The 53839-nt window shown below is 42.4% G+C and carries 47 protein-coding genes and 1 tRNA gene; 23 read left to right on the forward strand and 25 right to left on the reverse strand.

Annotated elements, in window-relative coordinates; translation table 11 throughout:
* Positions 1 to 884: 884 nt before the first annotated feature.
* Positions 885 to 958, reverse strand: a tRNA-Asp gene (locus HMPREF0106_RS01655).
* A 152-nt stretch (positions 959 to 1110) separates the two neighbouring features.
* Between HMPREF0106_RS01655 and HMPREF0106_RS01650 the strand changes: the two genes are divergently transcribed.
* Complete coding sequence (locus HMPREF0106_RS01650; RefSeq protein ID WP_008640584.1) at positions 1111 to 2427, forward strand: pyridoxal phosphate-dependent aminotransferase; 1317 nt, start codon at positions 1111 to 1113, stop codon at positions 2425 to 2427.
* A 94-nt stretch (positions 2428 to 2521) separates the two neighbouring features.
* Entirely contained in the window at positions 2522 to 3112 is a 591-nt protein-coding gene (locus HMPREF0106_RS01645) for a YqgE/AlgH family protein (RefSeq protein WP_009041138.1), read from the forward strand.
* Between the two features lie 3 nt (positions 3113 to 3115).
* On the opposite strand, the gene HMPREF0106_RS01640 is transcribed toward HMPREF0106_RS01645, so the two are convergent.
* Genes HMPREF0106_RS01640 through recR form a run of 3 tightly spaced genes read right to left on the reverse strand, consistent with a single transcriptional unit; the run spans position 3116 to position 4751 of the window.
* Positions 3116 to 3652, reverse strand: a complete 537-nt coding sequence (locus tag HMPREF0106_RS01640; RefSeq protein WP_009041139.1) for a GNAT family N-acetyltransferase — start codon at positions 3650 to 3652, stop codon at positions 3116 to 3118.
* Entirely contained in the window at positions 3649 to 4107 is a 459-nt protein-coding gene (locus HMPREF0106_RS01635) for a hypothetical protein (RefSeq protein ID WP_004306271.1), read from the reverse strand. Before HMPREF0106_RS01635 ends, HMPREF0106_RS01640 begins: the two co-directional genes overlap by 4 nt.
* Before the next feature lie 26 nt (positions 4108 to 4133).
* A complete protein-coding gene (recR, locus tag HMPREF0106_RS01630; protein WP_004306273.1) occupies positions 4134 to 4751 on the reverse strand; it encodes a recombination mediator RecR in 618 nt (205 codons plus the stop codon).
* Between the two features lie 91 nt (positions 4752 to 4842).
* Between recR and HMPREF0106_RS01625 the strand changes: the two genes are divergently transcribed.
* From HMPREF0106_RS01625 to HMPREF0106_RS01595, 7 genes are all read left to right on the forward strand, one after another.
* A complete protein-coding gene (locus HMPREF0106_RS01625; protein ID WP_009041140.1) occupies positions 4843 to 6300 on the forward strand; it encodes a sodium:solute symporter in 1458 nt (485 codons plus the stop codon).
* An 11-nt stretch (positions 6301 to 6311) separates the two neighbouring features.
* Positions 6312 to 6917 (forward strand): ribosome biogenesis GTP-binding protein YihA/YsxC, encoded by a 606-nt coding sequence (yihA, locus tag HMPREF0106_RS01620; RefSeq protein WP_009041141.1) that lies wholly within the window; start codon positions 6312 to 6314, stop codon positions 6915 to 6917.
* Entirely contained in the window at positions 6907 to 7530 is a 624-nt protein-coding gene (locus HMPREF0106_RS01615) for a DUF4923 family protein (protein WP_004315891.1), read from the forward strand. Before yihA ends, HMPREF0106_RS01615 begins: the two co-directional genes overlap by 11 nt.
* Positions 7531 to 7627: 97 nt before the next feature.
* Positions 7628 to 8023, forward strand: coding sequence for a DUF1573 domain-containing protein (locus HMPREF0106_RS01610; RefSeq protein WP_004300420.1), 396 nt, complete (start codon positions 7628 to 7630; stop codon positions 8021 to 8023).
* Between the two features lie 105 nt (positions 8024 to 8128).
* Complete coding sequence (locus HMPREF0106_RS01605; RefSeq protein ID WP_009041142.1) at positions 8129 to 10117, forward strand: OPT family oligopeptide transporter; 1989 nt, start codon at positions 8129 to 8131, stop codon at positions 10115 to 10117.
* A gap of 6 nt (positions 10118 to 10123) precedes the next feature.
* Complete coding sequence (locus tag HMPREF0106_RS01600) at positions 10124 to 11680, forward strand: N-acetylmuramoyl-L-alanine amidase-like domain-containing protein (protein WP_009041143.1); 1557 nt, start codon at positions 10124 to 10126, stop codon at positions 11678 to 11680.
* 2 nt (positions 11681 to 11682) lie between these two features.
* Positions 11683 to 12600 (forward strand): PorV/PorQ family protein, encoded by a 918-nt coding sequence (locus HMPREF0106_RS01595; protein WP_009041144.1) that lies wholly within the window; start codon positions 11683 to 11685, stop codon positions 12598 to 12600.
* Here HMPREF0106_RS01595 and lipB read toward each other — a convergent pair.
* A complete protein-coding gene (gene lipB / locus HMPREF0106_RS01590) occupies positions 12557 to 13240 on the reverse strand; it encodes a lipoyl(octanoyl) transferase LipB (RefSeq protein ID WP_009041145.1) in 684 nt (227 codons plus the stop codon). The genes HMPREF0106_RS01595 and lipB overlap by 44 nt on opposite strands.
* A 66-nt stretch (positions 13241 to 13306) precedes the next feature.
* Here lipB and HMPREF0106_RS01585 point away from each other — a divergent pair, with 66 nt between their 5' ends.
* Positions 13307 to 14146 carry a helix-turn-helix domain-containing protein gene (locus tag HMPREF0106_RS01585; protein WP_004311631.1) on the forward strand — a complete coding sequence of 280 codons (840 nt, stop codon included), beginning with the start codon at positions 13307 to 13309 and terminating at the stop codon, positions 14144 to 14146.
* A 181-nt stretch (positions 14147 to 14327) separates the two neighbouring features.
* Here HMPREF0106_RS01585 and HMPREF0106_RS01580 read toward each other — a convergent pair whose 3' ends face one another.
* From HMPREF0106_RS01580 to HMPREF0106_RS01565, 4 genes are all read right to left on the reverse strand, one after another.
* A complete protein-coding gene (locus tag HMPREF0106_RS01580) occupies positions 14328 to 16538 on the reverse strand; it encodes a heavy metal translocating P-type ATPase (protein WP_009041146.1) in 2211 nt (736 codons plus the stop codon).
* Positions 16539 to 16636: 98 nt separating this feature from the next.
* On the reverse strand, positions 16637 to 16960 hold the full coding sequence (locus HMPREF0106_RS01575; protein WP_009041147.1) for a heavy-metal-associated domain-containing protein: 324 nt from the start codon (positions 16958 to 16960) through the stop codon (positions 16637 to 16639).
* A 69-nt stretch (positions 16961 to 17029) separates the two neighbouring features.
* Positions 17030 to 19252 carry a TonB-dependent receptor gene (locus tag HMPREF0106_RS01570; RefSeq protein ID WP_009041148.1) on the reverse strand — a complete coding sequence of 741 codons (2223 nt, stop codon included), beginning with the start codon at positions 19250 to 19252 and terminating at the stop codon, positions 17030 to 17032.
* Positions 19253 to 19376: 124 nt separating this feature from the next.
* Complete coding sequence (locus tag HMPREF0106_RS01565; RefSeq protein WP_009041149.1) at positions 19377 to 19775, reverse strand: hypothetical protein; 399 nt, start codon at positions 19773 to 19775, stop codon at positions 19377 to 19379.
* A gap of 196 nt (positions 19776 to 19971) precedes the next feature.
* Here HMPREF0106_RS01565 and HMPREF0106_RS01560 point away from each other — a divergent pair, with 196 nt between their 5' ends.
* The 6 genes from HMPREF0106_RS01560 (at position 19972) to gcvP (ending at position 26786) form a co-directional block, all read left to right on the forward strand.
* Positions 19972 to 21057: a metallophosphoesterase gene (locus HMPREF0106_RS01560; protein ID WP_009041150.1), complete on the forward strand. Its 1086-nt coding sequence runs from the start codon at positions 19972 to 19974 to the stop codon at positions 21055 to 21057.
* 72 nt (positions 21058 to 21129) lie between these two features.
* Positions 21130 to 21363: a YecH family metal-binding protein gene (locus HMPREF0106_RS01555; RefSeq protein WP_009041151.1), complete on the forward strand. Its 234-nt coding sequence runs from the start codon at positions 21130 to 21132 to the stop codon at positions 21361 to 21363.
* Positions 21364 to 21507: 144 nt separating this feature from the next.
* Positions 21508 to 22359 carry an RsiV family protein gene (locus tag HMPREF0106_RS01550; protein WP_008022145.1) on the forward strand — a complete coding sequence of 284 codons (852 nt, stop codon included), beginning with the start codon at positions 21508 to 21510 and terminating at the stop codon, positions 22357 to 22359.
* Between the two features lie 113 nt (positions 22360 to 22472).
* Positions 22473 to 23093, forward strand: coding sequence for a 16S rRNA (guanine(527)-N(7))-methyltransferase RsmG (rsmG, locus tag HMPREF0106_RS01545; RefSeq protein WP_008022144.1), 621 nt, complete (start codon positions 22473 to 22475; stop codon positions 23091 to 23093).
* A gap of 43 nt (positions 23094 to 23136) precedes the next feature.
* On the forward strand, positions 23137 to 23775 hold the full coding sequence (locus tag HMPREF0106_RS01540) for an MBL fold metallo-hydrolase (RefSeq protein ID WP_004311627.1): 639 nt from the start codon (positions 23137 to 23139) through the stop codon (positions 23773 to 23775).
* 161 nt (positions 23776 to 23936) lie between these two features.
* Positions 23937 to 26786, forward strand: a complete 2850-nt coding sequence (gene gcvP / locus HMPREF0106_RS01535; protein WP_008022143.1) for an aminomethyl-transferring glycine dehydrogenase — start codon at positions 23937 to 23939, stop codon at positions 26784 to 26786.
* A 213-nt stretch (positions 26787 to 26999) separates the two neighbouring features.
* Here gcvP and HMPREF0106_RS01530 read toward each other — a convergent pair whose 3' ends face one another.
* The 16 genes from HMPREF0106_RS01530 to HMPREF0106_RS01455 all read right to left on the reverse strand — a co-directional run bounded on the left by HMPREF0106_RS01530 (position 27000) and on the right by HMPREF0106_RS01455 (position 43803).
* Positions 27000 to 27569, reverse strand: coding sequence for a nitroreductase family protein (locus tag HMPREF0106_RS01530; protein WP_009041153.1), 570 nt, complete (start codon positions 27567 to 27569; stop codon positions 27000 to 27002).
* A gap of 61 nt (positions 27570 to 27630) precedes the next feature.
* On the reverse strand, positions 27631 to 28716 hold the full coding sequence (locus tag HMPREF0106_RS01525; protein WP_009041154.1) for an HpaII family restriction endonuclease: 1086 nt from the start codon (positions 28714 to 28716) through the stop codon (positions 27631 to 27633).
* A gap of 81 nt (positions 28717 to 28797) precedes the next feature.
* Positions 28798 to 29601, reverse strand: a complete 804-nt coding sequence (locus tag HMPREF0106_RS01520) for a C39 family peptidase (protein ID WP_178286160.1) — start codon at positions 29599 to 29601, stop codon at positions 28798 to 28800.
* A 21-nt stretch (positions 29602 to 29622) separates the two neighbouring features.
* Positions 29623 to 30240, reverse strand: a complete 618-nt coding sequence (locus HMPREF0106_RS01515; protein WP_009041156.1) for an IMPACT family protein — start codon at positions 30238 to 30240, stop codon at positions 29623 to 29625.
* A gap of 283 nt (positions 30241 to 30523) precedes the next feature.
* On the reverse strand, positions 30524 to 31771 hold the full coding sequence (locus HMPREF0106_RS01510) for a DUF1015 domain-containing protein (protein WP_009041157.1): 1248 nt from the start codon (positions 31769 to 31771) through the stop codon (positions 30524 to 30526).
* An 88-nt stretch (positions 31772 to 31859) separates the two neighbouring features.
* A complete protein-coding gene (locus HMPREF0106_RS01505; protein ID WP_008022136.1) occupies positions 31860 to 32780 on the reverse strand; it encodes an NAD(P)-dependent oxidoreductase in 921 nt (306 codons plus the stop codon).
* A 107-nt stretch (positions 32781 to 32887) separates the two neighbouring features.
* Positions 32888 to 33955 (reverse strand): 3-phosphoserine/phosphohydroxythreonine transaminase, encoded by a 1068-nt coding sequence (gene serC, locus HMPREF0106_RS01500; RefSeq protein WP_009041158.1) that lies wholly within the window; start codon positions 33953 to 33955, stop codon positions 32888 to 32890.
* A gap of 432 nt (positions 33956 to 34387) precedes the next feature.
* Positions 34388 to 35722, reverse strand: a complete 1335-nt coding sequence (locus tag HMPREF0106_RS01495) for a DEAD/DEAH box helicase (RefSeq protein ID WP_008643837.1) — start codon at positions 35720 to 35722, stop codon at positions 34388 to 34390.
* A gap of 46 nt (positions 35723 to 35768) precedes the next feature.
* Positions 35769 to 35948: a hypothetical protein gene (locus HMPREF0106_RS01490; RefSeq protein ID WP_004306317.1), complete on the reverse strand. Its 180-nt coding sequence runs from the start codon at positions 35946 to 35948 to the stop codon at positions 35769 to 35771.
* Positions 35949 to 36199: 251 nt separating this feature from the next.
* Complete coding sequence (gene nqrF / locus HMPREF0106_RS01485) at positions 36200 to 37474, reverse strand: NADH:ubiquinone reductase (Na(+)-transporting) subunit F (protein WP_008022130.1); 1275 nt, start codon at positions 37472 to 37474, stop codon at positions 36200 to 36202.
* A gap of 18 nt (positions 37475 to 37492) precedes the next feature.
* Positions 37493 to 38119 (reverse strand): NADH:ubiquinone reductase (Na(+)-transporting) subunit E, encoded by a 627-nt coding sequence (nqrE, locus tag HMPREF0106_RS01480; RefSeq protein ID WP_004315904.1) that lies wholly within the window; start codon positions 38117 to 38119, stop codon positions 37493 to 37495.
* A 110-nt stretch (positions 38120 to 38229) separates the two neighbouring features.
* Positions 38230 to 38871: an NADH:ubiquinone reductase (Na(+)-transporting) subunit D gene (locus tag HMPREF0106_RS01475; RefSeq protein ID WP_004300389.1), complete on the reverse strand. Its 642-nt coding sequence runs from the start codon at positions 38869 to 38871 to the stop codon at positions 38230 to 38232.
* A gap of 21 nt (positions 38872 to 38892) precedes the next feature.
* The gene (locus HMPREF0106_RS01470) at positions 38893 to 39567 is read right to left on the reverse strand and encodes a Na(+)-translocating NADH-quinone reductase subunit C (RefSeq protein ID WP_004315905.1); all 675 of its coding nucleotides are present in this window, start codon (positions 39565 to 39567) and stop codon (positions 38893 to 38895) included.
* Between the two features lie 13 nt (positions 39568 to 39580).
* On the reverse strand, positions 39581 to 40753 hold the full coding sequence (locus HMPREF0106_RS01465) for an NADH:ubiquinone reductase (Na(+)-transporting) subunit B (protein ID WP_004311620.1): 1173 nt from the start codon (positions 40751 to 40753) through the stop codon (positions 39581 to 39583).
* A 133-nt stretch (positions 40754 to 40886) separates the two neighbouring features.
* Positions 40887 to 42236, reverse strand: a complete 1350-nt coding sequence (locus HMPREF0106_RS01460) for a Na(+)-translocating NADH-quinone reductase subunit A (protein ID WP_032811845.1) — start codon at positions 42234 to 42236, stop codon at positions 40887 to 40889.
* A 172-nt stretch (positions 42237 to 42408) separates the two neighbouring features.
* Positions 42409 to 43803 (reverse strand): C1 family peptidase, encoded by a 1395-nt coding sequence (locus HMPREF0106_RS01455; RefSeq protein WP_004315907.1) that lies wholly within the window; start codon positions 43801 to 43803, stop codon positions 42409 to 42411.
* Positions 43804 to 44021: 218 nt separating this feature from the next.
* Between HMPREF0106_RS01455 and HMPREF0106_RS01450 the strand changes: the two genes are divergently transcribed.
* The 7 genes from HMPREF0106_RS01450 to HMPREF0106_RS01420 all read left to right on the forward strand — a co-directional run bounded on the left by HMPREF0106_RS01450 (position 44022) and on the right by HMPREF0106_RS01420 (position 53119).
* Positions 44022 to 45293, forward strand: a complete 1272-nt coding sequence (locus HMPREF0106_RS01450; RefSeq protein ID WP_009041161.1) for a BamA/TamA family outer membrane protein — start codon at positions 44022 to 44024, stop codon at positions 45291 to 45293.
* A gap of 137 nt (positions 45294 to 45430) precedes the next feature.
* Positions 45431 to 46177 carry a TolC family protein gene (locus HMPREF0106_RS01445; protein WP_008775873.1) on the forward strand — a complete coding sequence of 249 codons (747 nt, stop codon included), beginning with the start codon at positions 45431 to 45433 and terminating at the stop codon, positions 46175 to 46177.
* An 11-nt stretch (positions 46178 to 46188) separates the two neighbouring features.
* A complete protein-coding gene (locus HMPREF0106_RS01440; protein ID WP_032849487.1) occupies positions 46189 to 48414 on the forward strand; it encodes a GumC family protein in 2226 nt (741 codons plus the stop codon).
* Positions 48404 to 49735 (forward strand): O-antigen ligase family protein, encoded by a 1332-nt coding sequence (locus HMPREF0106_RS01435; protein ID WP_008775875.1) that lies wholly within the window; start codon positions 48404 to 48406, stop codon positions 49733 to 49735. Before HMPREF0106_RS01440 ends, HMPREF0106_RS01435 begins: the two co-directional genes overlap by 11 nt.
* The gene (locus tag HMPREF0106_RS01430; RefSeq protein ID WP_008775876.1) at positions 49732 to 50706 is read left to right on the forward strand and encodes a glycosyltransferase family 2 protein; all 975 of its coding nucleotides are present in this window, start codon (positions 49732 to 49734) and stop codon (positions 50704 to 50706) included. Before HMPREF0106_RS01435 ends, HMPREF0106_RS01430 begins: the two co-directional genes overlap by 4 nt.
* A 12-nt stretch (positions 50707 to 50718) precedes the next feature.
* A complete protein-coding gene (locus tag HMPREF0106_RS01425) occupies positions 50719 to 51915 on the forward strand; it encodes a glycosyltransferase (RefSeq protein ID WP_008775877.1) in 1197 nt (398 codons plus the stop codon).
* Positions 51916 to 52003: 88 nt separating this feature from the next.
* On the forward strand, positions 52004 to 53119 hold the full coding sequence (locus HMPREF0106_RS01420) for a glycosyltransferase family 4 protein (protein ID WP_008775878.1): 1116 nt from the start codon (positions 52004 to 52006) through the stop codon (positions 53117 to 53119).
* Positions 53120 to 53839: the final 720 nt, after the last annotated feature.

A 53839-nucleotide genomic window follows, 5' to 3' on the forward strand; every position in this document is an offset into this window, starting at 1 on the left:
AACCGTCAATGAGCCAACAGCTTCAGAGATACCATCTTGTTGCAGATTATCGTAGCCAAGACTGAATCTGAAATCATGGAATAATCCCCTATTTGTAGGAGTATTTTCTTTTTTTGATGTATATTTGTACGTTGTAGATATGACTTGTTGCATTGTAACTCTTAATGATGTGGTGTCTTTAAAGTTACTAAAAAGCAAACATATCTACAACTTTTAATAGGATTAAGAAAGAAGAAGACAGTTGAAATAAAAAAGAGATTACCACCAAATTTGACGAAGAACCTGAAAAAGTGTATAAGTATCTGCAACTGCAACGAAATGGCTTTAATACACTAATAGATAATCAGTTACAGCGTGGCAGATACTGTGGCAGATGGTGGCAGATACCCTTTATCTGCCACACTGTATAAACAACAAATGTGTGGGGCTAGGACATTTTACTTAGTCCGATATATGAAAGTATAGTTTGCTTACGCTAGAACTCCAGTTCCCAGGCAGGAAACTGGAGTTTCTCATATAGGAAACTGGAATTTCCGCGTAGGGAAACTGGAGTTTCTACGTAGGGACACGCAATGCCTTGTTTCTCCAAAAGGATAGCTTGCACACACCTAACCCATGCGTTGCAGATACCCCTTATCTGCAACCATCTGCCGCAGGTATCTGCAACGCCGTAACCGACTATCTATTAACAAATTAAAGCCATTTCGTTGCAGTTGCAGATACTTATACGCTTTTCAACTTTATGGTAGAGAGAAAATTATGCCATTAATAGCCATATCAAAATCAAATCCTAAAACTACTATTTTTTGCCGAAACGGAGAAAAAGAAAAAGCCCTGAAATTCAATAATTTCAGAGCTTCGCTTCATTTTGCAATATAACCGAGCGGTGCGTACGGGACTCGAACCCGTGACCCCATGCGTGACAGGCATGTATTCTAACCAACTGAACTAACGCACCAAAATATTCACTAAAGCATCTCTCTCGATTGCGGATGCAAAGGTAGATATTTTTTTGAAACCTGCAATAGCTTCAGTATCTTTTTTCTGAAAAAGTGGATTTATTAAGAATTATCGTGTACATTTGCAGCTACTAATAAAATAGAAAATAGAATGAAAAATACACCAATTGAACGACATCTGATTGATGAAACTATAAATGAGTTTCAAATTGTCGATTTTTCAAAAGCTACCATTCGGGAAGTGAAAGCTATTGCTTCGAAAGCAGAAGCTGCATCGGGAGTTGAATTTATTAAAATGGAAATGGGCGTTCCGGGGCTCCCTCCTTCCGCAGTAGGTGTGAAAGCAGAGATTGAAGCGTTACAAAATGGCATTGCCAGCCTATACCCCGATATCAACGGATTGCCGGAACTGAAAAAAGAGGCGTCCAACTTTATCAAAGCATTTATCAACGTGGATTTAAATCCGGAGGGATGTGTACCTGTCACCGGCTCTATGCAAGGAACATTCGCTTCATTCCTCACTTGCAGCCAATGCGACGAAAAGAAAGATACGATTTTATTCATCGATCCCGGATTTCCGGTACAGAAGCAGCAGTTGGTAGTAATGGGACAAAAGTTCGAAACGTTTGATGTATATGACTACCGCGGAGACAAACTGAAAGAGAAACTGGAAAGCTATCTGAAAAAAGGAAATATATCAGCTATCATTTATTCGAATCCCAATAACCCCAGCTGGATTTGCCTGAAAGAGGAAGAATTGCAGATTATCGGTGAATTGGCAACGCAGTATGATGTGATTGTTTTGGAAGACTTGGCTTATTTCGCCATGGACTTCCGGCAGGATTTGAGCAAACCATACCAACCTCCTTTCCAGCCATCAGTAGCCCATTATACAGATAATTATGTATTGTTGATTTCCGGTTCGAAAGCATTCAGCTACGCCGGACAGCGTATTGGCGTAAGCTGTATCTCTGATAAATTATACCACCGAAGCTATCCGGGACTGACCAAACGATATGGCGGCGGTACCTTTGGAACAGTTTTCATCCATCGCGTACTTTATGCACTTTCATCAGGAACGAGTCATTCCGCACAATTCGCCATGGCTGCCATGCTGAAAGCTGCCAACGAAGGACAATATAACTTCCTCAACGAAGTGAAGATCTATGGTAAGAGAGCACAAAAATTGAAAGAAATCTTCCTCCGTCACGGTTTCCACCTGGTATATGACAACGACTTGGGCGACCCGATTGCGGACGGATTCTATTTCACCATCGGATATCCGGGAATGACCAGCGGCGAACTTGCCAAAGAACTGATGTACTACGGAGTAAGCGCGATCTCATTGGTTACAACAGGAAGCCATCAGGAAGGATTACGCGCGTGTACCTCTTTTATTAAAGACCATCAGTATGCGCAACTGGACGAAAGAATGAAACTATTTGCAGAAAATCATCCGATAGCCTGATTATCTGACATAAGATATTCATAAAAGCCATTCTTTAAATGAAAAAAAACGGAAATAACGATTGTTATTCCGTTTTTTTTCTTACATTAGTGGCATGAATATCGACTCTGACATATTTAAGATTCAATCGAATAATGTGTTACCATCAAGAGGAAGGATTTTAATATCTGAACCTTTTCTGCGTGACGCAACGTTTGGCAGGTCCGTAATTTTACTGGTCGATCATACGGACGAAGGAAGTATGGGATTGGTTATCAACAAACAACTGCCATTATTCCTGAACGATATCATCATGGAATTTAAATATCTGGACGAGATTCCTCTATACAAGGGTGGACCGATTGCCACTGATACTTTATTTTACCTCCATACACTATCAGACATCCCCGACTCTATCTCTATCAGCAAAGGACTTTATCTGAATGGAGATTTTGATGAAATAAAGAAATATATATTACAAGGGAATAAAATCAGCGAATGTATCCGTTTCTTCCTGGGGTATTCCGGATGGGACAGCGAACAGTTAAATAACGAAATCAGAGAAAACACATGGCTGGTGTCTGAAGAAGAAAAATCATATCTGATGAAAAACAATATCAAGGATATGTGGCGGACTGCTTTAGAGAAGCTAGGCAGCAAGTACGAAACGTGGTCACGCTTCCCACAAGTGCCTACTCTCAACTAATATTTATTTCTTAGGATTCAAACATTGGAGGAGCAATGCATCTTTGTAGCAGCCCTCCACTTGCAGCCAGTTTTTCAATAATCCGCATTGAACGAAGCCACAAGACGTGAACAGCTTTACACAAACGTCATTATCTGTCGTGACATGTGCATAAAGCTGACTTAAAGACAGAAAATCAAAAGCATATTCACAAAGCAGCTTCAATGCGTCGGTGGCATACCCTTGCTGCCGATAATCCTTATGCACGGCAATTCCTACTTCTCCCCGCGAATGAAGGGGAACGAAATCCGTAATATCAATCGTACCAAGGATACACTGGTCGGATTTGCGTACCATCATCAAACGTAATTGCTTATCCGCAAACACATCACACTGCGAACTTTCAATATATTGGCGCAACACGTAACGGGAGTATGGAACCGTAAAGTTACTGATATCCCACATCGAAGGATCATTTTCCATCTCATACATTATATCCATATCTTCCGGTTCTACCGCACGAAGATAGATACGATCGTTCATCAAGAAAGACTGTCTCATAGCTTTTCTTCTTTTGCAATGTGAAGTTCGTTACGCAATCTCTTCTCACTGGGCAGACAGAAAAGTGACGCCGTGAGGCCAATCAGCATACAGAGGTTACCCGTACTGCTCAACGTCAGGTAGTAACACAAAAGGTTCACCACAATAGCTACTTCAAGCACTCCCAAGCGAACAATGTTCCATTGCACATATCGCTTCAAGGCAAGCGTGATAGTCATGTGATCTATCTTTTTCTTAAGCACCAAGCTAAATAATTTGAGAGAAAGAGGCACACACAAAGCAGTAAGCAAAATGCCGACCGTCTCAAAATAGTAGATAGCCGGTGCGTTATCTACCAAACCTCCTACGGGAAAGAGTTCAAACTCTCCTGCCCCAAGCAAAAATGCCGGGAGCACCCAAAAGAAAACATAACTGATATTCAAATTTCTGACAGCTCGTTTTATCTGTTCTTCCATGTTCGTTCTTAAATGATTAATAATGATTATACAGTTCCGGTAAAAAGCGTCCGGTTCACAATACTGCGTCCTAAAGTTACTTCATCGGCATATTCAAGTTCATCACCAACCGATATGCCACGGGCTATCACACTTAGTTTAACCCCTAGTTTATCCAGCTTGCGATAGATATAGAAGTTGGTAGTATCCCCCTCCATCGTAGTGCTCAATGCCAAAATAACTTCTTTGATTCCACCTTCAGCCACCCGCTGCACCAGGCTTTCAATTTGAAGGTCACTCGGTCCGACTCCGTCCATTGGAGAAATAACCCCACCCAAAACATGATAAAGCCCGCGATACTGCTGGGTTGCCTCTACCGCCATTACATCACGGATATTTTCCACCACACAGACAGTGGAAGCATCCCGTTGCGGATTAGCGCAAATCTGGCAAGTTTCAGTATCGGATATATTATGACACACTTTGCAGTATTTCACCTCACGTTTCAACGTTATGATAGAATTTCCGAATGCTTCCACCGTAGCCGTATCCTGACGGAGCAGATGTAGAACAAGCCTCATAGCCGTCTTACGCCCGATACCCGGAAGTTTGGAAAATTCGCCGACTGCCTTTTCAAGCAGTATAGAAGGATATTGTTGGTTCATAGATAATATTTGCTGTTCTATCGATAAAACCTTGCAAAGATACAGATTATTGTTTTTAATACCTACAAAAATTGCTACCTTTGCATCTGTTATGATGATACTAGTCACTATTCTTTGCTACTTCGCGGTATTATTACTAATAGCCCGTATCACCGGACGTAAGGGCGGATCGAATGCAGCGTTCTTCAAGGGAGAGAACCAATCACCTTGGTACATAGTCTCTTTTGGAATGATTGGCGCCTCTATCTCCGGAGTCACTTTCGTCTCTGTACCGGGAATGGTGCGCGGAATGGATATGACGTATATGCAAACGGTACTCGGATTTTTCTTCGGATACATGGCCGTAGCCCATATCTTACTTCCTTTATATTATAAATTGAATCTGACAAGTATCTACGGATACCTCGGCACCCGCATCGGAGTGCGCGCCTATCGCACCGGTTCCTTTTTCTTTCTGCTGTCACGCATGTTGGGAACCGCAGCCAAACTTTATCTGGTATGCCTCATTCTCCATACGTATGTATTTCAGGAAATGCACGTCCCCTTTTGGCTGATTGCTGTCGGTTCGGTTGCATTGGTATGGATATATACCCATAAAAGCGGAATAAAGACCATCGTGTGGACAGATACCTTACAAACATTTTGCCTGATTGCCGCTCTGATTTTTATCATCTATTTTACAATCCAAAGATTAGACCTTAACTTCAGCGGCATTGTGCAAACAATCCAAAACAGCGAACACAGCCGTATTTTTGTATTTGACGACTGGATATCCCGGCAAAACTTCTTCAAACAGTTTTTCAGCGGTATCTTCATCGTCATCGTAATGACCGGACTGGATCAGGATATGATGCAAAAGAATCTTTCTTGCCGGAACCTCCGGGAAGCACAAAAAAACATGTACTGCTACGGTTTCTCATTCATTCCGCTAAATTTCCTTTTTTTATGCCTGGGAATTCTATTGATAGCGCTAGCGGGACAGATGCAACTCGAACTGCCAGCCATGAATGATGATATACTGCCCATGTTTGCAGCCCAAGGTTATCTGGGACAATCCGTATTGGTACTTTTTACAATCGGCATTATCGCAGCAGCTTTCAGCAACTCGGATTCCGCCCTGACAGCCATGACAACCAGTGTATGCATAGACCTGCTGAATACGGAAAAAGACACAGAAGAAACGGCACGTCGCAAAAGAGGCAAAGTGCATTTATCGTTATCAGTCTTATTGGCATTCTTCATCTGCCTGGTAGAAATACTCAATAATAAGAGCGTTATTGACGCCATATATATCATCGCCTCCTACACATACGGCCCCCTGCTCGGAATGTTTGCTTTCGGACTTTTTACACGCAGGCAAACGAACGACCGGTGGGTTCCTCTCATAGCCATCCTTTCACCCCTGCTCTGCTATCTTGCCGACTGGTGGATTGGAAAAGAAACCGGATATAAATTCGGTTATGAATTGCTAATGTTAAATGGAACGCTTACCTTTGCGGGGTTAATCTGCATGTCTAAAAAAGGGAAAAACGATGTTACAAAGAAATAAATGACAAGAAAATGGAAATAACAAGTGCTGAATTTGTGATTAGCAATACGGACGTGAAGAAATGCCCGGCCGGTATTTTCCCGGAATATGCCTTTATAGGCCGTTCGAATGTGGGAAAATCGAGTCTTATCAATATGTTGACCAGCCGTAAAGGTCTGGCCATGACCTCTTCTACTCCGGGAAAAACGATGTTAATCAACCACTTCCTTATCAATAAGAATTGGTATCTCGTCGACCTTCCGGGATATGGCTATGCCCGACGCGGACAAAAAGGGAAAAACCAGATACGCACCATAATCGAAGATTATATCTTGGAACGGGAGCAAATGACCAACCTCTTTGTCCTGATAGACAGCCGGCTGGAACCTCAAAAAATAGACCTCGAGTTTATGGAATGGCTGGGCGAGAACGGTATCCCCTTCTCTATCATCTTTACCAAAGCCGACAAGCTAAAAGGTGGACGTTTAAAAATGAATATCAATGCCTATTTACGTGAGTTGGGCAAACAATGGGAAGAGCTCCCTCCTCACTTCGTATCTTCCTCGGAAGACCGCACAGGACGTATGGATATACTCAACTACATAGAAAACATAAACAAGGATCTCAATGTTAAATGAAAGAAGAATGAAAATGAAAAAGAGTTTTTTATCTATTGCCTTTTTGGCAGTATTTATGCTAACGGCAACTAACAGCCAGGCGCAATCATGGTCCGACTTATTAAATAAGGACAACATTTCAAAAGTAGTAAATGCCATCACCGGAACCACCGAATCTATCGACATGACCGGAACATGGAGCTACAAAGGTTCGGCGGTAGAGTTCGAATCGGATAACTTACTAATGAAAGCAGGCGGAGCTGCCGCAGCCACTATGGCTGAAAACAAGCTGAACGAACAATTAAGCAAAATAGGTATTAAAGATGGCCAGATGAGTTTCACTTTCAATGCCGACAGTACTTTCACCAGCACGGTGGGCAAGAAAACATTGAAAGGCACTTACTCCTACAATGCTTCAACCAAACAAGTTGATTTGAAGTATTTGAAACTTCTGAATCTGCACGCTAAAGTAAATTGCAGTTCCAGCTCACTGGAGTTACTGTTCAACTCGGACAAACTGTTGAAATTAATGGCTTTCATCGGTAGCAAAAGTAGCAGTACCGCACTGAAAACAGTTAGTTCACTGGCCGAAAATTACGATGGAATGATGCTCGGATTCCAGCTCTCAAAATAGCAAAAGAGAATCGTTTAATACTATTTCGCACTCCATAAAGTATATTTTAGGGGAAAAGCATTATCTTTGTCGTTTGTAATCAAAAAGAGAAGGAAAAATGAAAAAGATACTTTTTTTAATGACCCTGTTAGTAATGGGCGTAAGCTTTGCATTTGCACAAACAAATGCAGATATCAAGTTTGACAAAACAACTCACGATTTCGGTAAGTTTTCTGAAAACAGCCCGGTTGTCAGTTGCACATTTACCTTTACTAATATCGGCGATGCCCCGCTGGTGATCCATCAGGCTGTAGCCTCTTGCGGATGTACAGTACCCGAATATACAAAGGAACCCATCATGCCGGGCAAAAAGGGAACAATCAAGGTGACTTATAACGGAACAGGCAAATATCCGGGACATTTCAAAAAATCAATCACCTTGCGTACCAACGCCAAAACAGAGATGGTAAGATTGTATATCGAAGGCGATATGACAGCAAAAGATGCAAAGTAGGAAAAAATAGACTATTACATAAAGGAGAATCTTTCGGTTCTCCTTTTTTTTTGTTTACTTTGAGGACGGAAATGTAAATTAACACATTAGCAAATTATAAAAACTATGAAACAAGAAGAAGACAAATTCACCGGGTTACCCGAGAATGCGTTCAGAGAGTTGAAACCTGGGGAAGTGTACAACCCGTTGATGAGTCCCTCTAAAAATTATCCGGAAGTTAATATCTGGTCAGTAGCATGGGGTATTGCCATGGCAATCCTTTTTTCAGCCGCCGCTGCCTATCTGGGGTTGAAGGTCGGACAGGTATTTGAAGCAGCTATTCCAATTGCGATCATTGCCGTAGGAGTTTCCGGAGCTGCCAAAAGAAAAAATGCGTTGGGCGAAAATGTGATTATCCAGTCTATCGGAGCTTGTTCCGGAGTAATCGTTGCCGGAGCGATCTTCACCCTCCCCGCTCTTTATATTCTCCAAGCTAAATATCCCGAGATGACGGTTACCTTCATGCAGGTATTCATCAGCTCTTTATTGGGTGGCGTATTGGGTATTCTATTCCTGATCCCTTTCCGTAAATACTTCGTCAGCGACATGCATGGAAAATATCCTTTCCCGGAAGCAACAGCCACTACACAGGTGTTGATCTCCGGCGAAAAAGGTGGCAGCCAGGCCAAACCGTTATTGATGGCAGGTATGATCGGTGGATTATATGACTTCATCGTAGCGACATTCGGATGGTGGAACGAGAACTTTACCACCCGTGTTTGCAGTGCCGGAGAAATGCTGGCAGAAAAGGCGAAATTAGTATTCAAGGTAAACACTGGTGCCGCTGTACTTGGTTTGGGATATATCGTCGGACTGAAATATGCTTCCATCATTTGTGCCGGTTCACTGGCTGTGTGGTGGATTATCATTCCGGGAATGTCTGCTATCTGGGGTGACAGTGTACTGAATGCATGGAATCCGGAAATTACCTCTACCGTAGGTATGATGAGTCCGGAAGAAATATTCAAATATTATGCCAAGAGCATCGGTATCGGCGGTATCGCTATGGCAGGTGTGATCGGTATTATCCGTTCCTGGAGCATCATCAAGAGCGCTGTCGGACTGGCAGCCAAAGAGATGGGCGGTAAAGGGAATGTAGAGAAAAGCATTATCCGTACCCAACGGGATCTTTCCATGAAGATTATCGCTATCGGTTCTATCATCACACTGTTCTTAATCGTATTATTTTTCTATCTCGATGTCATGCAAGGGAATCTGTTGCATACATTGGTAGCCATTGTTTTGGTTGCCGGCATCTCTTTCCTGTTCACCACAGTAGCAGCTAATGCCATTGCGATTGTTGGTACTAATCCGGTTTCGGGAATGACATTGATGACACTGATTTTGGCTTCCGTAGTGATGGTAGCTGTCGGACTGAAAGGTCCTTCGGGCATGGTTGCCGCATTGGTAATGGGTGGTGTAGTATGCACCGCGCTGTCGATGGCAGGAGGTTTTATCACCGACTTGAAAATTGGTTACTGGCTCGGAAGTACGCCTGCCAAACAGGAAACATGGAAGTTCTTGGGAACAATCGTATCGGCTGCAACAGTAGGCGGTGTAATGATTATCCTGAATAAGACATACGGATTTACAAGTGGCGCACTGGCTGCTCCGCAAGCAAATGCGATGGCGGCCGTGATCGAACCACTAATGAGCGGTGTAGGTGCACCCTGGTTGTTATATGGCATTGGGGCTGTCTTAGCTATTATTCTGACTCTTTGTAAAATTCCTGCATTAGCTTTCGCATTGGGTATGTTTATTCCATTGGAACTGAATGTACCGTTGGTAGTGGGTGGAGCAGTGAATTGGTTTGTTACAACACGTAGCAAAGATGCATCTCTGAATACGGAAAGAGGTGAAAAAGGAACTTTACTGGCATCCGGTTTCATTGCCGGAGGTGCATTGATGGGAGTAATCAGTGCCGCGATGCGCTTTGGTGGAATCAATCTGGTTAATGAGGCATGGTTGAACAATACTTGGTCAGAAGTGTTGGCATTAGGAGCGTATGCCTTACTGATTCTTTACTTTATAAAGGCTTCAATGAAAGTTAAATAAATAATTATGAGGAGACTATTATCCATTATAGTATCGCTTGTAACTGCCATATCATTTGCGCAGCAGCCCGTCGAGCTACCTTTGTGGCCCGACGGTGCTCCCAACTCCAGTGAACTAACCGGAGAGGAGCAGGAAACGCGTCCTCATTTTGTCACGAATGTCACGCATCCCACCCTGACGGTCTACCACCCGGAAAAGCCGAATGGAATGGCTATTATCATGTGTCCCGGAGGCGGGTATCGTGGACTGGGCATGGATGGAGAGGGGTATGATATGGCTCCTTGGTTCTGCGGACAAGGTATTACCTATATGGTATTAAAATACCGGATGCCGAACGGCCATTGGGAAGTCCCCGTATCAGACGCCGAACAAGCCATTCGCATGGTACGCCAACATGCCAAAGAATGGAATGTCAATCCTTACAAGGTAGGATTAATGGGAGCCTCTGCGGGAGGGCATTTAACTGCTACACTCGCCACTCATTATAATTCGGAAACACGTCCGGACTTTCAGATATTACTTTATCCGGTGGTTACGATGATGCAAGTCACCCGTGGAAATACAAGAACTGCATTGCTCGGCAAAAATCCAACAATGGAACAAATACAGAAGTTTTCCGCCGAATTGCAAGTAACGCCCGATACTCCACAAGCATTTATCGCTCTTACCTCCGACGACCCTTCCGTAGCACCTTATCACGGAGTGAATTATTACCTTGCTTTACAGAAAAACAAGGTTCCGGCAACTCTCCATGTTTATCCTACCGGAGGACATGGCTGGGGATTTAAGGATCATTTTAAATATAAGCAACAATGGACACAGGAATTGGAGAAATGGTTGCGCGACGGCGTTGTATTCCCGGAAAACCCCGAACCCATGTTACGAATCGGGAAATCTTATCTGGGAACTAAATACGTGGCTAACACATTAGATCAAGACGGAGAAGAATCATTAGTGATCCGGACAGATGCCGTAGATTGCCTCACTTTCGTAGAATACACGTTGGCACAGGCACTCGGTTCTTCCTTTGCCGACAATCTACAAAAAATACGTTATCGGGACGGCATCATCAACGGTTATCCTTCCCGGTTGCATTATACTTCCGAATGGATAGAGAACGGAATCCGCCACGGATTCCTCACCGATATTACTGCCAAAAACAGTGCGCATACCCAGAAAATCTCTCTTTCGTATATGTCTACCCATCCCAAGCAATATAAAAAATTGGCTGATTCGCCGGAAAATGTACGACAAATGGCCGAATATGAAAAAGCAATCTCCGGAAAAGTCGTACATTGGTTGCCGAAAAGCGAACTGCCGGAAGCCGGATTGCCCTGGATCATGAATGGAGACATTATTGCTATTACAACGAAGATGCCCGGACTGGACATTGCTCATGTGGGAATAGCAGAATATAAAGAGGGAAAACTGCACCTGCTGCACGCTTCTTCTACATTGGGAAAAGTAGTTGTCAGCGACGAACCTCTCAATCACATGCTAAACAACAATAAATCGTGGACAGGCATACGTGTTGTCCGGATGTCTCACTCTAAAAATAACTGATTATGAAACGAGTAAAACATTTCCTTCTCGCCTCGTGCTTATTCCCCACTTTGCTGGGAGCACAAGAAATGGCAAGCGCCTATTTTCTGGAACTTACTCCGGACGCCCAATCGGCAGGTATGGCAGGTACAGGATTAGCTACCACCGACAACGGTAGTACAGCTATTTTTCATAATGCTTCTACCATCGCTTTCTCACAAGAAGTGATGGGTGCGAGTTATTCATACGCTAAGATCAACCAAGATTATGCGCTACATAGCGCCTCCCTTTTCTACCGGATCGGAAGGGAAGGCATACATGGGTTTGCTGTAGGTTTCCGGCATTTCAAAGATCCTAAGGTGCTCGATTACCGTCCTCATATCTGGGATTTAGAAGCTGCTTATTTCAGAAATGTAGCCAAAAATCTGTCTCTTTCATTAACGTTCAGATACCTGCAAGCCAAAGCCGCGGAAAGCGCAGACAGCAAGAATAGCGTTTGTCTGGACTTCGGCGCGACCTACTATCGCAATATGGCTCTATTGGACGAAATGGCTTCCTGGAGCATTGGTTTCCAAGCTGCCAACTTAGGCAAAAAGCTGAACGGACAAAAGTTACCCGCCAGATTAGGATTGGGAGGTACAATCGACCTGCCATTCAGTATAGAAAACCGTTTGCAGGTGGCGCTCGACTTCAACTATCTGCTCCCTTCTGAAATCCGTCATCTCCAGGCTGGCATAGGAGCTGAATATAATTTCCTGAAATATGGTGTTGTCCGTGCGGGATACCATTTCGGAGACAAAGACAAAGGAGTAGGCAACTACGGCACCCTAGGCTGCGGAATAAACTTCTGGCCGATACGTGCAGACTTCTCATACGCCTTGGCTGATAAAGATTGCTTTATGCGCCGCACTTGGCAACTGGGAGTTGGAATAGTTTTCTAAGTTCCTCTTCGAGGCGTTGCTTCACTTCGTCCATCGGCACATCGTGCTTTAATTCCTGACGAAGAGAAGTGACGCCTTTATCTATAAATCCGCAAGGGTGGATATAACTGAAATAACGTAAATCGGTATTCACATTCAGAGCCAGTCCATGCATCGTGACATAATGACTGCTTCTCACTCCGATAGCACAAATCTTACGCGCACGAGGCGTATCACCTTCCAACCAGACTCCTGTCGCTTTCTCCAAACGTCCGGCCTCAATGCCATAAAAAGCACATACCCGAATCACCGCTTCTTCCAACAGATGAACGTACTCTTTCAATCCTAACTGAAATTCTTCCAGGTTTAATATCGGATAACATACCAGTTGTCCCGGACCATGATAAGTAATGTCCCCTCCCCGATCAATATGATAAAGGGTGGCATCAATTGCTTTCAGTTGTTCATCACTCAACAGCATATTATTTTCTTTCCCGCTACGTCCTAATGTATAAACATGGGGATGTTCGCACATCACAATACGGTTTTCATAACTCTCGCCCTGAACTTTTGCCCGGACAATGTTATCAAACCATTCTGTCTGCCGTTGCCATGCTTCGGCGTATGGTATCAAATTCCAATCAATAAAAAATGTTTTCATAAAAACAAAGGTAAGAAATAAAAAGAAAATGCGTACATTTGTTGGCCCAATATAACAAACACAACTATGAAAATGGACTTTCCACAGGTAGACTTGCCTACCGAAGTATTAGCATGGACGAATGTAACAGAAGACATTCTCAATATTTACAAGCAATCTTGCCGGTTGCAAGCATGTATTGTTGCCATCTGTACCGAAGGTTCGATGAAAGCCTCCATCAATCTGCTTGATTATGAGATTCGTCCTAATGACCTGATAACTCTGTTACCGGGAACAATCATTCAGTTTCGGGAGAGAACAGAAAAGGTATGCCTTTGCTTTGCCGGCTTTTCCGCACATTGCGCCGGACGAATCAACCTGATGAAGAATATTGGTAACGCATATCCCAAACTGATAGAACAGCCGGTGGTTCCTCTTAATGAAGAGGTAGCCAGTTATCTGAAAGACTATTTTGCTCTATTATCACGGGCCAGTTGCAATGAGAACTTCGAAATGGATTCTGAATTGGTTGAATTGTCTCTTCAGACCATCCTGACAAGCATACGATTGATATATCATAAATTTCCGGGTGAAAACGGTAGTTCGAATCGAAAAAAAGAAATCTGCCGGGAACTGATTCATGTTATCACCGAGAATTATAAAAATGAACGTCGTGCACAGTTCTACGCAGATAAATTAGGTATATCTCTTCAACATTTAAGTACGACAGTAAGACAAGTGACAGGTAAAAGTGTATTGGACACTATTGCATATATTGTCATTATGGATGCTAAAGCCAAACTGAAAGGTACCAATATGACTATCCAAGAAATCGCATATTCTCTAAACTTCCCCAGTGCCTCTTTCTTTGGCAAGTATTTCAGACGATATGTAGGAATGACGCCATTGGAATTTAGAAACAGATAATTTATACAAAGGACGATAGAAAACATAAATGGTGAGTTGTAAAACAATGAACGGTGAATAAATTGCGCATTATCCGCAAAGTATTCACCGTCTATTATTTGTTGTTCACTGTTCACAAATATTACAGCTTACCATTCAGCATTTACTGCTTACAGGTTCCTGTCTTTTTATGGTTCGTTTCTTATTTTCTTCCCAAGCTCAACGAATTGAGCACTACACTCACGCTGGAGAACGCCATTGCGGCACTTGCCAGCATCGGATTCAATAACAAACCATTCAGCGGGAACAAGATACCGGCAGCAATAGGAATACCGATCAGGTTATAAATAAACGCCCAGAAAAGATTCTGATGAATCAGTTTGACCGTCTGCTTTGACAACTGGAAGGCTTTAGGAAGTAGCAACAAGTCCGATGTCATCAAAGTCACCATAGCCACGTCCATAGCAATATCCGTTCCTTTTCCCATGGCAATGCTGACGTCAGCCAATGCCAATGCCTGCGAATCATTGATACCATCGCCCACCATCGCAACCTTCTTTCCCTGCATTTGAAGCTCACGCACAAATTCGGCCTTATCATCCGGCAGAGCGTCGGCAACAAAACGTTCGATTCCTAAACGGGAAGAAACGGCTAGTGCAGTCCGTTGCCCGTCACCCGTCAGCATACAGATGTCAATCCCTTGACGTTTCAGTTCCTTCACTGCTTCGGCAGAAGTAGCCTTTATCGGGTCGGAAACAGCAATGATAGCCAACAACTCGTTTTCACGTCCAAAGTAAATGATGCCGTTACCGTCCGATTCATAGTGAACCAGCATTTCAGCCATCACATCGCTTACTGTCGCACTGAAATCTTTCAGGAGTTTATGACTGCCTACCCAATAAGTATGTCCCTCATACGAGGCTTTAATTCCTTTTCCCGTAATGCTTTCAAAGCTATCCAACACGGCAGGTTTTATTTTTTCCTCATCCTGAAGCGCAGAGACAATAGCGCCGGCAAGCGGATGCTCCGATTTCATTTCCGCAGCTAAAAATACATCTTTGAAATGTGGTTCCTGCGACTGCGCCCATAACCATCCGGTAGCTGTAGGATGCCCTTCAGTCAGTGTTCCCGTTTTATCCAGTACAACGACATCTACTTTGCGCATTTGTTCCAAAGCCACTGCATCTTTAATCAGAATATGCTGGCTGGCAGCTTTGCCTATACCCACCATCAATGCAGTAGGTGTAGCAAGTCCCAAAGCACATGGACAAGCAATGACAAGAACAGAAACAGCCGACAAAATACCATAAGAGATATATTCACTACCACCAATGGTGACCCACAATACAAATGTAAGAATGGCAATGCCCAATACGACAGGTACAAAAATCCCCGTAATACGATCGACAATGCGTTGCACGGGAGCTTTGCTGCCCTGTGCTTCCTGCACCATAGCGATAATACGGGCAAGCACCGTTTCACTGCCTACCTGTGCGGCACGAATGATAAATGAACCACGCTGGTTAATCGTTCCTGCCAATACTTTATCACCTTTCTTCTTTTCTACCGGAACCGGTTCACCGCTAATCATACTCTCATCGACATACGAATCGCCTTCGGAAAGCTGACCGTCCACAGGTATTTGCTCTCCCGGACGTACAACCACCAAATCACCTACCTGGAGTTTTTCAATCAAGATCTCCTCCTCCACTCCATTGCGCAGAACACGAGCCGCTTTAGGCTGCATTCCCATCAACTTACGGATAGCTGTCGAGGTATTTCCTTTGGCACGTTCCTCCATCAACTTTCCGGTAAGGACGAAAGCGATAATCACCGCAGAAGCCTCATAATAGACATGCGGTTCCAATCCGCGGTCATACCAGAATTCGGGGAAGAAAGTGTTGAACAGACTGAACAGAAAAGCAATGGAAGTACTAAGAGCAACCAAAGTATCCATATTGCTCCGTCCTAATTTAGCCTGTTTCCAGGCTCCGGTGAAGAAACCACCTCCGAAAAAGACCATAACAGGGATAGCAAGTACCATTTGAATCTCATTAGAGTATAGCACATGCATCAGTATCATGGAATATACCAACAATGGTACTACCAAAATCCACGCTCCAATTACCTTCCATTTCAAACGAGTGTAACGCTTATGCTGTTCCTCTTCCCGGCGTTCTTCTTTGTGGGCTTCTTCCACAATCAGATCATAACCTGCCGCAAGCACAGCCGCACGAATCTCTCCGGGAGTCAGCTGCTCTTTCTCATAAGAAACGGTCAATGTATTGGTAGCAAAATTAACGGAAGCCTCAATGACTCCCGGCAATTTTTTTACTGTTCTTTCTACATTATTGGCACATCCTGCACAATGCATATTAAGCACAGGAAATGCCTTTTTTGTTGTGTTACCCATATAATTATTGTTTACGGCCTTCCCCTCCTCTCGAAAAAGAAGTTGGGGAAGAACCCTTGTTTGTTTATAGAAACAAGCTAATACAGGTATTTGTTCAATTACTTCTTATCAGCCTTCTGATTGTCTTTCTTTGTTTCTTTTACAAATTCGGCTTCATAACTGAACTTATTAAACCCTGCCTGCAACTTCTTTACATTCGTTTTTTCAGCGTCATACGTAATGGTTACCATTTTCGTTTTTACTTCGGTCGAAATATCCTTCAACCCTTTCTCAAAACGCATATTGTCCTTTACTTTCTTTTCGCATTTCTCACAGTGCATCTGCGACACTTTAAATACAACAACACGAATATCTTTTGCCAATACAGCTGTTACACTCAAAAGAGCCACCACGCAAGTGGCCATCCATCTTTTTGTTCTCATTTTTCTTATCAGTTTAAAATTAATATTCTTTATTATGCGATCGTTTCTTTCATTCGCTATTTCCTGCTTTTACTCACTATTTCTAGCTAAGTTAAAACGTATTCCGATATATCCTTTTGCTCCGTGCACCGGTCCCCAAATCATGGTAGAATCAAAGTTGTTCCCCCAGGGATTTGCCGCATCGATAATCGGATTCTTTTGTTTGAAGTTTGTCAGGTTCTCGCCTCCTATGTAGATAGACCAGCGGCGGAAGTAACGGGTCACCTGTAAACTCAACTGTTCAAAACTGCCATAACGACGTTCCCAGGACAACTGTCCGTCTCCCAGTTCATAAGGAGTAGGCATCCTGCCGCCGCCATTCAGTTGCAGTGTGGCGTCAAACTGCCATATTCCCAGCGGAGTTTGGTAAGAAGCCGTGAGTAGTCCTTTATATTTGCTAGTCAGCGGTTTCTCCATTCGTTCACCTTTGTAGGTCGTTTTTGCATCTGTGAGCCGGTAAGCACCTGTCAGGGTGAATCCTTTGAAGAAAGGATAACTTGCTTCCACTTGGAACACATGCGAATAAGAGCGTCCATCCAAATTGTAGAAAGCTACTTCATGGGGGTTGCTATCCATATCTACGATCACTTGTTTCAGGAAATCCGTATAATAGTATTCTGCATTCACATTCAGCGTTTTGCCGAATATAGGGATATAAGTAGAGACGCTGGCACCGTAATTCCACGCTTCTTCCATATCCAGGTTCTTTGCTATTTCCACCTTACGACTGCTGGAAAGCAGGTAGTTGTTTTCCGCCAACACATGATTGGTACGATACCCTTTTCCGGCAGAAAGACGGAAATTCACATAATCATTCGGATTGTACTTAAGATGCGCACGCGGAGTCACGAAGAAACCATGTTCGTTACTGTAATCACCACGCAGACCGGCCATTACCATCCATTTATCATTCAGGTTCAACGTATATTGCACGTAAGCACCGGGAACAGCTTCCTTTTCAAAGGCTTTGAGAGGATTGTCCGTTGTATTTTCCAAACGGTAATGTTGGTCATAAGCGTCATAATTGAAGCTCAATCCAGCGGAGAAACTATTTTGCGGATTAAATTCCGTTTCAAACATCAGCGAAGCATAGACGTTGGTTTGATCCACATTATACAGTTTGCGTCCATACGTAGCATCCTGATTGTGTAAAGTGGTGGAAAGAATCAAAGCCAGGTTCGTATTCTTCTCCTTATTAAAGATATAGGCGTTCTTGGTGAAGAATTCATAGCGTTCCGTATCAATCCCTACTTTATACAGATCACCGGAGTGCATTGTCCCTCCGTGATTGGCCTGTCCGCTGGTACGTGTTTCAGAAAGGGCTTTGATACCTGCCTGGAAAACATAATGGTCGCCCATATATGCCCACCGATTCCACACATTATATTGTTCTACCTGCGGAATATCCACAAATCCGTCATCGTTGCCATCATGCGCCTTGGTCTCATTTTCGTAATGTGCCAGCAGGGAAGTGCTCCACCGTTTGGAAAGTTTCAATGTAGCGTCCGCATTGGCTTCATACCTGTTGGTAGTGCTTGCAAAAAGATTGGCAGAAACCCAATCGGCTTCCGGCAACTGTGGTTTCTTAAATTCTACGTTTATCTGTCCTGTGATGGCTTCATAACCATTCTTCACCGAAGATGTTCCTTTGGAGACCTGTATGCTCTGCATCCACGGACCGGGGACATATCCCAATCCATAAGGAGCGGCGGCTCCCCGATAATTCGGAATGTTTTCCGTCAACATCTGCACATAAGTGCCGGACAGCCCCAACAATTTAATTTGTTTGGCTCCTGTTGCCGCATCGGAATAACTCACATCTACTGAAGGGTTCGTCACAAAACTTTCACCCAGATTACAACAAGCGGCTCTACTCAATTCGGCACTGCTTATCATGTCTTCGTTCATCACGCTACTGCGCAATTTCATCGTTCCCAGTTTACGAGTGACAATATTTACTTCATTCAGTTCCACTCCATCACGAAGCACAATATCCAGTTGTTGATTTTTACTGCTCACATGAATCGTGTCGTTCTGAAAACCGATAAAACTGACAATCAGCATGTGGCTTTTGGAAGGTTTAGTGATAGAAAAACTACCATCCTCTTTGGTTGTCACTCCTTGTCCTGTATTCATCCAGAACACATTGGCACCCGGAATAGCCTCCCCGGTACTATCTTTCACTGTTCCCCGTACTTGCGCATATATATTGCCGGCAAATAACAGGAACAGTCCTATTATCATATATTTCATTCTTTCTAAAGTTACTTTCGAGATACAAAATTAATTCATTTCTCATGCAACTTAGTTGCATTCAGTGCTGCTTTACTTTCATGTTCTATTGAAAGCAAAGGATTAAATAAGAAAGAAATAGTGGCTAAATAATGTAGGTGGAATATAACGCCAGCTTCTGCCTCGAGCAGAGAGGTGGCGGAGAGGTCAGACTATCAAATTCTACCGGTTTATCCGCATAGGTCGGAGTCAGCAGATAGCAGAAATGCTCACATAAAAGATCGACTGCCAAAACTGATACGGTCAGTTCCGTAGAGTGTTTCATCAGGTCGAGCTTATAAATCGTAACCGTACAACCTTTTTCTTTGCAGTTTTTCTTTGAATCGCAAGTATGAGACTTTTTACACTTCGGACAGCCTGAATCACAGCAACTCTGCACTGTCTCACAACGGGCACAGCAATAACGCACAATAGAGACTCCGCCTCCTGAATAGATAATCAGGAGAGAAAGGATAAGTGCTGTTATGTAGGCTAGTTTTTTCATTTCAGAGGACAAAGATAAGAATAAAAACAGATTTTCCTATAATTTTTCGTAATTAAGATTCAATCAATCCGATACAGACACATTCTCTTTCCTTTATTTGGCTATTTTAGAGTCATATCAGCACTATTAACTCTTTTTACTCAACAATAAAACCTATCTTTGCCCCAATAAATTCTCTGATTTTTAAGTAAACGCTATGCTTACATATTTACTCATCATTATCACTCTTTATCTGGCAGGTAATGCCTACATATTTATCAGAGCAAAGCAAGCTCTGAAAGTTAAATCTCTCGGAGTAAAAATATTCCTGACCGTTTTATTCTGGATATGTGCTTTATCCTTTTTCGGCACGATGCTAACTCGTAACCTTGAGATGCCTGTCTTTATCTCCCATTCAATGTACACCATTGGAACAAGTTGGTTGATATTTACTCTATACATGGCATTATTCTTGCTTTTGTTTGATATCTTGAAATTATTCAAAGTTGTCTACAAATATAGGTTCTATCTGTCTTTAGTGTTCACGTTGGGATTGCTGGGATGTGGGGTATATAACTATCATCACCCGGAAACCAATGTAGTCAGCATTTTAACCAATAAACGATATGAAGATACTCCCCAAGCAATTAAAATCGTCGCAATCAACGATGTTCACTTGGGAAATGGCACAGGGAAAGCCGCATTAAAAAAATATGTGGAAATGATAAATGCGCAGCATCCCGACCTGATACTGATTAGTGGTGACTTGATTGATAATAGCGTCGTACCTCTTTATACAGAGAATATGGCGGAAGAATTAGCTAACTTGAAAGCTCCTATGGGTATCTATATGGTTCTCGGCAATCACGAATACATTAGCGGTATCGATGAAAGTATCCGATATATTAAAAGCACTCAAATACAATTATTGCGCGATTCAGTAGTTACACTTCCCAACGGCATACAACTGATAGGACGTGATGACCGTCATAACCGCAAGCGTCATTCCCTGCAAGAGTTAATGGTGAATATCGATAAAAGCAAACCTATCATTTTATTGGATCATCAACCTTTTGATTTGGAAAAAACGGAAGCTGCCGGCATCGACCTGCAATTCAGTGGGCATACACACCACGGACAAATATGGCCTATTAATTGGGTGACCGATTATATCTTCGAGCAAAGCCACGGTTATCGCCAATGGGGAAACAGTCACGTGTATGTATCTTCCGGATTGTCTCTTTGGGGACCACCCTTCAGAATAGGAACGCATAGTGAAATGGTTATTTTCAATTTTCAATGAATATTATGCAGTTTTGTCACATATGTTACAGTTTCCAAGCAATCTCTGCCCTATCTTTGCAGAAAAAAGATTATGGAACAATTACATGCTCATGAAGTCCTCCACATGATGGAAGGAAATAGCTACTCGGAATCATCATTGCGGGAAGCAATCATTAAGAAGTTTGGCTCACAGCAACGTTTTTATGCTTGCTCGGCAGAAAACATGGACGTAGATACCCTCATCAAATTTCTGAAAATGAAAGGGAAATTTATGCCTGCTGAAGATGGATTCACCGTGGATATCACTAAAGTTTGCAAGCATTGACGTGTGGATGGTATCCGGCAATCCTGTTTTAGAGGATAAATAGCTGCAAATTTTTCTGTTTTTATTAGCCCGATTCACGAATTTCATCTATATTTGTCAATAGTGAATGATAAAACAAATGTTGAATTTATAGAAAAAACGGGTATGAAAAAACAATATGTCAGTCTGCTTGCAATTATACTTTCGGTAAGCGGCTTTTTGTTTTCTTGTCATGACAAGATGAACAAAAACACAGGTGCGTTACAGTTTGATAGCATTCAAGTGAATGAGACAGCACACCTCTTCAGTGATACAGCCAAACCGGCCTGCAATATCATTATAAATTTTGCTTATCCGGTAAAATCATCGGATGATATGCTGAAAGACAGTTTGAATTCTTATTTCATTTCGGCCTGCTTCGGTGATAAATACATCGGCGAAAAGCCGGAAGAAGTTGTAAAGCAATATACCGAGAACTATATCAGCGAATACCGCCGCGACCTCGAACCGATGTATACTGAGGACGAGAAAGACAAAGAAGACAAATCTTCCATCGGAGCTTGGTATTCTTATTATAAAGGTATAGAGAGCCACGTACAACTGTATGATAAAGACCTGCTTGTATATCGTATCGACTACAACGAATATACCGGAGGTGCACATGGCATTTACATGGCTACTTTCCTGAACATGGACCTCACCCTGATGCGCCCGCTCCGTCTTGATGATATTTTTGTCGGAGACTACAAAGACGCATTGACCGACCTGATCTGGAACCAGCTCATGGCGGACAACAAAGTGAACACTCACGAAGCATTGGAAGACATGGGATATGCTTCCACCGGGGACATCGCTCCGACAGAAAATTTCTATCTAAGCAAAGAAGGAATCACCTTCTATTATAATGTATACGATATCACTCCTTATTCTATGGGACCTGTAAAGGTAACAATTCCATTTTCTATGATGGAGCATTTACTAGGCAGTAACCCAATTCTGGGAGAACTGAAAAATTAAATTTCATAAAAAGCTGAACACCAATGAATATCCTATTGTTATCACTCCCGTGTGACAGAATAGGATATTCATCCACATCTATCATTCAAAACTTATAACTCAAAACTCAAACAGTGGAAATCATACTGAAATATTTTCCTGATCTGACGGAAGAGCAGCGCAAACAGTTTGCAGCTCTATACGACCTCTACATTGACTGGAATTCTAAAATCAACGTAATCTCCCGCAAGGACATCGAGAATTTATATGAGCATCACGTGCTCCATTCGTTAGGCATTGCCAAAACAATCCAATTTCGCCCCGGAACCAGCATTATGGACCTGGGTACAGGAGGAGGTTTCCCCGGTATTCCTTTAGCCATCTTATTTCCCGAAGTAACATTTCACCTCGTGGACAGTATCGGCAAAAAAGTACGGGTAGCAACCGAAGTGGCAAACGCTATCGGACTGAAAAATGTAACATTCCGTCATGCCCGCGCAGAAGAGGAGAAACGAACGTTCGACTTTGTTGTCAGCCGTGCCGTAATGCCTTTGGCGGATTTGATTAAGATTATCAAAAAGAATATCTCTTCAAAACAACAGAATGCATTACCCAACGGACTGATCTGCCTCAAAGGTGGCGAGCTGGAACATGAAACGATGCCGTTCAAGCATAAAACGGTCATTTATAACTTGAGCGATAATTTCGAAGAAGAGTTCTTTCAAACTAAGAAAGTGGTATATGTTCCGATTTAAACAAGACTATATGTTCTGATAGATGATAAATCATAAAGAAACCATGAAAATAAAGAGATTTGAATTTAATATGTTTCCCGTAAACTGTTACGTATTATGGGACGACACTAAAGAAGCAGTCGTAATCGATCCCGGCTGTTTTTATGAAGAGGAAAAGCAGGCTCTGAAAAAGTTCATTCTTACCAATGAGCTGAATGTAAAGCATCTGCTGAATACTCATTTGCACCTGGATCATATCTTCGGAAATCCGTTCATGCTGAAAGAATTCGGATTATCGGCAGAAGCAAACAAAGCGGACGAGTACTGGATTGACGAAGCACCGAAACAAAGCAGAATGTTTGGTTTTCAGTTGCAGGAAGAACCTGTACCACTGGGCAAATACCTGCATGACGGAGATATTATCACTTTCGGACATACCAAACTAGAAGCGATACATGTGCCCGGACATTCACCCGGTAGCTTGGTGTACTATTGCAAGGAAGACAACTGCATGTTCTCCGGCGACGTCCTATTTCAGGGCAGCATCGGCCGTGCCGATCTCACAGGAGGCAACTTCGATGAACTGATAGAGCACATTTGCAGCCGTCTGTTTGTCCTCCCCAACGAAACTGTCGTTTACCCCGGACACGGTGCTCCTACGACGATCGGAATGGAGAAAGCTGAAAACCCATTTTTTAGATAAGAGAAGATTTAATGAGTTATGAATTCTGATTTATGATTTATGATTTGCCGTGCGGATGAAGTAGGTGTTGCGGCTGATTGAGGTTTATAAATCGGGAAAACATAAGAAAGCATAAATCAGAATTCATAATTCAGAAATCATTAATCATAAATCATTAAGACATGAAAACCGATTTGTTAGCTAGCCGTCACATCGGCATCAATGAACAAGACACAGCCCTGATGCTACACAAAATTGGCGTGAACTCACTGGACGAACTGATTGATAAAACAATTCCCGCCAATATACGGCTGAAAGAGCCGCTGGCATTGACTAGTCCGCTGACGGAATACGAATTTGGAAAACATATCGCCGAACTGGCAAATAAAAATAAACTATATACTACGTATATCGGTTTGGGATGGTACAACACGATTACCCCGGCTGTTATCCAGCGGAATGTATTCGAAAACCCGGTATGGTACACTTCTTACACTCCTTATCAGACAGAAGTGTCGCAAGGACGCCTGGAAGCGTTGATGAATTTTCAGACAGCCGTGTGCGACCTTACTGCCATGCCACTTGCCAACTGTTCACTTCTGGACGAAGCAACTGCCGCTGCCGAAGCCGTGAGCATGATGTATGCCATCCGTTCCCGTGCGCAACAGAAAGCCAATGCGAACGTAGTCTTTGTAGACGAGAATATCTTCCCACAAACATTGGCTGTTATGACTACACGCGCTGTGCCGCAAGGCATCGAACTGCGTGTAGGTAAATATAAGGATTTTGAACCTTCACCGGAAGTGTTTGCCTGCGTTCTACAATATCCAAACTCGAATGGAAACGCAGAGGATTATTCCGAATTTACAGAAAAAGCTCATGCCGCAGATTGCAAGGTAGCTGTCGCCGCCGATATTTTGAGTCTTGCCCTGCTGACTCCTCCGGGAGAATGGGGAGCAGATATTGTATTCGGAACTACACAACGTTTGGGTACTCCAATGTTCTATGGTGGTCCGTCGGCTGCTTTCTTTGCTACCAGAGACGAATACAAACGGAATATGCCGGGACGAATCATCGGATGGTCTAAAGATAAATATGGCAAACCTTGCTACCGGATGGCTTTGCAGACACGTGAACAGCATATCAAACGGGAAAAAGCTACTTCAAACATTTGTACCGCACAAGCATTATTAGCTACCATGGCAGGCTTTTACGCTGTTTACCACGGTCAGGAGGGTATCACTACAATTGCGTCGCGCATTCACAGTATCACTGTATTTCTTGAAAAGCAACTGAAGAAATGTGGATACACACAAGTCAACGTTCAATATTTTGATACCTTACGTTTTGAGTTGCCCGAACACGTTTCGGCACAACAAATCCGTACCATAGCGCTTAGTAAAGAAGTAAATCTGCGTTATTATGAAAATGGTGATGTCGGTTTCAGTATTGATGAAACAACAGATGTGGCAGCCGCCAATGTATTGCTCTCTATCTTTGCCATCGCTGCCGGAAAAGATTATCAGAAAGTAGACGATATTCCGGAAAAAAGCAATATCGACAAGGCTTTGAAACGGACAACTCCTTTCCTGACGCACGAAGTATTCAGCAAATATCACACGGAAACAGAGATGATGCGTTATATCAAACGTTTGGATCGCAAAGATATTTCGCTTGCACAATCGATGATTTCTCTCGGTTCATGCACCATGAAGCTGAATGCAGCTGCGGAAATGTTACCTTTAAGTCGTCCCGAATTTATGGGTATGCACCCGCTGGTTCCGGAAGATCAGGCAGAAGGATATCGGGAATTAATTAAGAATTTAAGTGAAGATCTGAAAGTTATCACCGGATTTGCAGGGGTGAGCCTGCAACCCAATTCGGGTGCTGCGGGAGAATATGCAGGACTTCGTGTAATCCGTGCTTATCTCGAAAGTATCGGTCAGGGACATCGGAACAAAGTCCTGATTCCGGCTTCAGCTCACGGAACAAATCCTGCGTCAGCTATACAGGCCGGATTTGTGACTGTCACCTGTGCATGCGACGAACAAGGAAATGTAGAAATGGATGACCTGCGTGCCAAGGCTGAAGAAAATAAGGATGAATTGGCAGCGCTGATGATTACTTATCCTTCTACACATGGTATCTTCGAAACAGAAATAAAGGAAATTTGCGACATCATTCATGCCTGTGGCGCACAAGTATATATGGATGGAGCCAATATGAATGCCCAAGTGGGATTGACCAATCCGGGATTCATCGGTGCAGATGTCTGCCACTTGAATCTTCATAAAACATTCGCTTCCCCTCATGGTGGCGGAGGTCCGGGAGTAGGTCCTATCTGTGTGGCCGAACATCTGGTTCCTTTCCTTCCCGGACATGGAATCTTCGGCAATTCGCAGAATCAAGTATCAGCTGCCCCATTCGGTAGTGCAGGTATTTTGCCTATCACGTATGGATATATCCGCATGATGGGTGCAGAGGGATTGACGCAGGCTACTAAGATCGCCATCCTGAATGCTAATTATCTGGCTACTTGTCTGAAAGATACGTATGGAGTTGTCTATCGGGGAGCCAATGGTTTCGTAGGACACGAGATGATTCTGGAGTGTAGGAAAGTACATGAAGAAGCAGGCATCTCGGAAAATGATATTGCCAAACGTTTGATGGACTATGGTTATCATGCTCCTACCCTCTCCTTCCCTGTTCACGGTACATTGATGATTGAACCGACAGAAAGCGAGAGTTTGGCAGAACTGGACAATTTCGTAGATGTCATGCTGAATATCTGGAAGGAGATTCAGGAAGTGAAGAATGGCGAAGCTGATAAGGATGATAATGTGTTGATTAATGCTCCGCATCCGGAATACGAGATTGTTAGTGATCGTTGGGAACATTCGTACACACGCGAAAAAGCGGCTTATCCGATAGAAAGTGTACGTGATAACAAATTCTGGGTCAATGTAGCTCGTGTAGATAACACATTGGGAGACCGTAAGTTACTACCAACTCGTTATGGCACTTTTGAATAAAGGTGATTTATTATAGAAATCAATTCATTAGAAAAGATTTTTAGAAGCATCTCAATAAGAAATAATCCCGGGGCTCAATGAATGTGAGCCCTGGGATTATTTTTATCAGCCCAAGACTGAATAAACAAAAGCCCTAGAGATGCATCAATTATCCCCAAGGCTCATATTTTGTGATATGGAATGTAAATCCAACTACAATTCTGAATATTTTTTCTACTTGACAATCGTTACCGTATCAGCCTTCACCTTTTTCTCTTTCATCGGACTCTTCGAATCAGCATACCCCAAAGCTACGCAACCATAGACTTTATGATTGGCAGGAACACCTAAAGAGGTAATATATTCACGAACTTCAGGATCATCACACGTTGTGCCCAACTGGTTGATCCAGCAAGAGCCGATTCCTAAAGAATGGGCAGCCAGAAACATATTTTCTATTGCACAAGCACAATCCATACCAGCCCACCATTGTGTAGGTTCATTGGATACAATCACCAAAGTCGGAGCATGATAATAACAACAATAGGTCTTGCTATGCCCACGCTCTTGCAAACGGGAATCATCGCTTTTTGCAAAAGCTCCTTTAATGCGCTCATTCAGTTCTGTCAATTTATCTACATTTTGAATAGCAGTAAAGTGCCATGTTTCCAAATGCATTCCACTGGGTGCATAAGTTGCAGCTTCCAGAATAGCCTGCAAATCTTCTTCTGAAACTTGCTGACTAGTATAAGCCCGTACACTACGACGTGCTTTAATGTTCTCTAAAACTTCATTCGTTTTCATGGATAACAAGTTTTTTATATATATCGAATCAAAATTTCACCACAGAATTCTAATTTATCATTTACCTTTTAACTAGCCCAATCTTTGCATTCAGTTTGAAATAATAGACTCCATTCTCTCTCTCCAAAAATCCGTATTTATCCTTCTCCAAAGATCCTTTTTCCAAACGGGTATTTTGAAACAAAAAGTCTTCCATTACTTGCTTTTCTGATTTATGATAACAGAGCACCTCTCCACTTCCGCCCACCAACAGAATACCTTCCACAGCCGAATCCAATCCATTATAAATCTTTGCGGGACGCATACCTAAAGCTAATGCCATCAAGAACTGCTTCATCTTAAACTCATAAAACTTGTGCTTGTTTATCAGTTCATCTTTAATCTTTAACGGATTCATTTGTTTGATAACTTCTGTCAGCTCGCTAATACGAGAGATACCATCCAAATGCATAATACGAACCATTTCTGTCAAGACACGTGGAAAATGCAAGTCAATCATTAGAAGATTGCTACGGAATACCCGGTCGGCTACATCAGAATATTTAAGTACACCGCCCAATCGTTCGATCATCATCATTCGCTCGGCAACCTCATTGGGAGATTCAGGCAAAGCATTGATTTTATTCACTGTGGGAGAGGCAAATTTGACTCCACTCTGTTCCAGTTTTAGATTTGCAGCACGTCCTCCGCCCAGTAACGGATTCATTACACCCAACCGTGAACGAACATTAAAACCTCTCAACGGAGCTTCCGGATGCCAAAATGCAATGGAGAAATCAGTACGATCTTCTGTTTTTGCTTCCAAATCGAAAATGGCTGCTTCATCTAAAAACTCTTCTACTCCTTCCGGAGAGGTTACGTCATCTTCCGAAGAAGATTTCACAGCCCGCAATATCAAATCAGCTACAATACCAAAGTCTTCGCGAGGCATGAATTTAGTTCCGCTCTCTGCTTCTATACGAATCGCATCTTCCTCAATATAATATTGACGTGTTCCATCATGTTCTTCCCGTTGAATCATTGCAATAGGCCAAGATGTTTCTCCCGCCTTTGCGTCTGCTGTGCCTAGCACTACTTTTCCGTCTGCCAGGAGACGAAAGAAAGAATAGAGTTCGCACCATTCTTTTTTGGTTGCTTCGAATGCCATATATCTTTGTTCTTCTTTATTTTACTAATGTTCTTTTTATCCTAATTTCACTAAGAAATTTCTATCTTCACAATGAATTGCTTACTGATTAATAACCTGCGGTAAGGTTGCAGGCAACGCAACAGGAGGTACTATATGAGTTACCTCCTCCAAAGGAGGAAGCTTGCCTACTTGTGCAAACAGGGAATTTCGAATCCATTCTTTAGGAGTGACTATGATAAATCGTCCCGTCCAGCAACCATCAAAATAGGAAGGATTGCCCGGCTGTTTCTTTATTGGATAGCAGATATTTTCTCCTTTACTCCGCATCTCCGGCGAACGTCCGGGGTCATTTACCCACACATGTTTATCGTCAATGCCACGAAGTACCATCCAGTGCCCTCTCGGACCGGGACGCAAACCACGAACTGCTCCTGTATATCTCACATTCACAAGCACAGGTATACCACGATCAATATAATCTTTCAATATCCGGTAATCTTTCTGCTGAAAATGTTCGGCACTTATCATATTTTCATAATAACGTGTCAAAGAATCAATTTCAAAAGAATAATATCCTCCCTGCCCTATCGATGTACGACGACGGAAAGGGGCACGTTTTTTCAGAAAGTAGTTACGTTGATACTCAATCAGTTTCTTTTCTGCATCCTGGGCTGTACGTTGTGTATCAGTCGTCATGCCTTTAAAGTAGTCAAAGACCATTAACGAAGAAGCCAGAGAGCAATGCGAGTAAGGACATCCTGTGATTTTCTGCGAATACCACGGAACAGGGATATTATTAGGAGCGAGCTTTTGAGTCTCCTGTGCTTGTGCTTGCGTCTGAACGCTTATCAAAGCAAAGAAGCTTAAAAACAAATTGAAAATTATATGATATTTATTTCTCATGCAATATTTTAAATATCTTATTTACAATACATTCTCCTCATCAAGAATCCGAGCTGTCTCCACCTTTTCCAAACGAGCACGCAATTTAGGCATCATCGAACGACGAATACGTAACGTCATACTACAATCCATGTCATACGACTGATTGAGAATTTCCGGTTCCTCCTCTTTCACAATGCGCATCACGTCATTCATGAAAGGATATTCAAACATTACCGTCACGTCTTCATCTACTGTCTTTTCTATAATTGTAGCGGCAGCAATAGCTTCAGCAGCGGCAGCCTTGTAAGCCACGATCAATCCGCTTGTCCCTAACTTGATTCCTCCAAAATAACGGACTACTATAATCAGGATATCCGTCAGTTCATTTGAATTTATCTGTCCGAGAATGGGTTTTCCCGCTGTTCCGGAAGGTTCTCCATTGTCATTGGCACGAAAATCCTTTCGTGCAGCTCCCAACATATAGGCATAACATACGTGTCGTGCATCATAATACTTTTTCTGATACGTTTCAAGATGTATTTTTATCTCATCGAGAGTACGCACAGGAAGGGCTATAGCAATGAACTTGCTTCGTTTTTCCGTATAAATACCTTCGGAAGGTTCAATGATGGTTTTATAAGTATCTTCAGCAGTCATGCTGCAAAGATACGGCTTTAATAAGAAAAGTCAATCTATCGTTTGGAAATATTAATGTTCCACTTACCAATGAGATGTAGCTGGGAATATAAAAATCTTTGTTGGCAGATTTTCATCTACAAGATAGTGACGCTATCCAATAAAAATAGTGACGGTATACCACAAGGATACCGTCACTATCCCGTGCATATACCGTCACTATTTTTTTATCTTAATCGGGTGTTACATTTATTGATATAGCTTACATCAGCAACGTCTTTTTTGCATCATCCGATAGAATTTCCTAATCCAATTTATGAATTACCAACCCCGAACGAAGTTTAGGTTCAAACCAAGTTGTCTTCGGTGGCATGATATTACCTGTATCTGCAATATCCATCAATTGTTTCATAGATACGGGATAAAGAGCCAGAGCCACTTTCATTTCACCGCTATCCACACGTTTCTTGAGTTCTCCCAATCCACGGATGCCGCCCACAAAATCAATACGCTTGTCCGAACGCAAATCCTTTATGCCCAAAACTTCATCCAAAATCAGATTGGAAGAAATGGTAACATCAAGCACGCCAATAGGGTCGTTATCATTGTATGTACCTATCTTGGCTGTCAGACTGTACCATTTACCACCCAGATAGAGTGAGAAGTTATGTAAGCCGGATGGTTTATAGATATCCACACCCTTCTCTTCTACTATAAAGTTTTTATCAAGTGCAGCCAGGAATTGCTCGGGAGTCAAACCATTGAGATCTTTCACTACACGATTATAATCGATGATGGTTAGCTGGTTTGCAGGGAAGCAAACAGCCATGAAGTAATTATATTCTTCATCACCCCGATGATTCGGATTTTGCTTTGCTTTCTCTGCTCCCACCAGTGCAGCAGCGGCAGAACGGTGATGTCCGTCGGCAATATAAAGAGCCGGCATCTTAGCAAATTCGGCAGTAATAGCAGCAATATCCTCATCTTGATCGACAATCCAGAAAGTATGTCCAAAACCATCCCCCGGAGCGATGAAGTTATAAACAGGCTTGTTTGCCGTATACTTCTTGATAATAACATCCAACTTCTCATTATCCGGATAAGCAAAGAAAACAGGCTCAATGTTAGCGTTGTTCACACGGACATGCTTCATACGGTCTTCTTCCTTGTCACGACGGGTAAGCTCATGTTTTTTGATAATCCCATTCATATAATCGGGAACGTATGCACCAACTACCAATCCGTATTGTGTTTTCCCGTTCATCGTTTGGGCATAGATATAATAATTTTCCTTATTATCCTGCACCAACCAGCCTTTGTCCTGGAACAGTTGGAAATTCTCGGCAGCTTTAGCATACACTTGTTCGTCGTGTTCGTCCGTACCGACAGGGAAATCTATTTCCGGTTTAATAATATGATAAAGAGACTTTTCGTTACCTTCCGCTTCTGCGCGGGCTTCTTCTGAATTCAATACATCATAAGGACGTGAAGCAACCTGTTCTACGAGGTCTTGCGGAGGACGAATGCCCTTGAAAGGTTTAATTATTGCCATGATATTAGTATTTTATATGTAAAAAATTAAAGCCACAGACTTATTGAAAATCTGTGGCTCAAATATACTACTTATTTCTAAAAGAATCTTATTTGTTTACTCTAAATTTCTCGCAACCATCTTTCAGGAAGCCTACAATTTGTTGAGCGGCAGCAATACCGGCATTGATATTTGCTTCAGCAGTTTGAGCACCCATCTTCTTTGGAGTTGAGAAATAACGTCCGGCAAATTTCTCTGCAAATTCTGCGTTAGCAACAGGCATAATATCTGTGATATATTTGAAGTCTGCACGCTCTTCCATCAATTTAATCAGTTCTGCTTCGTTGATAACTTCCTTACGGGCAGTGTTTACCAACATAGCACCTTTCGGCATATCTTTCAACAGAGCATAATTGATAGAATTTTTCGTTTCGGCAGTTGCCGGTATATGAAGAGATACCACCTGACAAGTCTTATACAGTTCTTCTGCCGAATCAAGTGCTTTCACACCATCTTTTTCGATTACTTCTTTCGGGCAGAATGCGTCGTAAGCATACACTTCCATTCCGAAACCTTTGGCAACACGGGCTACATTACGACCTACGTTTCCATAAGCATGAATACCCAGTTTTTTGCCCATCAATTCTGTACCGGAAGTTCCGTTATAGAAGTTACGGACAGCATATACCATCATACCCAAAGCAAGTTCGGCAACAGCATTAGAGTTTTGTCCCGGAGTGTTCATCACACATACGTTGTGAGCAGTGGCAGCAGCCAGGTCAACGTTGTCATATCCCGCACCGGCACGTACTACGATTTTCAATTCTTTGGCAGCATCAAGCACCTCTGCATCAATAATATCACTACGGATAATGATAGCATTAGCATCTTTCACTGCATCCAGCAATTGAGCCTTATCTGTATATTTCTCAAGTAAAGCAAGCTCGAATCCAGCTGCTTCTATTTCTTTACGGATACCGTCTACTGCAACTTTAGCAAACGGTTTTTCTGTAGCTACAAGTACTTTCATAATTTAATTCTATTTATAAAGACTCACCACAGATTACGCAGATTTTCACAGATTATAGAATTTAGGAATCTGTGCTAATTCGTGTAATCTGTGGTGAAAATAATATATTAATGAAGTTTTTCAAATTCCTGCATGCAGTCAATCAAAGCTTGTACGCTTTCTTTCGGTAAAGCATTGTAGCAAGATGCACGGAAACCACCTACAGAACGATGCCCTTTGATACCTACCATACCTCTTTCAGTGGCAAACTTCAAGAAGTCAGCTTCAAGGTCTTTGTATTCGGGAGCCATCACGAAACAGATGTTCATGCGTGAACGGTCTTCTTTGGCAGCAGTACCCACGAACATTTTGTTGCGGTCGATTTCAGCATACAACATATCCGCTTTTTCAATGGCACGACGTTCCATTTCTTTTACACCACCCTGTGCTTTAATCCAACGAAGCGTCTGCAATGCTGCATAAATAGGCACAACAGGAGGAGTGTTAAACATAGAACCACTGTCAACATGAGTCTGATAATTCAACATCGTTGGAATGTAACGGGAAACCTTACCCAATGCATCATTCTTAACAATAACGAATGTAACACCTGCAGGAGCCAGATTCTTTTGTGCACCACCATAAATACAGATATATTTAGAAACGTCAATCGGACGTGAGAAAATATCAGAAGACATATCGGCAACCATTGGAACCGGAGAATCGAGGTCTTTCTTCAATTCTGTACCGTAAATCGTGTTGTTAGTAGTGATGTGGAAATAATCTGCGTCTGTCGGGATTGTGTAATCTTTTGGGATATAAGTATATGTAGCTTCAGCAGAGGAAGCAACTTCTACAACTTCACCAAACCCTTTAGCTTCTTTCATTGCTTTCTTAGCCCACACACCAGTGTTCAGGTAAGCAGCTTTTTTTTCCAGGAAGTTATAAGGAACCATGCAGAACTCCATACTAGCACCTCCACCCAGGAACAGTACCGAATAACCTTCGGGGATATTGAGTAATTCCTTGAATAATGCCTCTGCTTCGTCAACCACAGGTTGGAAGTCTTTGGCACGGTGGCTGATTTCCATCAAAGAGAGACCAGAGCCGTTGAAATCTAAAATAGCCTTCGCTGTATCCTCTATCACCTCACGCGGAAGAATGGAAGGTCCTGCATTGAAATTATGCTTTTTCATTTGAAGTTTGTTTTTGGTTTAACAATTTCGTTACTTTTGTCTTTTGACCTTGCGAATTTACGAATTTATTCCCATCGCACAAATCTTTCCTTATAAAAATACTGTTTTAAAGCAGATTTTCCTTTCTTTTTATTGGTTTATACAGGATATATACACCATATTGTTATCTATAGATGTCAAGTATGGGATAAAAGTCGAGATTGAAATAGAACCGGAGATATTGATGATAAAACAAAAGATTAATGCAATAAAAATGAATATTTATAAACTGCAACAGTGAATTCAGCTTAGATTAACAGGGAAATAAAGTGGAAAGTAAAATATCTTTGGAAATAAAGTAATCATCCCTATGCTCAATGACTAGTGAACATAGGGACGATTGTACATAATAAAAGAGGACTTTAAGAGTTCTATATTACAAAAAAAAGAGTTTTACTTCGCTTCCTCAATAATAGTCTTCATTCCTTTTATTTTCTCTCCTTGAATCAGATTCAGGAGTTGCTTCACCTTAGCCCGGCGAACGGCAACGAAAGCATAATGTTCTTTGACATCAATCGCTCCGACATCTTCGCGAGTCAGATTTCCTTTTTTATATAAGAATCCGGCAATATCGATCCGACTAAGTTTCTCCTTCTTTCCTTTACCTATATATATAGTAGCCCAGAGCGATTTCGGAGGCCGGGGAGGGTTTTCAGGCAACGCCACTGTTTCCATTTCTTCCGGGATATAAGAAGGAAGTTTCTCTTCGGCATGAAGAATCAGATAAGACGTTCCGGTCGCATCCCAACGCGCTGTACGTCCGTTGCGGTGCGTAAAGGCTTCTTCATTGACCGGCAAATGATAATGGATGATATGTCCGACTTCCGGAATATCCAGTCCACGGGCTGCCAGATCGGTAGAAATCAATACATGACAACTGCCATTACGGAACTTGTAAAGCGCACGTTCACGGTCCGGCTGTTCCATACCACCATGAAAACGTTCTGCGAGTAGTTTTTTATCTGCCAATAACTGATGTACACGGTCCACCGCATCCCGATGATTACAAAACACGATGCTCGAACTGCTCCCCAATGTACAAAGCAGGTTATATAAAGTATCAATCTTATCTTTGGAAGGCGAAAGCACCTTCATCAATTTCAAGCGCGACTCTTGTTCTTCAGAATCGTCCGAAAGGAAGTTCAACTTAACTGTGCGGTTCAATCCTGTAAATTCGGGAATCTCTTCGGCATCGGTAGCTGAAAGCAACATACGTTTTTTTAATCCCGGAAGCTGGGTGATAATCTCTGCCATTTCATCGTGAAAACCAAACTCCAACGATTTGTCGAACTCGTCGATAATTAAAGTTTCAATGGTTTCGGGATTGAAATTTCCTTTAGACAGATGGTCGGTGATACGTCCCGGAGTACCAATGATGATAGCAGGATGATTGCCCAATATACTTTTCTTTTCTTCGGCGATAGGATGCCCACCGTAACAACAGCAGGTTTTCCAGGAAGTCCCCATTGCTTTGAATACAGAATCTATCTGTAAGGCCAGCTCACGCGAAGGAACGAGAATCAAAACCTGCACGCTGTCATCGTTCGGTTTTAGAGTAAGGAGTAAAGGTAACAGATAGGCCAGCGTCTTGCCCGATCCTGTCGGTGACAACAGTATAACGTCTTTTCTTCCGGTAGCTTGTTCAAGTGATGCTTCCTGCATCGGATTCAGTTCCTCAATCTTCAAATTGCGGAGAGCCGACTGTATAATTTCATTTTTCTCTAACATGGGGGCAAAGATACAAAAAGGAAAGAGTACGGAGATAAAAATGCAATCAAACTTTAGCCATGCCGGTCAATATATAATAACCTTTCAGATTATTCTCTTTCATGTAAATGGTTACTTCTGCCCTACAAGCTGTAACCAAGGCATATCCCGTTAAACTTGAACTCATAGCTTTGACAAATGAATACTCTGTATCATTGTGAATAAAAGATATACGATGATATTCCATAACCTATTGTACTTTAATAATTCTATTGTGTAGCCAAATATACGAATATAATAGATAAGTACGGATACAAAAGGAGAACTATCTTTAAAACAGACATAAAATAGATACAAACCATAACGGAAAGACATTATGAGATAATAGTAAAAAAAAAGCGGGAAATCGAAGAAGCATTACTGCTTTTCAGATTTCCCGCTCTGTGTTTATGTAACCTTTCCGGTCATTTTTCCGACCGGTTTGTTCTCTTCTGCGAATTATCCTCCGAAGTTGTCGAACATCAGGTTCTGTGCCGGAACGCCAAGATCGTCGAGCATCTTCTCAACAGCTTTCGACATCGGACCAGGACCACACATGTAGTATTCAATATCTTCAGGAGCTTCGTGATTCTTCAGGTAAGTTTCGTAAATTACGTTGTGAACGAATCCCGGAGTGTACTTCACGCCTGCAGCATCAGCAGCAGGGTCCGGACGGTCGAGAGCCAAATGGAAAGTGAAATTCGGGAAGTCCTTTTCGATTTGCAAGAAATCTTCCAGATAGAACACTTCGTTCAACGCACGGGCACCGTAGAAGTAAGACATCTTACGGTCAGTAGTATGCAATGTCTTGGTCAAGTGCATGATTTGCGCACGCAACGGAGCCATACCGGCACCACCACCAATCCACATCATTTCCTTCTTAGAATCGAAGATTGGGTGGAAGTCTCCGTAAGGACCGCTCATTATTACCTTGTCACCCGGTTTCAGGGTAAAGATATAAGAAGAAGCGATACCCGGCATTACGTCCATAAATCCAGGACCTTGTTCTTTCGGTTTGAACGGCGGAGTAGCGATACGTACTGTCAACATGATACGATCACCTTCGGCAGGATAATTGGCCATAGAGTAAGCACGGATTGTTTCCTCGTCGTTCTTACACTTCAGCCCCAGCAAACCGAATTTCTCCCATGCAGGCAAATATTCGTCACCAATCAAGCTCTTATCAATGTCCTTGTCATAGTCCATTGAGAATTTAGGAATCTTAATCTGTGCGTAAGAACCCGGGATAAAGTCCATGTGTTCGCCTTTAGGCAGAGCAACGATGAACTCTTTGATAAATGTAGCCACGTTCTTGTTGGAGATTACTTCGCACTCCCACTCTTTCACGCCAAGTACAGATTCGTCAATCTTGATTGACATATCGCCTTTCACTTTCACCTGACAGCCCAAACGCCAGTGGTCTTGCTGCTGTTTGCGACTGAAGTGAGGAACCTCAGAAGGCAGGATTTCGCCGCCTCCTTCGAGTACTTGACATTTGCACTGTCCGCAAGATCCCTTACCACCACAAGCAGATGACAGGAATATCCCATTTACAGACAGCGTATTCAACAAAGTAGAACCGGAAGCCACTTCCAATTCCTTTTCGCCGTTGATTGTCAGTTTTACGTTTCCTGATGGCACCAGGAAATTCTTGGCAACCAACAAGATTACAACAAGCAACAGAATAACCACAAGGAATACCCCAATGCTCGCTAATATTAAATTCATATCCATTGTCTTATTCCTTTCTTTTTAGATGTTCAAACCAGAGAAACACATAAACGCGATTGCCATCAGACCTACTGTGATAAATGTGATACCCAAGCCCTTCAACGGAGCAGGTACGTCAGAGTAAGCCATTTTCTCGCGGATAGCAGCCAGACCTACGATAGCCAGCAACCAACCGATACCAGAGCCTAATGCATAAGAAAGGGCATCCCAAATATCACCAATGTATTTCGGATCACTCGGACCCAGATTGATACGTTGTTGCATAAACAGAGAGGCACCCATGATCGCACAGTTAACAGCAATCAACGGCAGGAAGATACCCAGCGAAGCGTACAGTGACGGAGTGAAGCGTTCTACCACCATCTCCACCAATTGCACGATACCGGCAATTACGGCAATGAAAAGAATAAAACTCAAGAAGCTAAGGTCGACACCTTCAATGATAGCATTGGCAGCCAGCACCTTAGTTTGCAACAGGTAGTTGACCGGAAGCGTCACCAGCAACACGAAAGTCACGGCGATACCCAGTCCTACGGCAGTCTTCACATTCTTCGAAACAGCCAAGTATGAACACATACCCAAGAAGAATGCGAATATCATGTTGTCCACAAAGATAGAGCGGACGAATAAACTTAATAAATGTTCCATAATTCTTTTTGATTTATGATTTATGATTTATAATTTATGATTCAGCAGACTTATCATGCGACTATGACTATAAAGCTAGACATAAATCATAATTCAGAAATCAGAAATAATTAATTACTTTGTTCTTGCAATTCTTTATGACGTGCACGTTGATACCAGATAATGCATGCTACGATAATCAATGCCATCGGCGGCATCAACATCAAGCCGTTGTTTACGTATCCGATATTTTGAATCGGTTCATAATTCAGGATATTGAAACCAAGCAATGTTCCCGAGCCAAACAGTTCGCGGAAGAAAGCAACGATAATCAGAATCTTGGCATAGCCTAAACCATTACCTACACCATCCAAGAAAGACTCCCAAGGACCGTTCTGCATGGCAAATGCTTCCAGACGTCCCATCAAGATACAGTTGGTGATAATCAAACCTACATAAACAGAGAGCTGTACGCTTACGTCGTAAGCAAACGCTTTCAGGATTTCACTTACGATAGTTACCAAAGCAGCTACCACAACCAACTGAACGATGATGCGGATGCGGTTAGGAATCGTCTTACGCAACAGTGAAATAACAACGTTGGCAAATGCAGTAATCACCGTTACTGAAAGTCCCATCACGATGGCAGGCTCCAGCTTTGCAGTAACAGCAAGTGCAGAACAGATACCGAGCACCTGTACGGTTACCGGATTATCAATTCCCAGCGGAGCAGAGAATACTTCTTTATTTTTCTTTGAAAACAGTTGTCCCATATTCTATCTTTCTCCTCCTTATTATTTAGTTAAAAAACTCAAGTAACTATTCAGGCAAGACTTCAACATGGCATCTACACCTACTGAAGTGATTGTACCACCGGAGATACCATCCACTTGGTAATCAGGTTTCTCTACCTTGCCATTTTTTACGACTCCCAAAGTGATAGCTCCATTTTCCAAAGTCTTCTTACCTACAAATTCATTTTGGAAATGGTCGGTTGCAATTTCAGCACCCAGCCCCGGAGTTTCACTAGCGTGTGAGAAGTAAGTACCGTAAACGGTATCTTTATCTTCGTTCAGTGCAACATATCCCCAGATAGCGCCCCAAAGACCGGCACCGTAAACAGGAACTACATATTTAGTCTGACCGTCCACTTCGCATACAAACACGTGCAGACGTTGTTGTTCTTTTGCTTCTTTCTCGTAGTTGGTAGCAAATTCGCCCGTATTTTCGGTCAGCGTACCGTCTACGTTCATCAGCATATCCCCTTTCACATATTTCTGATATTCAGCATCCGCATCTTCCACATTCTTAATGTTCAATGCAGCGAGGATTTGTTTCTTAGTGTCCAACTGCACATTCTTGTCTTGTGTAGATTTCAGTGAAGAACTAACGAATGCCAGCAGGAATGCTACGATAATAACCATTACCGAAGCATAAATGATAGTATAACTATTACTATTCGTATTCATTTTCTTTCGGTATTTATTGGTTAGACTTGATAGTGCGTTTCTCGCGACGGCTGATATTGCTTTGTACTACACAGTAGTCAATCAGCGGAGCGAAGATGTTCATCAGCAGGATGGCAAGCATCATACCTTCCGGATAACCCGGATTCAGTACGCGGATAACGATAGCCATCACACCGATCAGGAATCCAAAGATATATTTACCTCTTTCTGTACGTGCGGAAGTCACAGGGTCAGTAGCCATAAATACGGCACCGAAACAGAAACCACCGAGAACGAGGTGTTCGTACCAAGGCATTTGAGCCATTGTGTTGTTTTCCATGCCGATTGAGTTGAATACCCATGCCATGAATGCGCCACCGACGAATACGGAAATCATTGTCTTCCAGCTTGCAACACCTGTCCAAAGCAGGATAACGGCACCAATCAGGATAGCGATTACGCTGGTTTCACCAATAGAACCCGGAATCAGACCTGTAATCATATCCATGTTGAACGCAGGAACACTACCTGTTGTAGCAGCCTGTCCCAGTGGAGTGGCAACGGTGAGTCCGTCTACGCTTTGTCCTAAACCGAAGATGCTGTCTCCTGACACCCAAACAGCATCACCGGACATCTTGGTCGGGTATGCGAAGAACAGGAATGCACGAGTAATCAACGCAACGTTGAATACGTTCATACCTGTACCACCGAATACTTCTTTTGCGAAGATAACAGAGAATGCAGTAGCTACGGCAAGAATCCACAGCGGACAGTCTACCGGAACGATCATCGGGATCAGGATACCGGAAACAAGGAATCCTTCCTGGATTTCTTCTTTCTTCCATTGAGCTACGACGAACTCAATGCCAAGACCTACTACGTATGATACGATTATTTTAGGCAGTACTGCCAGGAATCCGTAGATAAACATTTCGATGAAGCTGCCAGTAGCACCTGTATGAGTGAAATGCTGGTAACCTACGTTGTACATACCGAACAGCAAAGCCGGTATTAACGAAATAACCACAATCGACATGATGCGCTTGCTATCGATTGCGTCATGTATGTGCGTTCCCGTTTTCGCAGTCTTGCTAGGCACGAACAAGAATGTTTCGAAGCCGTCAAATACCGACTGGAATGCGTGGAATTTGCCGCCCTCCTCAAAGTTCGGCTTTATCTTATCGAGATAATTTCTTAACGCTTTCATTTATTTAATTGAAAATTGAAAGTTGAGAGTTGAAAATTGGCTGTGCTGGGTTTATGCTGTATCCACAGAGAGCCGTTTCGCAAGATTTCAACTATCGCTTATTTTAATTTTTATTATTTAATCTCTTATTCGATTACGCCATTTCTGAACGGAGCATATCGAGTCCGACACGAACGATGCGTTGCAGTTCCATCTTTGAAGAGCAGACGAATTCGCAAAGGGCGAAGTCTTCGGGAGCTACTTCATAGATGCCGAGTGCTTCCATACGGTCGATGTCACCGGCGATAATTGCTTTAATCAGATATTCGGGTAGAATGTCCATTGGGAATACTCTATCGTATTCACCCGACATAATCATGTGACGTTCGCCACCTTTGATACGGGCATCCAACGTATATTCCTTCTTACCCATCAACCAGCTGAAATAAGAACGATTGGCACTGAACTGGTTGAAACGCGGCATGATCCATCCAAGCATTTCGTGAATGTCGTCACCTTCGGGGATAACAGTCAGTTGGCTATGGAATGCGCCCAAGAATCCGTTCGGGGATACTTGCTTTCCTGTCAGCACGTTACCGCTGATGTAGCGTAAATCTTTGTCTTTTGTTACATTGCCGGCAAACACGTTGGTGAGCAATGCGCCTACCTGTAGTTTGCAGTATGCAGGTTTCAACACTTCGGAACCTGTCACAGCTACTGTACGGGTGAAATCTACATGGCCTGTATTGAAGAGGCGACCGATGAAGATTACGGCTTGCGGATCAATAGTCCATACCGTTTCGCCCTTGGATACGGGGTCGAGGTGGTTGATCTGAACGCCTACATTACCTGCAGGGTTCGGTCCGTCGAATGCGGTGATTGTAACGTTCTTAGCCTGTGTCAATGCGGCAGCGTTCTGTTTCACACTGATGTTCAGGTAGGTTTTTGCCAGTTTGGCAAGAGCATCAAGCCCTGTCTGGAAGTTTGCTTCTTCACCTTTGAGGGCGAACTCGAAATCCGGAGCCAATGGATTGGTATCAAATGCGGAGATGAAGATTCCTTTCGGGGTTACCGTCGGATCTGCAATGATGTCATAAGGACGCTGTTTGATAAACGCGAAAAGTCCGGCTTCTAACAGAGCGGATTTCACAGCTTCAGCATCCATCGAAGCAACATTCTTTTTCCCAAAATCTTCATAGTCCTGCTCTGCAGCAGCTTCTACTACGATGTTCAATACCTTACGACGAGCACCACGTTCTACACTCGTCACCACGCCGCTCACCGGCGAAACAAATTTCACTTCAGGATGATACTTGTCGATAAACAAGGGTCCACCAGCCATTACATATTCCTGCTCTTTCACAACTACCTTAGGCGTCACTCCAGGAAAGTCATCGGGTACAAGTGCGTAGAATCCCGGTTCTTTTACTGTTGCGTACGTTTCAGCAGCTTTTCCTTTCAGGTTTATGTCAAGGCCTTTACGTAACTTTATTACATTTGCCATGCTATATAAAATAATGGTTTCATAAATTTGCCGCAAAAGTAATAAATAAGATTGGGATTCGGTAGGAAAAAAGAAAGGAATTACGGAAAAATATCCGTAATTCCTTTCGTGTTCGTGCACGTAATCTTTTATCTTTTGTTCCGGAACAAAAGACAGAAGCAAAGAAAAAGAACTATTCAGCAAACATAGGATCCCAAGCAGGAAGTCGGATAGGCTTCTGTTTCAACACCTCGAGAGCTTTTTTCGATGCATATTTCGTTTCTACTACTAGACGGAACATATATTCGTTAAACCAATCATCTGTCATAATGAGATAACCCTGATAACCGGCAGCAGGCCCCCAACTATTTTCAACCATCCATTTCGTCGGTTTTCCATTTTTGTCAAGATCGACGGCCATAAGAGTCATGGCGTGACTGGAGCCACTGGCAAAACTTTGGATACGTTGCTTCTTGTTCATGCCAAAAGAAGTACCCATAAGAGATTCGTAGTCGTAGTTTTTGACATCCAGTAGACCACGGTCAGAGTTTAGAAACTTACCTACATCGCAAGAAAAATACATCATTGTGCTATCCTTGAGAGAAGAAATAGCCATTTCTTTGATATCCTCGATGGGGAGATTGACATACGTCCAGTTTTTGCCGTCGTAACGGTGGCGGTCGTAGTCTATCTCATAACACTTATAATATTCACGGCTCGGATCGTTCATTAACATGACATAATTATCAATCAGTTTTTCGTCACCATACTTTTTCAGGAAAGAAAGTGGAGTGTAAGTTTCGGTAGACACAGGCTCACCCTTAGCGTTATATTCAGTCCAGGTAAATTCAGTAGGAGGAACACCGAGATTCAACACTAACATGCGGTAGATGGTGCTCAACATCTCTGTTTTTGTTTTCTCAAGGGCAGCAGGCTTGACACCTTGCGCAGCGAGATCACGGAGTTGAAGCCCCTGTTCACGAAGTTTCAGGGCAATCAGACCTGCCATACGGGAGGTATTTTCACTACTGTTGGTTTCCGGCATCACATCTTTGGGAACAAGCCCGTATTTACTGACAATATCGGCTACACCGGTGAATGTTCCACCATCACTCAAAGGATTACGGAAGAGCCATTCCACCATTTTATCATCCATCGGCTTACTGCTGGTATCGATAATACCTTGCAGAAAGAGGTTGGCTTTCTCCAGTTGGTCGAAGAAGAAAGGATAAGTTTGCGAGAATTCGAAGGAACCGAGGTTATGCTTGGCGATCGCTTTGGCACGCATCACATTCAAACCTGTAAAAAGCCAGCAACGACCAGAAGATTTTTGGTCGGTGATACCTTTAGAAGACACTTTGATAGAAAAATGCGTATCCATGCCTTTCAGGTTATCCTGGTTGAGAGCCAGTTTACGGATGTCGTTGTTGCCGATGGCGTTGCGGATAGCCTTGTCGGTAGGAGTGTTTGCATAACTCTGCTTGATTTGTTGCATCATGGAGTCGCTGATGCCTCCTTTCACTTCTTGCGCTTGTGTAGAATAAGAAAAAGCACAGAAAACAAAAATTGATAAAATCTGTTTATTCATTGATATAAATAATTAATTAATAGGCTGACGGATCATGATATACTGATAAATTTTGTTTTGGTGTATGGGATTAAATCATGCAATTTTATTTACCAGCATATCGAAAAACATCTTATTCTGCAAAAATACGATTCTTTTTTAGATTTATTATCTAAGAACATCAAAACTAATCGGAATAAAAGAGTTTTCTTTGCAGTCGAATTCCTCACAGAGAAATTATGAAGAAATATATAATAGGAATATTGGTGATGCTTCCATCCATCAATATGATGTCAGCTACGGCTGATAGTACGGCAGTAAAAAGCGATGAACTGCAAATGTCTACAACTTCTATCAGTGATACTACTCCTACAGATATTGAAGACACCCCGTCAGACACCATTCCTGCCCTTTCCAAGCGCGAGTTGCGTCGCCAGCGCGTGGCAAACCGGAATTTGCACTATAACATATTAGGTGGTCCCAGTTATACGCCGGACTTCGGTTTATTAGTAGGCGGTAGCGCACTGATGACGTTTCGGATGAATCCGAGTGATACCACTCAACGGCGTTCAGTAGTGCCAATGGCCATCGCCTTGATGTTCAAGGGCGGCTTGAATCTGATGACGAAACCACAGCTCTTCTTTAAAGGCGACCGTTTCCGTATCTTCGGAACCTTCTCTTATAAAAATACAATCGAGAATTTTTATGGCATCGGATATTCCACTAATAAAGATTATGAACGTGGAGAAGATACCAGCGAGTACCGTTATAGCGGCATTCAAGTAAACCCCTGGTTCTTGTTCCGTCTGGGAGAAAGTAATTTCTTTGCAGGTCCTCAAGTCGATTTGAACTATGACAAGATAACTAAACCGGCTGCGGGGATGGTTAATGAGCCCTCGTACATTGCGGCAGGAGGTACGGAGCACGGATACAAAAATTTCAGTTCGGGACTCGGCTTCCTATTGACGTATGACACACGTGATATTCCCGCCAATGCTTATAGCGGAACTTACCTTGACTTCCGGGGAATGATGTACAATAAAACGTTCGGCAGTGATAATAATTTTTATCGATTGGAAATCGATTACCGCCAATACAAAACAGTAGGACGCCGCAAAGTGATAGCCTGGACAGTGCAAAGCAAAAACGCATTCGGAGATGTACCCCTAACAAAATATGTACTTAGCGGGACCCCCTTCGATCTTCGCGGTTACTACATGGGACAGTTTCGCGACAAGTCCTCGCATGTCATGATGGCCGAATACCGCCAGATGATAAATACGGACAAAAGCACTTGGGTAAAAAAGATGTTAAGTCATATAGGATATGTAGCCTGGGGAGGATGCGGATTCATGGGACCCACTCCGGGCAAGATAGAAGGTGTGCTTCCCAACCTCGGATTGGGATTACGTATCGAAGTTCAACCCCGTATGAATGTACGCCTTGATTTCGGCAGAGACATGGTGAACAAGCAGAATTTGTTCTACTTCAACATGACAGAAGCCTTTTGACGCCATTTACGCGACAAATTGTGCACAATTTACAAGAAAGATTGTAAAATAGATAATAAAAGACTGCACATAAATGAAATTAATCCTTATATTTGCGCAAGCTATAACACAGCAAGAGCAAATAATAGGATTTTTTTATGAAGCAATTTATATATTTTTTTTCGGGGTTATTACTTCTGTTCATCTCTACCACCCGTGTAGTTGCACAAGAAGTGTCTGACTATTCTCAACTAAGTGAAGAAGATTATAGTAAAATAGTTCTCCCCCCACTATCAGTTTTATTCGAAAATGCCAAGAACAGCCCCATTTATGAGATGGCGGACGTAAAGGCGAGAATTGAGCGCAAATTACTCCAAAAAGAGAAATGGTCATTTCTAGGTTTCTTCAGTTTACGGGGGAGCTATCAATACGGAATGTTCGGTAATGAGTCCACCTATACGGACGTGGCAGTCGCCCCATATCTTACCTACTCCACTCAAGCGCAAAATGGTTACACAGTAGGTGCAGGTCTAAGTATTCCATTGAACGATTTATTCGACCTCAAAGGACGTGTCAGTCGGCAAAGACTCACACTAAAAAGTGCAGAGTTGGAGCGGGAAGTGAAGTATGACGAAATCAAAAAGAATATTATTGAGATGTACGCAATGGCTACCTCACAGATGAGAGTTCTTCAGATGAGAAGCGAGAGTCTTGTGCTTGCCAATGTGCAATATGAAATATCTGAAAAGAATTTTGCTAACGGAACGATAGAGTCTACGGATTTATCGACAGATAAAGAGCGTCAGTCTCAAGCCCGTGAAGCATATGAGAAAAGTAAGTTTGAACTAACAAAGAGTTTAATGATACTTGAAGTTATTTCACGCACCCCCATCATACGAAAATAAAAAACTAAGATATGAACTTTATCATTTCTATTATACGGACCCTTTTTCGCCATCGTTGGCTGATATTGATAGGAACCGCTCTCTTCACATTGATGGTCATATATTATACACGCCACATGCGGGGAGGATATGATGTAAAGGCTACACTCTACACAGGTGTAGCATCAGGATATAACCTGGAGAGTGATAAGCGTACCGACTGGGCAACAGTACAAAATTCGATGGATAATCTAATCAGTATCATGCAAGCTGAAAGTACACTCAAAAGAGTATGCTTGCGGCTATTTGCCCGTATCCTCATCCAAGGAAGTCCAGATAAAGAAAATAACGGTATTACAGCTTCCAGCTACAACTACACCTACAATCATTTAAAAAACAGTCCAAATGGTAATGAGATACTGAAACTAATCGATAAATCAAGTGAAGACAAAACAGTAGCCAATCTGGAAGCATATATGCGCCCCCACAGAGACAACTACATATATGGATTATTTTATTATAATCACCCATTTTACAGCTATAATGCACTGAAAAATATAAAAGTGCAACGCCGTTTGACCAGTGATTTGTTAGACATCAGTTACTCATCTGGTGATCCCGGTATTGTCTATAATACTGTCAGTATCTTGATGGATGAATTTGTAGAAGAATACCGCCGTATACGTTACGGGGAAACAGATAAAGTAATCAAATATTTCGAAGAAGAGTTGGCACGGATTGGCAAACAGCTTCGACTGGAAGAAGAGGATTTGACCAAATATAACGTACAAAAACGTATCATCAATTATCTGGATGAAACAAAAGAAATAGCTGCTATCAGTAAAGAGTTTGAACTAAGAGAACAAGATGCACTGTTTGCATTCAATAGCACTAAATCCATGCTTGAAGAATTAGAGAAACACATGGACAGTAATGCCAAACAGGTGCTCAAAAACATGGAGTTTGTAGATAAACTGCGAGAAGCATCCAACATTACCAGCAGAATTTCAGAAGCTGAAGCAATGACTGATTCCAAGAAAGAGGATTCTCAGTCAGTAGAAAGTGATAAAAAGCAGTTAGCTAAAATCAAGCAAGAACTGAATGATCTGACAACTTCTTACGTTGGTCATAAATACACCAAAGAAGGTGCTTCACGAACCAATATCATCGATCAGTGGCTAGAACAAACCTTACTCTATGAAAAAGCTAAAGCAGAACTCCTTATCGTGCAAAATGCTCGTCAGGAATTGAACGAGCGATATGTATTTTTCGCACCGGTAGGTACAACTATCAAGCAAAAAGAACGTTCTATCAACTTTACCGAACGTAATTATCTGACTGTATTGCAAAGCTACAATGAAGCCTTATTAAGAAAGAAGAATTTGGAAATGACTTCTGCGACCTTAAAGGTATTGAATGAGCCGACCTATCCGATTGCGTCCAACTCAACTAACCGGAAGCAAATTGTTATTGCCGCTTGTATAGGAAGCTTTATTATTATAGTAGCTTTATTACTGTTGATTGAAATGCTTGACAGAACTTTACGAGATGCCAGTCGTAGCAAACGAGTAACCGGTTTTAAAGTTATAGGCGCTGTTCCCAGTACAAAATCCTCCCGTTATGGCGGATTAGCCAAAACTTATGTCCAAATTTCCATAAAAGAGTTGAGTAATGCATTACTTCGTTTCTTAACCAAGCGCAAGTCTCCAGGTGTATTCATCATCAACCTCTTCAGTACCAGCAACCATTCCGGGGAAGAAGAACTAGGAAATTTGATCTGTGGATATATGCAAAGCCGTATGCTAAATACAAGATTCATTACCTACGGAGTAGATTTCAACACAGACTCCACACAATACCTGCTTGCAAAAAATATCACAGACTTTTATACTTTACAAGGAGAAGATATATTGATAGTTGCCTATCCACCATTGTCTAAGAGTAATATCCCGAGTGCGCTACTACATGACGCTAACGCCAACATTTTAGTAGCTCCAGCAGACCGTGGTTGGAAAACTATCGACAAACAACTTTGCGAACAACTTATGCAACAACTGGGTAAAACAGATGTTCCATTCCGTCTCTGCCTCACCAATGCTTGTCGCGAAGCAACAGAGGACTTTACAGGACAACTTCCTCCCTATACATTATTACGTAGAATCGGTTACCGTTTCAGTCAATTGTCATTAACAGAAAAAATGATATTCAACCTCAAGAGAAAAGCAAAAGAAGCAGAAGACGAGGACGATGACGAATAGGGTAATTACATTCCATATCCTGCTTGCTGCACAGTTTGCACTGATTGCGGTAAGTATGCTTGTAAACGTTAAGACAGGACTATTCTCAATGGTACTTATCTTACTGTTTACCGCCATCTGTCTAATACAACTTAGCAATGACGAGCGTACAAATTGGAAACCCGGTCAAAATATAATGACCTATCTCTTTATTGTCTGGCTACTGTTTTACGTAGCAGAAATATTGAATCCCAACAATGTGATGGCAGCATGGAACATCAATCTCACTCCATACGCCCTCATTCCGTTAATATGTGCATTCGTCGTTCCGGTTGTCATACGTACCAAGAAGGACGTTGAACTACTGCTAATAATATGGTCGATATTCGTCATAATATTCACCCTAAAAGGTTATTGGCAAAAAAATCATGGTTTCAGCTCCAAAGACCTTTATTTCTTGCATGTACTGGGAGGCGCACGCACTCACATTATATGGTCGGGAATCCGTTACTTCTCCTGCTTCTCAGATGCCGCAAACTATGGGGTACACGCTGCCATGTCGGCAGTCACCTTCGCCATTGCTGCATTTTTTGTTGATTCGAGATGGAAGCGTATCTACTTCCTTTTTATCGCTTTTTGCGGTATTTACGGAATGGGGATTTCCGGAACCCGTTCTGCCATGGGTGTTCTTATGGGTGGTATGCTAATGATAACCATCATAGCTAAAAACTGGAAAGCACTATTAGGCGGCATATTCATATCCATTAGTGTATTTGTGTTTTTCTATTATACCAATATTGGAAGTGGAAATCAATATATCCACAAAATGCGTTCCTCTTTCCATCCTACGGAGGACGCTTCATACCTTGTACGTGTTGAAAACCGGCAAAGAATGAAAGAATTGATGGCAAGAAAACCTATCGGATACGGCATCGGACTCTCTAAAGCTGGAAATTTTGAATCAAAAGAACAAATGCCCTATCCTCCCGACTCATGGTTGGTAGCCGTTTGGGTAGAGACAGGAATCGTCGGTCTGATTCTCTATCTTGCCATTCATGGTGTCCTCTTTGCGTGGTGTTCATGGATATTAATGTTTAAAGTACGCAATAAAAGTTTACGCGGATTAATAGCAGCATGGATATGCATGGACGCAGGTTTTTTCATAGCCGCTTATGTCAACGACGTAATGCAATACCCTAATCAATTGACTGTATATATAGGATTCGCACTCTGTTTTGCTGCTCCACATATTGACAAACGTATCAGCGAAAAGAAAGCGGAAGAAGAAACAGTAACAGAAGAAGATTTAATATCCACCCAAGAATTCAACGAACAAAAATGACAAACAATACTCCGGACATATCATTTATAACAATCTGCTATAACGGATTCAAAGACACCTGTGAGTTGATAGAGTCCTTGCAAAGCAAGATACACTCTGTGAGCTACGAAATCATTGTTGTTGACAATGCCTCACGCGAAGACGAAGCAACCCAAATACACAACCTGTATTCCTCCGTCATTGCTATCCGCAGCAATGAGAATAGTGGTTTTTCCGGTGGTAATAACATAGGCATCCGGGCAGCAAAAGGCAAATATATATTCCTTATTAATAATGACACCTACATTGAGTCAGACAATATCGCATATTTAATAGAACGACTGGAAAGTCGTCCAGAAATAGGAGGAGTATCACCTAAGATACGTTTCGCATTTCCACCGCAACACATACAGTTTGCCGGCTTCACCCCTTTATCACAAATCACACTACGTAACAATATGCTGGGATTCGACTGTCCGGATGATGGTACATTCGACACTCCCCACCCCACTCCTTACCTGCATGGCGCCGCCATGATGATAAAGCGGGAAGTCATTGAAAAAGTAGGAATGATGCCAGAGATATTTTTTCTCTATTACGAAGAATTAGACTGGAGTACGAGTATGACCCGTGCCGGATATGAACTGTGGTATGATCCTCGCTGTACCGTTTTTCATAAAGAAAGCCAAAGTACAGGACAGCTAAGCAAACTGCGTACTTATTTCCTGACGCGCAACCGTCTGTTTTATGCACGACGCAATCTAAAAGGATGGAACCGTATCGCCTCCGTCCTCTATCAAAGTACCATCGCTGCCGCAAAAAACAGCCTGGTCTATGTACTTAAAAGACGTTTCGACTTAAGCGCTGCAGTATTCTATGGAGTAAATTCCGGGCTTTTCCGCTCTTCATCTGAAAAGAAGAGCACTATTCTACCGAAAAAGGGAGGTACTCCCCTATCCGAATTATCCGAAAAGCAAACTACCACTGTATAAACTCTAAATACTATGAATATCGTCGATTGGATTCTCTTCACCCTCCTTGGACTTTGCGTATGCTACTTATTGCTATACGCGATTGCCTCCAAATTCTACCGGGCACCCCATTTTCCGGAAGCCCGTACATTCCGGCGTTTTGTCGTATTCTTCCCAGCCTACAAGGAAGACCGTGTTATTGTGTCCTCCGCGCGCAGTTTCCTAGAGCAGGATTATCCACAGGAATTATTCGACGTCATCGTTATTTCCGACCAAATGCAATCTGCAACCAATGACACACTGCGTTCTCTGCCTATTCGCCTACTGATAGCGGATTACAAAGAAAGCTCCAAAGCTAAAGCCCTGACAATGGCAATAGATTCTATCGAAGGCGAACCTTACGACATTGTAGTCATCATGGATGCCGACAACCTGACTTCCCCGGATTTTCTGGCAGAAGTAAACCGTGCATTTGACAACGGTGTAAAATCTGTACAAGCTCACCGAACAGGCAAGAACCTGAACACAGATATTTCTGTTCTCGACGGTATTAGCGAAGAAATCAATAACGGCATTTTCCGCAGTGGGCACAACGCCCTTGGACTTTCAGCTGCTCTGTCCGGTTCAGGAATGGCTTTTGAAGCAGAGTGGTTCAGGCAAAATGTGAAACACCTCGAAACGGCAGGTGAAGACAAAGAGTTGGAAGTATTGCTTTTACAGCAACGAATTCACACCACTTACCTGCCACAGATACCAATCTATGACGAAAAGACACAGAAAGAAGAAGCCATCAGCAATCAACGTAAACGTTGGATAGCTGCACAATTCGGCATTCTCCGCAGTTCACTGTCCGGACTATGGAAAGCAATCTGTCAAGGCAATATCGACTACTGTGACAAAATAATACAATGGATGCTTCCGCCACGATTGATACAACTGGCAGCTGTTTTCGGACTGACGCTTATTTTCACTACTATCGGCATCTGGTTAAGCCTTCAAGGCAATTCCTCCGGACACGAATGGACAATAGCCATTAAATGGTGGATATTATCTGCAGCCCAGATAGCAGCAATGATACTCCCCATACCGAACAACCTGCTCAACAAGCAATTAGGAAAAGCTATCATCAAGATACCCATGCTGGCACTTACCACTATCGGCAATCTATTTAAGTTGAAAGGAGCCTACAAGAAGTTCATCCATACAGAGCATGGAGAAGAACATTCATAACCAGAATTTACTTAACGCAGCAACTTAAGAAAAAGCCTTATTATAATAAGAAAGAAAAACATCATCACCCCACTAAAAAGAAAAGATTATGAAAATAGCCATTGAAGCCCAACGTATCTTCCGTCCTAATAAACATGGAATGGATTTCGTCGCTCTCGAAACAATTCGAGAGTTACAGAAAATGGATCATGAGAATGAATACTTTATCTTTATCAGTCCGGGCGAAGACAGATGCCTCGAGAGTTCGGACAACGTGCATATCATTGAATTAAAGTGCCCCACATATCCGCTTTGGGAACAGGTGGCTCTTCCTCAAGCAGTGAAAAGCATTAAGCCTGATCTGTTACATTGCACCAGCAACACGGCTCCTCTCCATTGTTCTGTACCATTGGTACTGACACTACATGACATTATTTACCTAGAAAAACGACAGTCGTCCAGCCTGTCATGGTATCAGGAAATGGGGTGGCATTATCGTCGGCTCGTCGTCCCCCGTATACTTCCCAAATGCAAAAAGATTATCACTGTCTCACAATTCGAACGAAAGCGGATTCTCGAAGCGTTACACTTACCAGAAGAACAACTAGTAGCTGTGTACAATGGCTTCAACAGTCACTTTCATCTACAACCGAAAGCGCCTAAGATAACCCGGAAGTATATCGATGCAGAAAACTACCTGTTCTTTTTGGGAAATACTGATCCTAAAAAGAATACCCCAAGAGTATTAAAAGCATACAGCGACTACCTGAAACAGTCGGTACAAAAACTCCCACTACTTATTGCCGACCTCAAAGAAGACGCTATCGACCGGATCTTGGAAGAAGAAAAGATAACTGAAATCAAAAGTTATCTTCGCTTCCCCGGATACATTGCAAATACCGACCTTCCAGCACTTTATGCTGGAGCATTCGCATTCCTTTATCCTTCTCTTCGGGAAAGCTTCGGTATCCCAATGTTGGAAGCAATGGCCTGTGGAACACCTATTATAGCAGGTAATACATCAGCTATGCCTGAAATAGCCGGAGAAGGTGCTTTACTAGCCGACCCGTTTAATTCTAAAGACATTACAGAAAAAATACTGCAACTGGAAAGTGATGAAACATTCTATCAGAAACAAGTAGAATATGGATTAAAACGCAGCCAACAGTTCTCTTGGCGGAACGCAGCAGAGTCACTGCTAAATATATACAAAGAGTTTGCTTAATAAAAAAATAATAATTAGAAATAACAAAAAGAGCGGGCGTCCTATAACAGTGCCCCGCTCTTTTTGTTCGCCTCATGAATTCTCATTTGGTCTCCAAGCATCCCACTATTTTTTTTATCAAACTTTCGAACTACATACCACATAGTAAAAAAACATCTATCATACTATCATACATTTCAATAATCATCTAATTATCAAAAGAATAAACATGAAAGATGACTTTCAAAAAATGTATCTATCATATTTTTATTGCAAAAAACAGGTATCTATCATGTCTATACTATGTCTATTTTAGTATAGTATTAGATGAAATTAGCCTTTAAAAGGCATGAGGATGCACACTATATAGGAAATAACCTGTATCTGACAGCTTAATAATCTATTGGGAGCGGTGGTCTTTCTATAGCTCACACATGCAGGCTATATAGCCCACGCGTAAGCATTCGGTCACGTGCGTGTTTGTTTCCCTTCTTTTCCTTCCTACCTTTGTGTCTTCATTACAATCTTAATCCATAATGTGTTCAGTATTAGTATTTTCTAGCGAAAGTGATAAACTACGTAGCCTTTTTTCCGAGTCTAACCATTTTGATTCGGTTCTTTTCATATTTGATGGTGGTCGTCGTTATAAAGTTTCGGCTTCCAGCCTTGGTATCCATTCCCCTCAGGACCTACTTCTCCCTTTAGGCCTTGGTCTTTTCCGTAGCAGTCCTTTCTGGTCCT

The organism is Bacteroides sp. D22, assembly GCF_000163675.1.
GTDB lineage: Bacteria > Bacteroidota > Bacteroidia > Bacteroidales > Bacteroidaceae > Bacteroides > Bacteroides xylanisolvens.

Bases quoted from the DNA above. Each gene is read 5' to 3' on its own strand.
- yihA (WP_009041141.1), top strand. From the start codon at position 6,312: ATGGAAATAACAAGTGCTGAATTTGTGATTAGCAATACGGACGTGAAG.
- HMPREF0106_RS01615 (WP_004315891.1), top strand. From the start codon at position 6,907: ATGTTAAATGAAAGAAGAATGAAAATGAAAAAGAGTTTTTTATCTATT.
- serC (WP_009041158.1), bottom strand. From the start codon at position 33,955: ATGAAAAAGCATAATTTCAATGCAGGACCTTCCATTCTTCCGCGTGAG.
- HMPREF0106_RS01565 (WP_009041149.1), bottom strand. From the start codon at position 19,775: ATGAAAAAACTAGCCTACATAACAGCACTTATCCTTTCTCTCCTGATT.
- HMPREF0106_RS01610 (WP_004300420.1), top strand. From the start codon at position 7,628: ATGAAAAAGATACTTTTTTTAATGACCCTGTTAGTAATGGGCGTAAGC.
- HMPREF0106_RS01455 (WP_004315907.1), bottom strand. From the start codon at position 43,803: ATGAATAAACAGATTTTATCAATTTTTGTTTTCTGTGCTTTTTCTTAT.
- HMPREF0106_RS01550 (WP_008022145.1), top strand. From the start codon at position 21,508: ATGAAAAAACAATATGTCAGTCTGCTTGCAATTATACTTTCGGTAAGC.
- recR (WP_004306273.1), bottom strand. From the start codon at position 4,751: ATGAACCAACAATATCCTTCTATACTGCTTGAAAAGGCAGTCGGCGAA.
- HMPREF0106_RS01450 (WP_009041161.1), top strand. From the start codon at position 44,022: ATGAAGAAATATATAATAGGAATATTGGTGATGCTTCCATCCATCAAT.
- HMPREF0106_RS01505 (WP_008022136.1), bottom strand. From the start codon at position 32,780: ATGAAAGTACTTGTAGCTACAGAAAAACCGTTTGCTAAAGTTGCAGTA.
- HMPREF0106_RS01585 (WP_004311631.1), top strand. From the start codon at position 13,307: ATGAAAATGGACTTTCCACAGGTAGACTTGCCTACCGAAGTATTAGCA.
- HMPREF0106_RS01570 (WP_009041148.1), bottom strand. From the start codon at position 19,252: ATGAAATATATGATAATAGGACTGTTCCTGTTATTTGCCGGCAATATA.
- HMPREF0106_RS01530 (WP_009041153.1), bottom strand. From the start codon at position 27,569: ATGAAAACGAATGAAGTTTTAGAGAACATTAAAGCACGTCGTAGTGTA.
- gcvP (WP_008022143.1), top strand. From the start codon at position 23,937: ATGAAAACCGATTTGTTAGCTAGCCGTCACATCGGCATCAATGAACAA.
- HMPREF0106_RS01475 (WP_004300389.1), bottom strand. From the start codon at position 38,871: ATGGGACAACTGTTTTCAAAGAAAAATAAAGAAGTATTCTCTGCTCCG.
- HMPREF0106_RS01490 (WP_004306317.1), bottom strand. From the start codon at position 35,948: ATGGAATATCATCGTATATCTTTTATTCACAATGATACAGAGTATTCA.
- HMPREF0106_RS01650 (WP_008640584.1), top strand. From the start codon at position 1,111: ATGAAAAATACACCAATTGAACGACATCTGATTGATGAAACTATAAAT.
- HMPREF0106_RS01600 (WP_009041143.1), top strand. From the start codon at position 10,124: ATGAGGAGACTATTATCCATTATAGTATCGCTTGTAACTGCCATATCA.
- HMPREF0106_RS01635 (WP_004306271.1), bottom strand. From the start codon at position 4,107: ATGGAAGAACAGATAAAACGAGCTGTCAGAAATTTGAATATCAGTTAT.
- HMPREF0106_RS01560 (WP_009041150.1), top strand. From the start codon at position 19,972: ATGCTTACATATTTACTCATCATTATCACTCTTTATCTGGCAGGTAAT.
- HMPREF0106_RS01430 (WP_008775876.1), top strand. From the start codon at position 49,732: ATGACAAACAATACTCCGGACATATCATTTATAACAATCTGCTATAAC.
- HMPREF0106_RS01440 (WP_032849487.1), top strand. From the start codon at position 46,189: ATGAACTTTATCATTTCTATTATACGGACCCTTTTTCGCCATCGTTGG.
- HMPREF0106_RS01575 (WP_009041147.1), bottom strand. From the start codon at position 16,960: ATGAGAACAAAAAGATGGATGGCCACTTGCGTGGTGGCTCTTTTGAGT.
- HMPREF0106_RS01595 (WP_009041144.1), top strand. From the start codon at position 11,683: ATGAAACGAGTAAAACATTTCCTTCTCGCCTCGTGCTTATTCCCCACT.
- HMPREF0106_RS01520 (WP_178286160.1), bottom strand. From the start codon at position 29,601: ATGAGAAATAAATATCATATAATTTTCAATTTGTTTTTAAGCTTCTTT.
- HMPREF0106_RS01435 (WP_008775875.1), top strand. From the start codon at position 48,404: ATGACGAATAGGGTAATTACATTCCATATCCTGCTTGCTGCACAGTTT.
- HMPREF0106_RS01465 (WP_004311620.1), bottom strand. From the start codon at position 40,753: ATGAAAGCGTTAAGAAATTATCTCGATAAGATAAAGCCGAACTTTGAG.
- HMPREF0106_RS01640 (WP_009041139.1), bottom strand. From the start codon at position 3,652: ATGAGACAGTCTTTCTTGATGAACGATCGTATCTATCTTCGTGCGGTA.
- lipB (WP_009041145.1), bottom strand. From the start codon at position 13,240: ATGAAAACATTTTTTATTGATTGGAATTTGATACCATACGCCGAAGCA.
- nqrF (WP_008022130.1), bottom strand. From the start codon at position 37,474: ATGGATATGAATTTAATATTAGCGAGCATTGGGGTATTCCTTGTGGTT.
- nqrE (WP_004315904.1), bottom strand. From the start codon at position 38,119: ATGGAACATTTATTAAGTTTATTCGTCCGCTCTATCTTTGTGGACAAC.
- HMPREF0106_RS01540 (WP_004311627.1), top strand. From the start codon at position 23,137: ATGAAAATAAAGAGATTTGAATTTAATATGTTTCCCGTAAACTGTTAC.
- HMPREF0106_RS01495 (WP_008643837.1), bottom strand. From the start codon at position 35,722: ATGTTAGAGAAAAATGAAATTATACAGTCGGCTCTCCGCAATTTGAAG.
- HMPREF0106_RS01625 (WP_009041140.1), top strand. From the start codon at position 4,843: ATGATGATACTAGTCACTATTCTTTGCTACTTCGCGGTATTATTACTA.
- HMPREF0106_RS01510 (WP_009041157.1), bottom strand. From the start codon at position 31,771: ATGGCAATAATTAAACCTTTCAAGGGCATTCGTCCTCCGCAAGACCTC.
- HMPREF0106_RS01425 (WP_008775877.1), top strand. From the start codon at position 50,719: ATGAATATCGTCGATTGGATTCTCTTCACCCTCCTTGGACTTTGCGTA.
- HMPREF0106_RS01470 (WP_004315905.1), bottom strand. From the start codon at position 39,567: ATGAATACGAATAGTAATAGTTATACTATCATTTATGCTTCGGTAATG.
- HMPREF0106_RS01420 (WP_008775878.1), top strand. From the start codon at position 52,004: ATGAAAATAGCCATTGAAGCCCAACGTATCTTCCGTCCTAATAAACAT.
- HMPREF0106_RS01580 (WP_009041146.1), bottom strand. From the start codon at position 16,538: ATGGGTAACACAACAAAAAAGGCATTTCCTGTGCTTAATATGCATTGT.
- HMPREF0106_RS01645 (WP_009041138.1), top strand. From the start codon at position 2,522: ATGAATATCGACTCTGACATATTTAAGATTCAATCGAATAATGTGTTA.
- HMPREF0106_RS01445 (WP_008775873.1), top strand. From the start codon at position 45,431: ATGAAGCAATTTATATATTTTTTTTCGGGGTTATTACTTCTGTTCATC.
- HMPREF0106_RS01515 (WP_009041156.1), bottom strand. From the start codon at position 30,240: ATGACTGCTGAAGATACTTATAAAACCATCATTGAACCTTCCGAAGGT.
- HMPREF0106_RS01605 (WP_009041142.1), top strand. From the start codon at position 8,129: ATGAAACAAGAAGAAGACAAATTCACCGGGTTACCCGAGAATGCGTTC.
- HMPREF0106_RS01555 (WP_009041151.1), top strand. From the start codon at position 21,130: ATGGAACAATTACATGCTCATGAAGTCCTCCACATGATGGAAGGAAAT.
- HMPREF0106_RS01525 (WP_009041154.1), bottom strand. From the start codon at position 28,716: ATGGCATTCGAAGCAACCAAAAAAGAATGGTGCGAACTCTATTCTTTC.
- HMPREF0106_RS01460 (WP_032811845.1), bottom strand. From the start codon at position 42,236: ATGGCAAATGTAATAAAGTTACGTAAAGGCCTTGACATAAACCTGAAA.